This window comes from Bifidobacterium myosotis (assembly GCF_002259745.1).
In the GTDB taxonomy this organism is placed as follows: Bacteria; Actinomycetota; Actinomycetes; order Actinomycetales; family Bifidobacteriaceae; genus Bifidobacterium; species Bifidobacterium myosotis.
Genome location: NZ_MWWW01000014.1, coordinates 57,672 through 115,342, shown reverse-complemented (window position 1 = coordinate 115,342; position 57,671 = coordinate 57,672). Strand labels below are relative to the sequence as shown.

The following is a 57,671-nucleotide window of genomic DNA, read 5'->3' as shown; positions in this document are numbered from 1 at the left end:
GCAGTATCCATTCCAAAAATATGCAGACAGACCCCCAGGAGATGGGATTAGATAGCAAACTGACATTTGCGAATTATGTAGTGAATTCATCCAATCGAACGGCTCACGAATTGGCAAGACTGATTAGCCAACAGTCAGAGAAAGGCAATTCACTATTCCTATACGGCGATACAGGATTAGGCAAAACCCACCTGCTTAACGCGATTGGCAATAACACAGCAGACCGGGCACGCTACGTCACTTCAGAGCATTTCAATAGGGAATGCACAGCTGCGGAACAGAGCGACGATCCGGATGATCTCATCCGCTTTCGACAGAAGTATCTCGATCTTGATGTACTACTATTTGACGACATTCATAGTCTCAATCGCCGACTCACGGTCGTTAAAGAATTCGACACTATTCGAAGAATGCTGCGGCGGGACGGTAAGAGAATCGTCGTTACCGCGAACGCGCGCATCAATGCATTAGACAATCTTGACGCGTGTACTCAAAACTGGCTCGCACGCGGCATATCGGCAAAGCTGTCCCAACCGGAACTCATAACACGAACGACGATCCTACTGAATCTGGCCAACCAGTTCGAAGCTGAAATACCGGACGACGTGTTTCTGTACATCGCCGATCTTTACCCACGAAACATCAGAACCATGAAATCCGCTATGATCCGCATGCTCACCACAGAAGCGAGAAAGTGGCCTGCAATCACACTCGAGCGGGTCAAAGCATTTTTCGACGACCGTAGGCCAATCACAACCGTCCTCAACCGGTCTTCTCAGGGGAAACCAGCAGATACAACCGAATCACACACCGGCAGCACCGCAACCATCGACGACAAAGGCCGCACCATCATTGTCACCGTCCAGCTACAATGAAAACCAATCGTATGCATGAACCGCAGCTGTCTGATAGAAGAACCTGCGGCGTGATTCCCCTTGCCCCCCATTCAGAAAGGCTGGTGCAATCACATAACTAGATTGCACCAGCCATGAATCAACTCAGCTCTATATGGCGAACAATCTCATCGCTTCATCCACTAGCCGATCAGTACGCTTTTCAATTTCCTCAGCACCCCATTTATCCTTATCCACGACATCACGATTGATGCTCAGCCCGTTACGATATCCTATGTTACGAGCAGCTTTATCCATTCTGTCACGCTTATGCTTAAAGTCCATAGTACCTAATTCACTATTAAACCCCGACAGAGTAAGATTACCAATAGTGTGCACATACTTATTCCGAATCTCTTTTGCATTCTCTTCGCCTCCAAGAGATTCAACCCATTCCTTTGTCATATGTTCCGTCTTGGGAAGAATATGCTCTATGGTCAAATAATACTGATTGCTCTTCGCGGTCAACTTCCTCCACAAATCAGACCAGCCTTCATCAGTCCTATCATGCTCCGCCAATGACGAAAGTATGAAACGTGTCATTCCTCTATTATCTTCATAAATCGGACCACGCAACGCTCTCTCAAACTGTTCGTCAGACGCAACATTATCCGGGTCAAACAGAATACCCTGCACAGTTTGGCACACCAATTTTGAGTTTACTTCCGGAGGATTCAATTTTTTGATAATTGAAGAGAACAATCTTTGCACTGCATTCGTCGCAGGATAATCAGTCAAATTTCGACGAACGAACCATGTAACTAATTTATTAGCAACATATTCTAAATCAGCATCTAATAGTTCAATTTTTTTCCGATTTAATACGAGCCACATCAGTAGCATGTAACCCGATTCCCCTCCCGCATGCCTCAGTTCGAGGGCCTTAGCAGACAATAACGGTAGCCCAAAATCATCATCATCAAGATTACCCGTAAGCAAACCATAGACATGCGCAGCGTTGATGAGTGCATTCAAAAGTTTCTCAACGCCTTCTTGCTCCATCCAAACTTCGTATATGCGAATAAGAGTGGAACGAGTAGCAGGCTTCATCGTCGGATTTGATGCATTATAGTAATACCTCAGGAATCGTTCCTGAGGTATTACCATCCTGTCCAACAAATTCAATAACCTGCTTCCATTTTCTGTATGTTGTCTCAATATCGAGGTCACGATTAGCATCAGCCCTCGCAAGCATCTCGTTTTTTATCAAATCTATAGGAGACAAATCCATTCCACGATTATTCAAACTCTCAAACAGGGTAAAAGCACTAGCATGATCAGGAACTTCGATTTTCACGAGTACGGCATTTTTTATTCGATTCGCCATATGTAATAATGCTGCAATCTTATCGTCATCGCCTTCAACTTGTTGCTGAATTCGATTAGAAAAGTATTTGTATGCTTGACTAATCCTTCGATTCCCCCAATTTTTAGGTCGTTTCAGCTGAGACTCATCTGACATCACAACAAACTCATCAATAAGATATGCATAATCGCCTTCATTTTGCCCCTGCGACTGCAAAACCATACGAGGTTTCTTATCAGGTGAAGTAATCATGAACTTTAGCGCCATGCAATCAAAATCGTTATCCATTGATGTAAGTCCGGACAATGCTTGATATAATGCACACAACAGAATCGACAGGGAAGTCATACGCTGCTGACCATCAATCAACTCCAACTTAGGTTCAAGCGAATCTTCGGTATTGCTAATGGCTATAATAGTCCCCAGAAAATGAGGACTGTCTTCTGTATCCAGCAGTATATCATCATAGAGATTTTCCCACTGCTGTTTTCCCCAAGAGTATTCCCTCTGGTATTTGGGAATTACATATTTTAGTTTAGCATTTTGAGGATCTAATAACTCACGAAGATAATAGTCATTGGCTGAATTGATAATGCTAGTTCCTGCCATAATGATTCCTTTCAGTATATATAAATCAATAATGTCATCAATGTCGACACTATTACACAGGCGGATCAACAGCACTGGAGGGATCTACGGATTCGGCGTTGAGCGTGCAGAAAATGATTTCGGGATTCTCCGACGTCGAAGCGCAGGTCATCGATTTACCGTCCGCGGGAATCATGGGAAGCGTCGACCGCGTGTAATCGGTTCCCGGAGGATCCCGGTACATTCGACCCAAGGAGGTGATCTTCTGGTAGAAGATATCCGGGTCCGAGGCACCTATGGCACCGCCGACACATGTCATGGCCTGCCGTGCATTGTCGCTCGTGGAATCATAAGTAAACTGCATAGCCTGCTCGAGCATTATCGCAACCGGTGTATCGTACGTGGATTCGGTGTAATCATCCCGCGCCCGAACATCCAGCTCTCCCCCGCACTGTGTAATGATGTTCGATAACGCGGGATTATTCTTCTGCCAACTCACTACATTGGAATCACCATCTGAAGCCACATCTGATGAATCGGACTGGCTCTGGCTGTTGTCATATTCCTGAGTCGTATCCCAATTGGATTGGGCCTGTGAATCACGGTATTGCGTATGCGAGCCAGCACTGATTCCAGAGTCGTCGTGCGTATTGGCTCGCGTAATCGCATATAACGATGCAACGACGGCTACAGCAAGTAAAATCGTCATGAGGAGGGACAACATCTTCATTGTCTTCAGATGATTCTCATCAATCTCCGGTGAGTATTGCTCATCCATTGTATGCTCCCTATAAGCGCCTGCTTAGGTCTTCGCGCAAACCCCGCAATTCCTTGGTTTGACGTCTTGATTCGAATGCCTGACTGACCTGGGCGACTGCGGAAACAGTCAGCGCAGTCGTCTGCTTTCGGGCTTCCTGAACTTTCTCGCGCTCGAACTGTTCCATCCGCTGCCGATGATCGTAGCTTTCCCACAAATTTACCGCAGTGTTAAAATCCGAAGCCCGACCGCACATCAGCATCTGCAGCATGTACGCACTGGCTTCGGCATTGCGGCATGTGATGGGGAATCGTAGTAAATCCGTCTGCATAGATTTACGGATTTCCTCAATGGAATGCTCATCTGCAGCGATGGCAGGATAGAGCGCACTGACGACGTTTCCGATGTTGGACTGATACACCTGACGCTGCCTGAAACCAAGTATGAGCAGAATGAGTCCGATCAGGCATGCGACTAGGGCGATGATGGGAGCGGTACGATCCCACGATGCGGATGCCAGAGCGAACAACAGAGCCCCGGCACAGAACAGGCCGGAGAGCAGGAAGCAGCCCAATCCGGCATAGTATTCGGTGTTGTTGCGCTTCATCACACCGTAAGCGGATCGAATGCCATGCTCAAGGTCGCTAATCTGTACGAATTTCTCATTCAAAGGTTGGAGTAATTCAATAAGCTCAGCCGCCGATAGCTGCCCCAATGTCAGCGTACGTGGACCCGCATGTGCGGCAGAGGACGCGGAAGCGGCATCCCGATGCGACGTGTCGCTCTTCATCTGAGATTGGGCAGTCGGCTCCGGCGCGGGCCCAGATTCAGGTACAGAATGAGATTCATTTTCAGGATCAACACATTTCGTGCCGCATCGTATGCAGAATGCGGCATCATCAGGCAATTGCTTTCCACAACGACGGCAGAACATCATCTATAGACCTCGCGCCTCCGCGCAACAACAGCAGTTCTCATTACGATCCGTTGCCTTCCCGTGTCCCATGATACCGTTATCGACCATGCGCGGCATCCCCTATGTCTGCTAGGAATCATGCGCTCATACTATGCTGTCATTCCTGCAGTCGGTAGATATCTACTGGTTATAGAAAAACAGACAGCGATGATGAATAGAGTACGATCCTCACATCATCAATATGGAACGTGCAATTCCCGGATACTGCAGGTTCTTTGTGTCCCCTAGGACGTTGTGTTGCAGGTCAAACAGGTGTGGTTGCGATTGGTGCAGGTGGTTTATACATAGTTACAGCCCTTAACGTACCTGTAAGTGAGCACAATCCACCTGCGCGGGCTATCTGAAGGACACAAAATGCCTGCGGAAGAAAGGGACTTCACGCATTAAAGCCTTGTCAGTTACGGATATGACCTGATTCCACGCGCGAATGTGGATAACCCGGAAAGCTGGAACCACATACCTTGATCTGGCTCGACAAGCCGTGTCAACACCGTTTAGCGTCAAGTCGGAGCACCCTACCAGGACGCATGACGAAGAAGTTGATGCAAGTAGCATCCGGAGCGCCAATGATACCCACGCCCCGCGCGTCTTCCATGAATCATCACAAGAGAGGGCGGGGCGTCACATCGTCTCTGCCGGTCAGTCGACAAGAACTGGCGCCGGGGAGACGTCGGGCGTCGGTTCAGCTCCGGCAACGGCCGGGGCGGGCAACACACCATCCAAGCCAGATACAACGCCCGATTCGGTTATAACGTCTGAACCGGGCACACCAGCCGAACCGGACGGCGCGACCGATGTATCAGGCAAGTCGGTGTCCGCCACGGCGGCGGCTGCAGGCTGCTCGGCGTGGCGGGCGCGCATGGCGTCAAGGGCACGCGCCAAATCGGCCGGGTAATGGGATTCGACGGTGGTCCACACGCGGGTGCGCGGGTGACGGAACTCGAGTTTCATGGCGTGCAGCCATTGGCGGTCGAGGCCGAGCGCTTCGGAAAGCACGGGATTGGCGCCGTACATCGAATCGCCGCACAGCGGATGGCCAATTGAGGAGAAGTGCACGCGAATCTGATGCGTGCGCCCGGTCTCGAGGTTCACGGAGACAAGCGTGGCCTCGTGGCCGAATCGCTCGAGCACGTCCCAATGCGTTACGGCCGGCTTGCCGGCGGGCGTGACGCAGAATCGGAAATCGGAAACCTTGGCGCGTCCAATCGGCGCTTCGATGGTGGCCTTGTCCTGCTTGAGCGAGCCCTGCACGAGCGCGTGATAGGTCTTCCGGACCTCATGCTCGGCGAACTGGCGACGCATTTCGGTATACGCCAGATCGGACTTGCATACGAGCATCAACCCCGACGTGCCCACGTCCAGACGTGACACGATGCCTTCACGGCCCGCAGCGCCGTATGAGGTGATATGCACGCCGCGGTCGCGCAAGGAGCCAAGTACGGTGGGACCGGTCCAGCCGACGGAGGCATGGGCGGCCACGCCTACCGGCTTATCCACCACCACGATGTCGTCGTCCTCGTACACCACGGCCATGTCGTTGGCGATGGGCTCGGGCTGCGCCTGCTCCTCCACCAAATCGAACTCGACCGTCTCCCCCGGCGCAAGCGTGCTGGAACGGGACACGTTCCGATTCAGCACACGCGCCTGACCGGAGTCGATGAGATCGGCGGCCTTGGACCGGGAGATGCCGAGCATCTTGGCCACGGCGACGTCAAAACGTTTGCCCACCAATGCATCGGGGGCTGGGACCATGCGGCTCATTGCTGGGACGCCGCCTCCGATTCGGCGGAATCGCCCGCGCCGGGCTCAGCGGCCTTTTCGGCCAGATCACCGGCGCTGAACGGCTCGCCCTTGAGGATGAGAAGCACCAGCACCACACCGGCCACTACGAGATAGATGTCTGCCACATTACCCACGGACCAGCCGTAGTTGAGGAAGTCCACCACTTTGCCGTTGAGGAAACCGTCGGCATACATCACACGGTCGATGAGGTTGCCGAACGCCCCCGCGAAGGCGAAGGACAGCACCACCGTCCATTTCATGGAAATCGTGCGTATTCCGGCCACGACCAGCGCGATGCAGGCCGCCACGGCCAGCAGGCTGATCACCCATGTGGCGCCGGAACCGAACCCCAAAGAAGCGCCGGGATTGCGCACCAGCGTCAGCGACAGCAACCCCGGAATGACACGGATGGTCTGGCCCGCGGCAAGCGCCGCCATGGCCCATGCCTTGGTGAGCTGATCGATGAGCAGCGCGACCGCAGCCACACATGCAAAGACGGCCACGCGCATGCGCAGCCGTCCCTGTTGGTTCGTCATAAGACTAGACCCTGCCTATGCGCGTCAGTTCTGGCGGCCCGAGGTCTGGTCTTCGTAGTTGTTGGACTCGGAGACCTGAGAGACCAGCTGGCCGAGGAACTCGGTGAGGCGGGCGCGGTACTCGGTTTCGAACTGCTTGAGGCTCTGGATGTTGCCCTCGACCACCTTGGACTGGGCCTGCAGGTTGTCGCGCACCTGCTCGGCGTAGGTCTCGGCGGCGGAACGGGTCTTCTTGTCGTACTCGGCGGCACGGCGCTGGACTTCGGCCTCGTAGTTGTCGGCGTCGGTGTGCTGCGTCTTGGAGTAGTTGTCCGCATCCTGACGGGTCTTGACGGAGTAGGCGTCGGCCTCGGAACGCACGTTCTGGGAGTAGGTCTCGGCGTCCGCGTGCGTCTTGTCACGGTAGGCGTCGGCCTCGGAACGGGTGCGGTCGGAATACGTGTCGGCGTCGGAACGGGTACGGCTGGAGTAGTCGTCGGCCTCTGCGCGGGTGCGGTCGGAATAGTTGTTGGCCTTGGTGACGAGGTCCTCGTACTTGTTCTGGGCGGCCTCGTTGATTTCCTTGGCCTTGTTCTTGCCCTTCTCAACGTACTGGTCGTGCAGCTGCATGGCCAGCGTGAGCATGGCGGTGGCGCGCTCGGGCTCGGTGCCCGGCATGGAGGCGGCGCCGGCGATCTTCTGCAGGGAGCCGGTCTCGGTGCTCGGCTCGACCTTGGAGACCTGATCGCGCAGCTGGTTCTCGCGCTGCTTGGCCTCTTCGAGCTGACGGGACAGGTCCTGAATCTGCGCGGCCTGCTGCTGCGCCACGGCGGCCTGCTGCTGGGCGGCCGCGAACTTGCGGGACAGCTCCTCGGCGGAGGCGCGGTACTTGTCGCGCTCCTGCTGGATGGCTGCGATCTGCTGGCCGACGGCCTCCTGATTGCCGGACGCCTGGGCGGCCTGCGCGGTCAGCTGATCGATCTGCGCGTTGAGCTGGTCGACCTGGCCCTTGAGCTGCTCGTTCTGGGAGGACAGGGCGCGGTTGGACTCCTCGGCCTCGCTGAGCTTGGTGGCGGCCAGCTGGGCGGCCTGCTCACCGTGGGACTGCGCGGACTGCTGAGCCTCGGTGGCGGCCTTCTTCAGATTCTCGTTCTCATTCTGAAGCTGCTGCACCTGGCCGGACAGCTCGGAGATCTTGTTGTTGAGGCTGGTCACATCCGGGCCAAGCGCCTGGGTGGACTGGTTGCCGGCTACCGCCTGACGTCCCAGAGCCTCTACCGTTTCCGTGACCTGATCGAGGAAGTCGTCAACCTCGTCGACATCGTAACCTTCCTTGAATCGAACGGTCTGGAAGGTATGCTCCCTAATATCCTTCGGCGTCAACAGAGCCATAAATCTTGCACCTCGCTTTGGGGCAGTGCCCTCGCTTACGTTGGTATCATTCACGATGCTATCACGACCCCGGCTGTTCATGGCATGTGGCACGACATTATGACGCAGAAAGATAAAGAAAAACCGGGAAACGGCCTCACGCCGCTCCCGGCTCACGCTTCCGGTCCAAGGTATCGACGCACGCCCGTGCGCCGCCGAATCACGGCATCTGTCAGAAGATGATGCGGACCACCGTCTCCAGCACGACCAGCAGGAAGTACAGCACGATGAAGCTGACATCCAGATACATGCCGCCAAGCGGCAGCGGGCGGATGTAGCGACGTAGCCAGCGCAGCGGCGGTTCGGTGATGGTGTAGACCGCGTTGATGAGCTGGGCCACCACCCCTCGCGGATACCAGTTGCGCGCGAGCAGCGAGACCCAGTCGAGGATCATGCGGATGAACAGTACGGTGATGTATGCGTTGATCAGCCACGCGAGAATGCGGCCGATCAGGGCGAAAGTCAAGGACAACATGACGTCAAGCCTAACAAGCGGCGATGAAATGTTCGCTGGGGGCCGCATATGCGAAAGCCGACTCCTCACTGGGAGTCGGCTGATTGGGATGCCGGAACCAGACGATTTCGATCAGTCCGCGAAAAGATCGTGCGCGGACGCGGGGGCCACCGGCTCCTCGACCTTGATGTTCACCTGGGCCGGACTGAGCAGGAACACGCGCGGGGTGACGCGTTCCAGCGAGCCGCGTACGCCGAACACCACGCCCGCGGAGAAGTCCACGATGCGGTAGGCCACGGCTTCGGAGACGCCGGTGAGGTTCAGGACCACCGGTACACCGTCGCGCAGGGCGCGGCCCACCAATTGGGCGTCCTCATAGGACTTCGGATGGATGGTGGTGATGCGGTTGACCTTGCCGACGGGGAACTGCTTGGTCGACGACGAGGCGGGCGCGCTGGACGCGGCGGGCATCGGCGTCACCGTATGGTCGGAGTCGAAGTTCGCCTTGGGGGCGGGCTGGGCCGTCTCCTCCTCGTCGATGTAATCGTCGTCATCGTCCACCACGTCGGTCATGCCCAGATAGGACATGGCATTCTTCATGAAGCCAGCCATGGTTCACATCCTTTCAGCGCAGGAAGTCGGGGATGTCGAGGTCGCCGGCCGGATCGCTGGCGGGAATGCTCGGCGTCACCGTGGTCGGGTTGTCGAACGGCAGCGACGTCGGATTGGCGGCCGGCGTGTAGGCGGGCTGCTGCGGCTGCTGGACCGCCGGACGCTGCGGCTGGGCTGCGGGCTGCTGCTGGGGGGCCGCAGCCGGGGTGGAGGCCGCCTGACGGGAGACCGGCGGGTGGCTCAGCACGCTGGTGGGCACCACGGAGTTCACCACGGACTGGTCCTGCGCCACGTCCTGCGCGGAGACCGGGTCGAAGCCGGCCGCGATGACGGTGACGCGCACCTCGTCGCCATAGGCGTCGTCGAGTGCGAGACCCCAGATGATCTGCGCCTCGGGGTGGATGGCCTTGCGCACCAGTTCGGTGGCCGCGGAAGCCTCCTGCAGCTTCAGGTCGGTCGGGCCGGCGATGTTGATGAGCGCGCCGTGGGCACCTTCGATGCTCTCCTCGAGCAGCGGGGAGCTGATGGCGATCTCGGCGGCCTGGGTGGCGCGGTCCTCGCCCCGAGCCGAGCCGATGCCGAACAGTGCGGTGCCGGCGCCGCGCAGGATGGAGTTCACGTCGGAGAAATCGACGTGGATGTACGAGTTCATGGAAATCAGGTCGGTGATGCCCTGCACACCGGCGAGCAGTGCGGTGTCGGCGGTCTTGAACGCCTCGATGATGCCGATGGAACGGTCGGACAGCTCCAGCAGTCGATCGTTCGGGATGACGATCAGGGCATCGACCTCCTTGCGGAGGTTCTCGATGCCGTAATCGGCCGAGGCGGCGCGCTGCGGGCCCTCGAAGCTGAACGGACGGGTGACGACCGCGATGGTGAGGGCACCCTGCTGGTGGGCCGCACGGGCCACGATCGGGCTGGCACCGGTACCGGTGCCGCCGCCCTCGCCGCAGGTGACGAACACCATGTCGGCGCCCTTGAGGGACTCCTCGATGTCCGACTGGTGATCCTGAGCGGCCTTCGCGCCCTTCTCCGGGTCGGCGCCGGCGCCGAGGCCACGGCTGGACTGGTCGGACAGGGAAATCTTCACATCCGCATCGGAGCGCAGAAGATCCTTCGCATCGGTGTTCACCGCCACAAATTCAACGTTCTGCAAGCCTTCGGCAATCATGCGGTTGACGGCGTTTCCGCCGGCTCCACCGACGCCGACGACCTTGATATTGGTCTTGTCGTTGAACTCTGTTTGCGCGATCTCGCTCACGTTTGGCTCCTGTCACTTCACGGTTACACCCAAGAGTAGCGCAAACAGGCTACTCCGTGAGGGAAATTCACACGCCCAAGCGCGCGTGTTGTGTGGATATTTCTGCTTTTGCGGCCACCGTCCGTCCGGCGGCGGTGCTATGGGAGTCCGACATGCGGACCTCAGATCAGTAGCTGGCGTCCATCGGGTCGTCGCCGAATAGGGTCTCGCGCTCCTCGTGCGTGGTGGTGCGCGACTCAAGCCAGCCGTAAGGCAGGTGGACCTTCTTGGCGAACCGTACGCGGCCGCGCGGCTTGTCCACCACGCGCGGCGGGTACTCGATGCCGGGGTCGAGCCGGCCGATTTCGCGATCCACGTCCGCCAAGCTCTCACATTCCATGAACGCCTTGCGCGTCGAGCCTCCCACCGGGAAGCCCTTGAGATACCAGGCGATGTGCTTGCGCAGGTCGTGGACCGCCATCGTCTCATCGCCGTCGTAGAACTCGGTGAGCAGTTCGGCGTGACGGCGGATGACGCGGCACACCTCGCCCAGATTCGGGTTGAGACGTTCGGGGTTGCCGGCGAAGGCGTTCTTGATGTTGGCGAACAGCCACGGACGGCCCTGGCAACCACGACCGATGGCCACACCGTCGCACCCGGTCTCGCGAACCATGGCCAGCGCATCCTCCGCGCCCCAGATGTCGCCATTGCCGAACACCGGGATGTCCAGATGCTCCTTAAGCTCGCCGATGCGTGACCAGTCGGAATGCCCGCCGTAGTATTCAGCGGTGGTCCTGGCGTGCAGCGTCACCGCGGCACACCCCTCCTCCTGGGCGATGCGCCCGGCTTCGAGGAAGGTCTCATGCGCGTGGTCGATGCCCACGCGGATCTTGGCGGTGACCGGGATGCCCGCCGGATCGCACACAGCCACCACGCGATGGATGAGGTCGGTGAAGATGTCGGTCTTCCACGGCAGCGCCGATCCGCCTCCTCGACGCGTGACCTTGGGCACCGGACAACCGAAGTTGAGGTCCACATGGTCGGCCATACCCTCGTCCACCACGATTTTTGCGGCCTGTTCGACGATGGAGGGGTTCACGCCGTACAGCTGCAACGAACGGATCTTCTCGCTGGGTGCGAAGTGGCACAGGCGCAGCGCCTTGGGGTTGCGGGCCACGAGCGCGCGTGCGGTGATCATCTCCGCGACGTAAAGGCCATCCGGACCATACTCCTCGCAGATCACGCGGAACGGCCAGTTGGTCACGCCCGCCATCGGCGAGAGCACAACCGGCGTGGGCACGGTGATGTGCCCCAGCCGCACCGGCGCGATGGCCACCGGCTCGTCCGGCAGGCCGGCCTGTGCGTCCGTGCGCGGGTCGAGATTGTCGGTCTCATGAGGTGCGGTAAGGATGGTTTCGCTGGTGTTGCTCACTGTCGCGGGCCTTCTGTTTGTTGTGGGACACGTTTCGGGAACACGTAGGCCCCCTGTGACGAGGGGCTGTCATCCGCAGGATGACTGGGGGCGGGACGGCGAAATCGCGCGCGTCTCTCCCCACCCGACTTCAGAGGGGGCCGATTACCTTGCCATCCACCATATGCGGCGGGAATCCTAATCAAAGGGGACTCGCTCCGCCAGGCGCGGCGGATGGCGTTTATTCAATCAGTACGGACCAATCAGTCAGACCCATTGGTTATGGAACCGACCAATCGGGTCCGCAGGTACTGGGCCGATCAGTACAGGCCGCCGGCCTCGTTGATCTTGACGGAGTCGGGCCAGGGCTCGCCGCCCATCTCGACCGGCTTGAGCGGCACGCGGGTGCGCTTCTCGCCGATACGGGCGGAGACGTAGTCGGCGACCTTGTCCAGGGAGACGCGCTCCTGGGCCATGGTGTCACGCTCACGGATGGTCACGGCGTGGTCCTCGAGGGTGTCGAAGTCCACGGTGATGCACAGCGGGGTGCCGATCTCGTCCTGACGACGGTAACGACGGCCGATGGCGCCGGCCTCGTCGTAGTCGATCATCCACTCGTTGAAACGCAGGTCGGCGGCCAGGTTCTGGGCCACCTCCTGCAGCTCGGGCTTCTTGGAGAGCGGCAGCACGGCGGCCTTGATCGGGGACAGGCGCGGGTCGAGACGCAGCACGGTGCGCTTGTCCACGCCGCCCTTGGTGTTCGGGGCCTCGTCCACATCGTAGGCGTCCACGAGGAAGCACATGAGGGAGCGGGTCAGGCCGGCGGCGGGCTCGATGACGTACGGGATGTACTTCTCGCCGGTGGCCTGGTTGAAGTAGCTCAGATCCTCGCCGGAGTGCTTGGCGTGCGCGGTCAGGTCGAAGTCGGTACGGTTCGCCACGCCTTCGAGCTCACCCCAGTCGGAGCCCTGGAAGCCGAACTTGTATTCGATGTCCACGGTGCGCTTGGAGTAGTGGGCCAGCTTCTCCTTCGGATGCTCGTAGTGGCGCAGGTTCTCGGGCTTGACGCCGAGGTCCAGATACCACTGGGTACGGGCGTCGATCCAGTACTGGTGCCATTCCTCGTCGGTGCCGGGCTTGACGAAGAACTCCATCTCCATCTGCTCGAACTCACGGGTGCGGAAGATGAAGTTGCCCGGCGTGATCTCGTTACGGAAGGACTTGCCCATGTTGGCGATGCCGAACGGCGGCTTGGAGCGCGAGGAGGTCATCACGTTCTTGAAGTCCACGAAGATGCCCTGCGCGGTCTCCGGACGCAGGTAGTGCAGCGAATTCTCGTCCTCGACGGGGCCAAGATGCGTGCGCAGCATCATATTGAAGTCGCGCGGCTCGGTCCACTGGCCACGGGTGCCGCAGTTCGGGCAGACGACGTCCTTGAGGCCGTTCTCCGGCAGCTTGTCGCCGTGCTTCTCGGCGTAGGACTCCTCGAGCTTGTCGGCGCGGTTGCGCTTGTGGCAGCTAAGGCACTCGACGAGCGGATCGTTGAACACGCTCACATGACCGGAGGCCACCCACACCTCGGGAGGCAGGATGATGGAGGTGTCGACGCCGACCACGTCAGGGCGGGTGACGACCATCGAACGCCACCATTCGCGCTTGATATTGTCCTTCAGCGCGACGCCGAGCGGACCGTAATCCCAAGCGGAGCGGGTGCCGCCGTAGATCTCGCCGGCGGGGAACACGAAGCCGCGACGCTTCGCAAGGGATACGACTTCATCGAGTTTGGATTGAGCCACAATGCACCTTCTGGTTTGAACGGTTTGGGGACTTTGGTTACAACCGCTTCAGGATAGCGGCATACGGTGACAGCCCATGCCCTCATGTCCGCCTCTATCCGGCAGAACGCGGACCCGATCTAATCGTCATACTCATCACCGCAGCAGCATCGACGCAGTATCGCCGCAGCGTCGCCGGATCACGCCGCGCACCGATTCGACGCGGGACGCACGCCTCCACCGCCGCAGCCGACCCACAACCACAGATGAACAATCGGCGTATTCCATCTCAACACGTCATTGCGCACGGCTCACGTCGCATATCCTCAAAGCAGGGGTATTGAGGGGTTCGGGAAGGGTATGGCATGGGCGCGGCGCGGCATCTGCAACAGCATATGAAACGGTCCTCGATGCGGCTCGTTTGCGCGCTCGTGGCCGTCGCGGTGATCTGCTGCACGGCCTTCGTTTCGGCCGGATATCGGTTGGGCGTAGTACATAATCAACGCATTCAGGCGCTGGCCCAGTGCAATGCGGCTCGGTCGGCCCTCTCCCGGAACCTGAAGACGTTGCGCAACGCCTCCCTTCTGTCGGACGATGTCGCACCGGTCGAGGCGAACATCAAAGCGGCGTTCGCCGGCAACCCCGCACTCACGGATTTCGAAAGCAGCCGCGCGCATGCGGCGACGCTGCTGGCAGAACCGTCACGGCAATGTCCTGCGGATGGTTCGATTCCGGAGCTGTCCGCGCTGACCACGACGCTGCGCGGCCGGGCGCAGACCATACGCTCGCACGCGCGCGAACTCACCCAGGCCAGCGACAAGGTCGCGAATCTGACGAACGCGGGACCGCGCCGCACCCTGGCCACGGCCATCTCGCAGGCGCAGTGGTGGGTGGATTTCACCGCGGGGCAGGTCAGCGACGAATCGACCAGAATCGCCCTGAGCGAGGCCATCGGCAACGCGCGCAACCTGTTGGACGGCAACGGCATCGTCATGGATAGGCAACCATATATCCAGCAGGTCGCCGCTCTGAACGCTGCGATGGATGCCGTGGCGGTCTCGCATAACGCGAAGCTCGGCGTGGACTGCTCGAAGGTCGCCTGCGTGGCGCTGACCTTCGACGACGGGCCGAACGCCAAGAACACGCCCGTCGTCATCGATGTGCTGCGACGCACGAAGACGACGGCCACGTTCTTCACCGTCGGCGAGCATGTCGCGAAGCCGGACGAGGGCAAGCTCACCGTCTCGCTCACACGCGCGGGCTACCCGATCGGAAACCATTCATGGAGCCATGCGAATCTGGCCACCCTCGGCGACACGGACCTGACCGCGCAGCTGCAACGCACCAACGATGAGATCGAGCAGACGACAGGCTACGCACCCCTGATGATTCGCCCGCCCTACAGCAGTTGGAATGATGCCGTGCGCCAGCGGGCCATCGCGATGAACGCGGCGATCATCAACTATGACACCATCGGCGTGGATTGGGCGCGCACGGCCCCGCAGGTGCGCGCCAATGTGGTGCGATGGACCAAGCCGGGATCGATCATCCTGCTGCACGACCCGCAGGACAGCACCGCGCAATCCATCGAATCCATCATCACCGATCTCAAGGCCCGCGGTTTCGTGTTCGTCACCATCCCGCAACTGCTTGGCGGGCTTCCCAAACCGGGGTGGGTCTACTACTCACGCACCGGGTATCTGACACCCGATCAGCCCTGGACCGACTCGTCCTACTTCACCGCCGAGTGGTGAGGTAGGACGTTCAGCGGCAACGACGGGTCAGAGGCTGCCAGGGATCAAGCTCGACGGGCTCTGCCTTGGTGAGGTCGAGGGTGGCCTGGTCAAGCACGTCCTTGCGGATGATGAGTTCGGTGACGAACTGGTCGAACCAGGCGTCCGAGGCCACGTAGTAGCCATCCTTGCCGTTGTCCTTGCCCCAGCTGTTCTCGATCTTCCAACGGTCAGGACGGCCGTCGGCATCGAAGTTCACGCCGGTGAAGGTCATGGCGTGGTTGCTCGGACGATCGCCGTATTCGAGGCCGTCGGCCTTGTCGAACGTGAATTCGGTGCCGAAGAGCTGATCCACACGCACGGTGTCGCGGTCGAAGACGCCCTCGCCCCTCAAGGAGAACTGCATGCAGTCGCAGGCGAACCAGATGGGATGGCCGGCGCTGAGCTGGTCGATGGCCGCCTTCTTGAACACGTCGAGCGGCACGTTGACGAACTCCATGTCGCCCGCCTCGATGACGTTCGCCGTGTAGCGGATGCGGTAGCGCTTGCCGAACGGCGTGCGCTTCATCGGCGCGTTGGAGATGGTGACGAAATCGTTCACGTCCACCGGCACGTACTTGCGGTAGAACTCGAGCGGCGTGATGCCGGTCTCGCGGATCTGCCGGCGTTCGTCCTTGCCGGATTCGGTTTGCGTCTTGGCATCGGTGTTGGTGCCGTCGTTCTTGGTGTCGTCCTTGTCGTCATCATCCTTGACCCGGGCCAGGAAGTCGAACGTGGCGGGCGGCTCGCCCAGCGCGATCGCGCAGATGCGGTAGACGGTGGCCATGTCCTCGCGCTTGGTTTCGCGCAGGGCTTCCAGCGACGCGCCCGCCTCATGGCTGCGACGCAGGTCGGCGGCGAATTCGCGCAGCTTGGTGTTGAGGTACTGCTTGAAGGCGTCCGAGTCACGGGAGTTCGCGGATTCCGGATAGGCGGACTTCGGCACGAGACCGTACTTGTTCACCAGCGCGGCGAACATCTGCCACCAGCCGCCATCGTCGGACGGCCCGTCGTTGATGACCTCGAAGATGCGGGAGTCGGTGGGTTCGTCCAGCGTGTCCAACACATGCTCGAGATAGGTGTTCGACTTCTCGATGGCATCCCAGAAGAAGAGGTAGGTTTCGGAGAATTCGAAGTCCTCGAGGTTCCAGCGGTGCATGAGCTCGTAGCGCAGCGTATTGAGCGAGGCGAACATCCAGCAGCGGCCGGAGCGTTCCTGATTGGTGATCGATCCTTGCTTGAGCTCGATGGAGAAGTCGCGAGGCAGGCTCCTCAGGCCCCGGTAGTCGGTGGCGGCGGCGAGCACGCCGGCGGAGACTGCGGCGTTGGCGGCCACGAGGTTGGCACGGTCGGCGTTGAACGCGCGCGAATAATCCTTGAGATGTGCGACGTCGACTGCGGCGGCGGACTGGTCGGTCATGATGTTCCTCCCGGAAAACGTACGGCTCATGCAAACGTCTTCATGGTACTCGCCCCGCGCCGGATTCGACGGTATGCACAAGTAGGCGACCGGCAGAGTCGGGTTGAGACCCGACCCGCACCGCATTCGGCAGTATGCTACCGGGCCTTGAACAGGCGGAAGAGGCGGGATTCGCGGACGGCGAGCACGGCCAGCGCAGTGGCGACGAGGGCGCCGGAGAGCATGGCCGCGGGCGGGCGCACCGCCGCGAGGAACACCGCTGCGGGGTCGGACGGGGAGAGCCGCCAGCACAGCGCGGCGAGCAGGGGCAGGGCCACGGCGATGGAGGCCCCGGAGGTGATCAGCATCTCGCACAACGCGGTGAGCAGCTGGGCCCCTTTGCGCTGACCGCAGTGCAGCGCGCCCGCGTATTCGAGTCGGCGGCGGCGCACGGCGGCGATGCCGATGACGACGCCGACGGCGAGCGCCGCGACGGGCAGCACGCGGGTCATGCGCGTCTCGTAGAGGCTGGCGGCGCTGTAGCGTCGGTCGTGGCTTTTGTTGAGCTGGGTGACGCCGGGCAGGGTATTGGCATCGGCTACGCCGGATATGGCGGTCTCGTTGAGCAGCAGGTCGAGTGCGTCGGTCTGCGGCCACTGCTTCGCCCAGCATTCGGCGAATGGTTTGGCGCTGGCGGATGCCGGCACGAGGAGCGCGTACACGAAGCGGGTGTCGCGCCCGTCGTTGGGCCAGTCGAAGACGCCGGCGACGGGGATGTCACCATGGTCGGTCTCCATCAGGCTCCCCTTGGCCCAGCCGAAATCGTGGGCGAGCGCGGTGGAGACCCATACGCCGCTCGCGTCGGCGGCCGGCTGATTCGCGGAGGAGAAAACAGGATTGGAAGAGGAGGAGTCGGAAGAAGGAGAGTCACCGGACGGTGAGCCGTGGCCGGCGGTGGTCGTCGATGATACCGATGACGCCGATGACGAAATCACCGATGACAACGCGAGCAGCCGAATCATGCCGGCGGTGACCTCATAGGAGCCGATGCTGCGTCCAGGGGTAGAACGAGGTGTGATCTGCTCGCCCTCGCGCATGGCGCCGGATGCGCTGGGTCCTCCTTGGGCCTCGATGAGACGGTCACAGGCGGCTCCGTCGATGGCGGAGACGGGGCTGACGATGGTGGTCACGTCGGCGGCGGCCTCGATGCGGGCCGCTGCGGTGTTCTCCTGCCCGATGATGGTCAGCGCCTCGAAACCGCCGAACAGTGTGCCGGACACGGCCAGCGCGAGGAACCAGATGATGGTGCGTGAGGCACCGGAGGCGATGTTGCGGACCGCCTCGGAGATGATGGATGACAGTCTCATGGCCGCTCTCCTTTCGGCGTGGAATCGGCAGTCGGATGTTCGGCCGGCGCATAATCGCCCAGCGAGGAACCGCCCTGCGCGGAATCGGCCGGCGAGGAATCACCCAGAGCGGGATCGGCCGGCGCGTAGTCGGCGAGGTCGATGACCTGCTGGCAGGCATCGCGCGTGTCGCGGTCATGGGTGGCGACGACCACGATCATGCCGTGGCCGGCAAGGTTGCCGAGCACATGACTGACGCTGTGCGCGGTGCGCGTATCCAACTGCGCGGTCGGCTCGTCCACGAGCAGCATGTCGGGCTTCGCGCAGACGGCTCTGGCGAGCATGAGCCGCTGCGCCTCGCCGCCGGAGAGGGCCGCGAACGGACGGTCGGCGGCGTATTCGAGCTCGAACAGCCCCATCGCCTCCAAAGCCTGCGGCTCCGCATCAGCGCGACGCATCCCCTGTGCGAGCAGCGGGAAGACCACATGGTCGAGTGCGGTGCGTTCGGCCACGCCGTACGGGTTCTGGAACACCCAACCCACCCGTCGTACGCCGCCGCGGTCCACGGTGCCGGCCCAAGGCCTCTCCCAACCCGCGAGTATCGACAGCAGTGTGGATTTGCCGCAGCCGGATGGTCCGCAGATGGCCACGGTCCGCCCCGCCTCGAGCGTGAACGATAGGTGTTCGAACAGCACGTCGGTGCCGGGGAACCGGTGCGCGAGACCCTCCCCCACCACCCGCATCGGCGAGGCGGCGGGGGAAATCTCGGCCGTGGATGCCGACTTCGCGGTCGCCGCTTTTCCACGCCGTCCCCCACGAATCAGGAACATGTCGCACCTGCAATCGCACTGCCGAGGGAGACGCGGGACGGCGTTTCGGATTGTGCCTGCGCCGTCGCGCCACCCGCGGATTCGTCTCCGGCCGTCTGCCCATCGGCGGCATCCCCCGTCTGCCGGCCCGCCGCAGTCCTCTCATCTCCCAGCCGTATGAGGCTCACGCCTAGGTCCGCGCCGATGATGGTCACCGGCATCGTCCTGCCATCGGATGCGATGCATCCGCGGTCCCCCTTGACGCCGAACACGGCGGCCGCCGGCACGCGCAGCACGTCCACGGGCGTGGCGAGCGCCACCGTGGCGTCCACGCCCTGGGTGAGGTCGGCGCCCTGCTGCGCCCACTGGAACTCCCGCGAGGCCGTGACGCGTGCGCAGAACTCGGGGTCGTCGATCACCGTGGCACCGGCCTTGAGCACACCCTGCTCGCCGAACACGGTGATCGTCTGGTCGGCGGCGTTGGGTGTGCCGTTCTTCACGGTAAGCGAGGTGATGGCACCGGGGATTTCGGCGATCGGCGATGCTGCGGCCACCATCGTGCCGGTCGCCGCCTGCCATGAGGAGGCCGTTGCGCCGTCCTGCGGCAGCCAGATCACGTCCGCAAGCGGCAACGCGCCGTCCGAACGGACGCCGAGGTTGCCGAACAGGGCGACGACCGCCCAGTAGGTGAGGCTGGAGTACTGGTCGGATTCGGGATTGGCGTTGTAGCTAAGCCGCGTCAGTTCGGCGTTGAGCGCGCGCACGTCCTCGCCCGTGTCACCAGGCGCGAGATCGCGGTAGAGCGGGCTTTCGGTGGCGAGCGTCACGATGGGCCGGCCGTCGACCTCGAGCGCGGCGGTGCCGGAATGCAGTCCTCCGGCGGAGTGATCGGCGGTCACCGTGCCGGAGGTGTTGATGAGCACCTTGCGCGGCGCGGATACCGTGGGGACCACGGTGATCTGCCGTTTCGCGTCGTACTGCTGGGTGGTGACGGGTGCGCTGGTGATCTCGCCGGCGCGGGCCAGCACCGCCGGATGCCGGTCGGGCAGCAGGAACGCGCAGGCTCCCACGCTGATCGCCGCGGTCAGGATGATCGCCAGCAGCAGCCAAGTGACAGAGACGCGCCCGCGCCGCCTGTCGCCAACGCCAAATCCGCTGCCACCACCGCCGTTTCGACTTGATTGTCTCGCCATGACAAGGTCCCCCCTTCCGGTTCACCGTCCCGCACGTCTCCACTGCCGTTTCGGGTACTGCCATGGTCCCACCGGTCTGCGCGCAAAGTCAGGCGAAGGTCAGGCATGCGCTTCCTAGAATGGGACGTACGGATTGGATTGACGGGGTGCGAATCGCCCGCAAGTCCATGAATCCGAGTCCATGGATGTACGGACTCGGATCTGGACCCGGTTCTGGACGCAGTTCCACGAATGCACACCGATGGGTCCGATCCCGACGGATGCGCGACGGATGCGCATGGTTCTCGACGAAGGCACGGGCTTTCAACGAGGATACCTTGCGGTGGTGGGCGTCGCGCACGAGGTACACGAACGATGCGTACGGTAAACAAGGGGGTTTCGATGGCATGGTTGAACGGAAGGCCGCGCATCGCAGCGGCCGTGATGCTGACGCTGGCGTTGGCCGTGGGGCTGACGGGGTGCACGCTCCCGGGAACGCCCGGCGACGGGAAGGCCGAGACGTCGAACACCGCCGGAACCGGCGATGCGTCCGCGCAGGAGGGCCCGGCGTCCACGTTGTATGAGGCGGACGAGAACGGCCGTCTGGCGAGCTCGCTGCCCGCATACATCGACGAGGTGCTCAGCGATCCGTACGTGGACGACTACGAGCGTCCCATCCTCGAGCAGGCCAAGAAGGAGGGGCGGGTCTCCACCGCCGCGTATGAGAAGGTCTGGTCGGACTACAAGACCTGCATGGTCGACCGCGGATTCAAGGAGCCGAAGCTCGAACGGTTCCCGAACGGCATGATGGACATCATGAGCCACATGCCGGGCACCGACGCGCAGGAGGAGGCATGGCAGGACGCCTACGCCGACTGCTATCTGCGATTCGATCATGTGCAGCGGCTGTACGGGCAGCAGCAGGGCAACCCGAATCTCTATGCGAATGTGGAGGAGGCGGTCGTCGACTGCATGAAACGCGAGGGCGTGGTGCCCGCAAGCTATACGGTCAAGGACTTCAATGACGGGTATACCCTGCTCCAAACGGAAGGCTTCACGGATGCAAAGGACAAGCTCGGCTACGACTTCGACGACTCGCGCGTGCGCGGCTGCAAGGCGGCGCAGGGCTGGTCGTCAAGCAGCACCGACGACCCCGTGGAGTACATCTGGTAGAGGCCGGCATATCGGCAATCGGGGCAATCAGTGCGGGAAACCGACACGGGGAATGACCGGATCGTGAGGCGGCGGAAGATGGCGGGGATACTGATCGTCGAGGACAACACAGGCATGGCCGCCTCGCTCGACGACGCGCTGCGGCATGAGGGGTACCGCACTTGGACGGCCGGGACCGGCGTCGAGGCGCTGGAGTTGCTCGCCGCGCACCGGGAGGACATCGACATCGTGCTGCTCGACCGCGATCTGCCCGTCATGTCCGGCGACACGGTGATGACGACGATCCGTTCGATGGGCATCGACGTGAGCGTGCTCATGGTCACCGCCTCCGGCAGCCTCGAGGACCGCGTGGAGGGGCTGGACCTCGGCGCGGACGACTATCTGGCCAAGCCGTTCGCTTTCCGGGAGCTGTCGGCCCGCATCCGCGCGTTGCTGCGGCACGATTCGCGCCATCGCGGGTCGCTTGGCAGCGGCGGGCCCGGCTCGGCACCCGGAACCGGACCCTCCCCGCTCATGATCGATTGCGAACGTCGGCTCGCGTACTGGCATGAGACCCCGCTGGACCTGACGGCCAAGGAATTCGCGGTGCTGCGGCGTCTGGACGAGGCGGACAGCGGATGGGTCGGTCTCGACGAGCTCATCGCCGAGGTCTGGCCGGATGGTTCGGCCAGCACGGGCGCGGCGAAAACCGTCATCTACACGCTGCGGCAGAAGATCGAACGCGCCGGCGGACGCGGGGCCATCGAATCGGCCCGCGGGAAGGGGTACCGGCTGCCATGAGCGAGCACCACGAACGTCGTACGCGACGACGCCTTCGCGTACGGTTGGCTCCCCGCACATTCCGGGGCAAGATCGCGCTGGCCATCGGTCTGTTGGTGGCGGTGTTTCTGGCAATCGCGCTGGCGTTGCAGGCCATGTTCTTCAGCCGCATCTACGACCGGTCGTCCTACCGGTTGTATCAGGTGGCCAAGGGCTCCACGCTGCCCTCGCCCGAGAACGGCGAGCTCTATGTGTCAACCACCGGCTGTTATTACACCAATTACGCGGTGGGCTGCGGGCCGATGACGCCCGGCTCGATCATGGAGATCAGCGATGCGGACATGCGCAAGCCCCTGATGCAGAGCGCCATGTGGTTCTCGCTGGCGCTGTTCGCCGCGTTCGCCGTGCTGGCCATGATCATGGCGTGGCTCATCTCGCGGCGGCTGGCCGGGCGCATCTCGTCGCTGGGCGCTCAGATGCAGCGGCTTGACCCTGCCGAACCGGGTGGGCGCGTGACGCTGGCGGGGTCCGACGAGGTGACCGATCTGGCCGGGGACGTGAACACCATGCTGGAGCGTATCGAGCGCGCGGCGGCCACGCAACGGCAGTTCATCGCGAACGCGTCGCACGAGCTGCGCACGCCGATCGCGGTGATCGAGACCAGTCTGGACGCGCCGCTGAGCCAGGGCCGCTTCCCCGATGATGTGGAGCCCGCAGTGCGGCGCGCGCTCGACGCCGATCGGAACGCCGCCGATCTGGTGGAGGGGCTGTTGGCGCTGTCGCGCGTGCAGAACATGGCGTTGCATCACGGCGACGCGGAGCCGCCGGAGACATCGCTCGGGGATGCGGCGGAACACGCGCTGGATGTCTCGTGGGATGCGATCGAGGCGCGCGGATTGAACGTGCGCACCGACATCGACCGGTCGGTGCGGGTGCGGGCGGACGAGACGATGCTCGCGCTGCTGGTCGGCAATCTCGTGCGCAATGCGGTGGTGCATAACGTGGAGTGCGGGGACATCGCCGTCACTGTGCGTGCGGCAGGCGGCGTAGTGGGCGACGGCACGGTGAGTGGCGATACCGCGGACGGTAGCACGGTGAGTGGCAGCACTACGGACGGCAGCACAATGGACGATGGCACGGCGGCCGGCCGCGCGGAGCTGTTGGTGGAGAACAGCACGGAGACGGGTGCCGATGGCGGGGCCGCCGGCGATGCGACCGTCAACGATGGGTCCGCCGGCAACAATGCCGCGCATGATTCCGGCGAATCCGGCGAATCCGACGAATCCGGTGGCTCCTCCGATGCCGGCCGGCCTTCCGATTCCAGCGACCTGGACAACTTGCTCGTCCCCTTCCACCGAGGCGCGGCCTCACGGTTGGAGAACCGGCCCGGCAATGGATTGGGCCTGTCCATCGTCAAGGAAATCGCGGATTTATACCATGCCGAGCTGCGACTCGCCAGACCCGAAGCGGGCCGATTCGCCGTTTCTGTGCGATTTTGTAACAACCATGTCCATGTTGGGGCATAACGTCGGCAACGTAATGCAGGGGAACCCGTGGCGACACGGGTTGAGAATGGCCACGGCCTGACCCTTAGAACCTGTTGGTTAAGACCATCGTAGGGAGCAGTGATATGAGCGATGATTCGCACGCATCATGTTGCACGGACGCACACGGTGCGAATGGACACGACCATGACGAGCACGGACATTGCGCTGATTGCCATTGCGCGAATGCAGGCAATGCGAGCAATAGCAATATAGCCACGGCGAGCGCACACGCCGATGACGACGAGCTCGCCTCTCTACGCCACGGCATCGCGCAGGCCGTACGGGATGTGAAGGCCAAGACGCCGCTGGCTCAGTCGTTCACGAACTTCGTGACCATCAATCTGGTGGCCAACGCGCAGCTTGCGGCCGGCGGCACGGCTGCCATGAGCTTCCTGCCGGACGACGTGATCGACACGGCCTCCATCTCCGGCGCCGACTACATCAACGTGGGCACGTTGCTGCCCTTCTACGCGGATGCGCTGCCGCAGATCGCGCGCGCCTTCCGCAAGTCCGGTCACCCGTGGGTGCTGGACCCGGTGGCGGCGGGCATCGGCCGGACGCGCACCGAGATTCTGCGCGCCTTCCGCGCCACGCCGCCAACTATCGTGCGCGGCAACGCCTCCGAAATCATCGCGCTGGCCGATATGTGGGGGCTGAACCAGTCCGACGGCAACAATCCGGAGACCCGTCCCGCCGGCGTCGAATCGGTGGACGAAGTGGACGCGGCCGTGGAACCGGCGAAGCGACTGGCCCGGTTCCTCGCCGCCTCGGCCCCCGCCGGCAAGGCAGCCGTGGCCGTCTCGGGCGCGGTGGATCTGGTGACCGACGGCGAGCAGGTCTACCGCTTGCCGGGCGGTAGCGCGCTGATGTCCAAGATCACCGGCGCCGGCTGCTCGTTGGGCGGCGTGACCGCCACGTATCTGGCCGTCGCCGAGCCGTTGACCGCAGCCCTCGCGGCAACCCTGCTGTACAACCGCGCGGGTGAGATCGCCGAGGCCCAGGCCGACGGCCCGGGCTCGTTCCAGGTGCATCTGCTGGATGCGCTGTGGAATCTCACGCCCGAGCAGGTGGCGGAATCTGCGATTGCGATGCAATGAACCGTAGCGAGTCAAGAAGGGGTGGTCTCTCCCTCCGTCTCGCTACGTGAGCCAGCTCCCTCATCACAAGGAGCCAAGCCCACCGGTACCCGACTTGCCCATAATCCGCCGACCAGCCCCTCAGCAGAGGGCGTCAAGACCGAGGAATCCACACCTCCCCACCCACTGATACACAACAAGACTTCCTTAATAACCCAACACCAAGGAACACCAATGAACAACGAATACCCATACGCCTCCATGCGCGACTCGTTCGACCTGTCCGCGTACTTCGTGGTCGGCCCCGAGGACTGCAAGGGCCGCCCGCTGACCGACGTGGTCGATCAGGCCCTGCGCGGCGGCGCGACCTTCATCCAGTTGCGCGCCAAGAAGGCGGACGCCTCCGAACTGACCGCCATGGCCCAGGACATCGCGCAGATCATCGAGGACAACAACAAGTCCGACTCCGTGGCCTTCGTGATCGACGACCGCGCGGACGTGGTCTGGCAGGCCCGCCGCAAGGGCATCAAGGTGGACGGCGTGCACATCGGCCAGACCGACATGGAGCCGCGCGAGGCCCGCGCCCTGCTCGGCGACGAGGCAATCGTGGGTCTGTCCGCCGAGACCGAAAGCCTCGTCAAGCTCATCAATGAGCTGCCCGATGGCTGCATCGACTACATCGGCGCCGGCCCGCTGCACGTCTCCAAGACCAAGCCCGAGGCGTCGGTCGGCGGCAACGACGGTTCCGGCAAGACGCTGGACGACAAGCAGATCAACACCATCTGCGCGGCCTGCGACTTCCCGGTGGTCGTGGGCGGCGGCGTGACCGCGGCCGACATGGCCATGCTGGCGGGCACCAAGGCCGCCGGCTGGTTCGCCGTCTCCGCCATCGCCGGCGCCGACGACCCGGAGGCAGCCACTCGCGCGATGGTCGAGGGATGGAAGGCCGTACGCGGCGAGAGGAAGCACGGCTACGCCAAGCGCATCGTGACCCACACCCCGGCCGCCGACACGCAGGCCGCGCAGGAGGGCACCGCCCCGGCCGGCGCCGAGGCCACCGAGAAGAAGTTCACCAACGCCAAGGAGGCCAAGGCCGCGCAGAAGCTCGCCAAGCAGCAGCGCGTGGACATCGCCGCCCGCGGCTCCAAGCAGCGCGACAAGGCACACATCCGCAAGACCAAGCCGGTGCACTTCGAAAACCAGTTCGGCGCTTACGACCTTGAGGTGCCGTACACCGAAATCAAGCTGTCCGACACCCCCGGCGTGGGCCCGAACCCGCCGTTCATCGACTACAACACCGAAGGCCCCAAGTGCGACCCGAAGGAGGGCCTGAAGCCCCTGCGCCTCGGCTGGATCAAGGATCGCGACGACGTCGAGGAGTACGAGGGCCGCCGCCGCAACCTCGAGGACGACGGCAAGCGCGCCATCAAGCGCGGCCGCGCGACGAAGGAATGGCGTGGCCGCACGCACCAGCCGATGCGCGCCAAGGACCACCCGGTGACCCAGATGTGGTACGCCCGCCATGGCATCGTCACCCCTGAGATGAAGTACGTGGCCGAGCGCGAGAACTGCGATGTGGAGCTCGTGCGTTCCGAGCTGGCGGCCGGTCGCGCGGTCATGCCGTGCAACATCAACCACCCGGAGGCCGAGCCGATGATCATCGGGTCCGCCTTTCTCACCAAGCTCAACGCCAACATGGGCAACTCGGCCGTCACCTCGTCCATCGACGAGGAGGTGGAGAAGCTCACCTGGGCCACCAAGTGGGGCGCCGACACCGTGATGGATCTCTCCACCGGCAACGACATCCACACCACCCGTGAGTGGATCCTTCGCAACTCCCCCGTGCCGATCGGCACCGTGCCGATGTATCAGGCGCTCGAGAAGGTCGAGGACGACGCCTCCAAGCTCAGCTGGGAGCTGTTCCGCGACACCGTCATCGAGCAGTGCGAGCAGGGCGTGGACTACATGACCATCCATGCCGGCGTGCTGCTGCGCTTCGTGCCGCTGACCGCCAACCGCGTGACCGGCATCGTCTCGCGCGGCGGCTCGATCATGGCCGAATGGTGCCTGCAGCATCATCAGGAGAGCTTCCTGTACACCCACTTCGACGAACTGTGCGACATCTTCGCCAAGTACGACGTCGCCTTCTCGCTTGGCGACGGTTTGCGCCCGGGCTGCCTCGCGGATGCGAACGACGCGGCGCAGCTCGCCGAGCTCATGACGCTGGGCGAGCTCACCCAGCGCGCGTGGGCCAAGGACGTGCAGGTGATGATCGAGGGCCCGGGCCACATCCCGTTCGACACCGTGCGCATGAACATCGAGATGGAGAAGGCGATCTGCAAGGACGCGCCGTTCTACACCCTGGGACCGCTCACCACCGATACCGCGCCGGGCTACGACCACATCACCTCCGCCATCGGCGGCGTGGAGATCGCTCGCTACGGCACCGCCATGCTGTGCTACGTGACCCCGAAGGAGCACCTCGGCCTGCCGAACAAGGACGACGTGAAGCAGGGCGTGATCGCCTACAAGATCGCCTGCCACGCAGCCGACATCGCCAAGCACCACCCGCACGCGCAGGATCGCGATCTCGCCATCTCCAAGGCCCGTTTCGAGTTCCGCTGGCTTGACCAGTTCAACCTCTCCTACGACCCGGACACGGCCATCGCCTTCCACGACGACACGCTGCCGGCCGAGCCCGCCAAGATGGCGCACTTCTGCTCGATGTGCGGACCGAAGTTCTGCTCGATGGCCATCTCGCAGAACATCCGCAAGCAGTTCGGCGGCGCGGCGGCGCAGGAGCAGCTGGTGCAGGACACCCTCGCCGGCAAGATCCCGTCCGCTCAGGAGGCCCGTGGCGCGCTGACCACGCCGGCCGTATCGGCCACGCCGGGAACCGCGACCGCCGAGGACATCCAGGCCGGCATGGCCGAGATGAGCCGCAAGTTCCAGGAAGGCGGCTCGAAGCTCTACCAGAAGGCGTGAAAACGGCCTAATTCCGTCATTCCCTGACCTCTAAGAAAACGCAAGCCATATGTTCCGGAATATTCCGGTACATATGGCTTGCGTTTTTCGCGCAGAAAATACATATGAAGTCCCAACAGCACGGATGTCTGCGCCCGGGCGATTTCCGGCGATAGCATAACCCCATATCGTGATAGCATGTGAATATACATGTTATCTTGCATGGAGGTTTGACATGGCACCACTAACCGTCCCCGTGGACACCCTCGTCCCCATCAGCCGGTTCGGCAGGGGAACCGCCAGCGCAGAATTCGCGAAGGTCGCCGACAACACTCCCGTCACCGTGCTACGCAACAACGAACCTGTGTATTTCATCATCAACGAGCACGACTACCGTCATTTCCGCGAACTGGAGGAAGAAGTCAAGCAGCTGCGCGCCGCGGAGGCCCGTCGCCAGGCGACCAACGGCGAGTACACGCACTCCTTCAAGTCGGTCGACGACATGGACGACTACTTCGATGCGCTCTGAACCGCTGACCATCACGACAATCAGGGCCTTCGACCAGGACGCCACAAAGCCCTCAAAAAGAAGCACGTCGACCTCAAGCGTATGAAACCAGCCATTCAGGCGATCATTGACAGCGACGTCGATTTGCTGCGCACGAGATACCGGGACCATGCCCTGACCGGGCAATGGGCCGGCTTCCGCGAACTGCACATCGACGCCGACTGGCTATTGGTCTACTTCATCGACGGCGACAGGCTGGTCCTTGTCCTGACCCGAACCGGATCACATGACGACCTGTATTCGGCGAAAACCCCGAAAACACTCATACACGGCTACAAAGACGCGGACAGGAAACCGCTCGAAACCTGAGGACAGCATCATCGAACGGCACATGGGGACAATACAGACAGCTATGACCATATGCCGCGTCGTAACGAACCAACCACCCCTCAGACCCACCGGGCCAGCTCCTCTGATAAGGGAAGACGAAAACAAGACCACCGAACTTCCAACGCAGGACATCAAGGAGCGTAATGCACGTATTGCACACAGCTCGCTCGGTACGAAATAACAAATCAGGCGTTTTTTGCGTTTCGTACCGCGACGGCGTTATTGGGCGATTCAGACGGTTCGACGAGAATGGCTTGTTTCCGCGGTTTTCGAATTCGGCAGTGCGGTACGATACAGAATGAAAACGATTGCTTCAGCTATTGTGGCACGCGATTGCGGTACAACAGCCCGAAAACGGTCAATTCGACGAATCGTACCGCAAGCAAAGATGCATGGCGTCAAGACATATCCCGATAGACCAATCTGGTTAAGTTGCTCCAGGCGCGGTAGCATTCCCCAACACGAACCGTCTCGTCCATTCCACCAATAATCACCAGGGGTGGGCAAATAAAGCATGTCCTGCTTCTCTCGTGCCGGCGGCTATCCCTATCGGCCCCAATCCAGCTGAAGGACTATCCTGAGAGACCAACACCAGGACGGACTTCGTCTCGAATCGGCAAGAACACCGATTGCAGACCGACAAGAATGACGAGATCCACGCGCAAAGGAGAGCACATGGCCATATCGCAAGAGGCACTCGACATCATGCATTCGCCCGGAATTTACTTCTGGGACGAGAAGCTCATGTCCACCGCCCAGCAGGAGCAGCGGGACATGCTACACGATATCAACGCCCTCAAGGCGAGCGACCCGCAGCGCGAGCGACTGTTGCGGTCGTTCTTCGCCGAAATGGGCGAGGACGTGTGGATCGAACCGCCCTTCAGCGCCAACTGGGGGCTGAGCACCCATTGGGGCAGCCACACCTACGCGAACTTCAACCTCACGCTGGTGGACGACGGCGAGATCTTCATCGGCGACCATACGATGATCGGCCCGAACGTCACGCTCGTCACCACCGGTCACCCGGTTAGGCCCGATTTGCGCGAACGGGTCGCCCAGTTCTCCGAACCCATCCATATCGGACGCAATGTGTGGATCGGCGCGAACGTGACCGTGCTGCCGGGCGTCACCATCGGTGACAACTCGGTCATCGGCGCCTGCAGTCTGGTGACCCGCGACATCCCCGCCGATTCGGTCGCCTTCGGCTCCCCCTGCCGTGTGGCCCGCCCGATCAACGAGCATGACAACGAGTTTTACTGGCGAGGCCGCCGCCTCCCTGAAGGCCTCTGACGGCCCGCCACCCGAGCGGGCGAGGCCTTACGGTGGCGGCGCGAACGTACAGCCGCCTCACTACGCTCGTGAGATAACCGAAGACCCTATCAAGGAGACGATATGAGCACCACTTTGCCGGCAGTACTTGCGATTTCGGGATCGGACTCGTCCGGCGGCGCCGGCATGCAGGCCGACCTCAAGACCATGCTGGCCTGCGGCGTGTTCGGCATGAGCGCCATCACCGCGCTCACCGCGCAGAACACCACCGGTGTGCGTTCCATTCAGGACACCAAGCCCGAGATTCTGGCCGACCAGATTGACATGGTCTTCGAGGATATCCCCCCGGTGGCCGTGAAGATTGGTATGGTCTCCGCCACCGACATCATCGACGTGATTGCCGACCGTCTGACCGCGCACCACGCGACCAACATCGTGCTTGACCCGGTGATGGTCGCCACCTCCGGCGCGAAGCTCATCAGCGACGACGCCATCGCCGCCCTGACCGGCAAGCTGTTCCCGATGGCCACCGTCGTGACCCCGAACATCCCCGAGGCCGAAGCGCTCACCGACACGCTCATCCACGATCAGGAGGACATGGAGGCCGCCGCTCGCCGTATCGCGGACAGGTTCGGCTGCGCCGCGCTCGTCAAGGGCGGGCATGGCACCGAGGATGCCAACGACGTGCTCGTGGAGACCGACGGCACCGCCACCTGGTTCGATGAGACGCGCGTCGACAACCCGAACACCCATGGCACCGGCTGCACGCTGAGCTCGGCCATCGCCTCCTATCTGGCGCTGGGCGACCCGTTGCCAAAGGCCATCAAGCATGCCAAGAAGTACCTGACCGGCGCGCTCAAGGCGCAGCTGGACCTGGGCCACGGCTCCGGCCCGATGGACCACTTCTGGAAGTACCGCTGAGGTACTGAGAGGAAACCGCGTTGGCTCCCCTGCGTTCCGGGGAGCCAATTCGTTTGAACGTCAATACAGCCGCAATCACGTCCGCCAATGAGCCCGCGACCGGACCCGACTGGACCCGGCCGAACCCACAACCGAAAGGAATACCGACAATGGTTCTTGACCGCAACGCCGTGAAGCAGGAAGTGCCCATCGACCCGGCCACCGGCAAGCCGTATCTCAACACCGTGGCCGCAATCCAGGTCTCGGCCGCCGGCGTCGGCTCCGAGGTCTCGCCGTACGTGGCGCAGGCCATCGAGGTGATCCGAGAATCCGGACTGCCGCAGGAGACCAACGCCCTGTTCACCAACGTCGAAGGCGATCTGGACGACGTGCTCAAAGTGGCCGGCGAGGCCGCCAAGAAGCTCGCCGAACAGGGCTACCGCACCTCGCTCGTGCTGCACATGGACATTCGCCCCGGCTTCTCCGGACAGCTCACCGAAAAACCGAAGCTTGTGGACGAGATTCTCGCCAAGCGTTCCTAGTGGCCGGCGGCCATCGGCTCGTCGTTCGGTCATCATCCGACCCTGCGCGCGTTCACATTGTGACCTCGAGTAGGTGCTTCGGCGATACGCACCTATAGTACTGCCTATCGCAAGTGGGCAATCTCACAACGATTGCCCATAATCGGTGGATTCAAGACGCCGTCACCGGCCGTCGCCCATCCCACACAATGGGAGGACGAACAGGCACGGCACGGGTCAAGAGTTCGCCCGTCGGCAACGGAACATTGAGCGGTCGCCAACGGGCAGGATGTAGAAGAGGCGCTCATTATGACTGCTGCCGAACAGCAGATTTCCGGCAATGCCACGGCAATGGATACCGCGCAGGGGCGCGGCGCCGTGGATCAGGCCAAAGTAGAGGATATTATCTCGCGCGTGGATCGCGCACACGAAACCCCGATGTTCCATCGCATCGTCGCGCTTGTCGCGGCCGGCATGCTGATGGACAGCATCGACGTCTATATCGGCAGCGCCGTGGCTTCCAGCGCGCTGTCCACCCACTGGTCCACCGTGGCCCAGAACTCCACGTTCATGTCCGCGGGCTTCCTTGGCCTGCTGGTCGGCTCGCTGCTCGCCGGTTTCGTCGGCGACCTGAAGGGCCGTCGCGTGGCATACCAGATCAACCTACTGCTCTTCGGCGGCTTCACGTTCCTGGGCGCATTCGCCCCGAACATGGCCATCCTTTCGCTGTGCCGCCTCGGCGCGGGCCTCGGCCTCGGCGCCGAGATCGTGACCGGCTTCGCCATGGTCAACGAGTTCGCGCCGATGAACCGCCGCGGCCACTGGTGCGCGATCGTCTCGCTCGTGGCCAACTGTGGCGTGCCGATCGCCATGCTGCTGTGCGCCTTCATCATCCCCCGCTGGAGCTGGCGTCCGCTGTTCGTCGGCATCGGCGTGGTGGCCGCCGTAATCTGGTGGCTGCGCCGCGACATCCCCGAATCCCCGCGCTGGCTTGCGGTGCATGGCCGCTATGACGAAGCCGACGCCATCGTCAAGCAGCTTGAGGCCAACGGTTCGGAGCCTCAGACTGCTGCCGCCAAGGCTGGCGTTGACTCCACTCGCAACGCCGGTGGCCGTTCGCTGGGCATCTGCCTGCTCGTAGCCATCGTGGCCGTGAGCGCCACCAACGTGTGCTCCTACGCCTTCACCTCGTGGGTGCCGACGATTTTGGTCAAGCGCGGCATCAACCTCTCCTCCTCGCTGACCACGTCCACCCTGATGATGCTCGGCGCCCCGGTGGGCTGCCTCATCGGCTCGCTGCTCATCGACCGCATCGGCCGCAAGCGCACGATCGTGCCGGCCTTCCTGTTCACCGGCGTGTTCGGCATGCTGTACGCCTTCCAGTCCTCCACCACGGGCGCGATTATCGTGGGCTTCCTGCTCATGATGTGCCTGTACGTGCTTATGGCTTCGGTCGTGGCCGTATATGCCCCTGAGCTGTTCGCCACCAAGGTGCGCTTCCGTTGCGTGGGCGTGGCCAACGCCATCGCCAAGCTGCTCAACGTGCTGATGCCGATGGTCGTGGGCTGGATGCTCACCGCCCTCGGCGCCACGTCCATCTTCGTCTCCATCAGCGTGATCGCCATCGCCTCGATGCTCATCGTCGGCTTCTTCGGCGCCGAAACCGCACAAAAGTCGGTGGGCTGAGAACTAATACGGCACCACCACGGATAGCGTCCATTCGGCGTCCTGCGTAGTAATGCGCAGGACGCCTTTTCGTTCTTCCAGCAACGTTCCGTACCGGGCCAGCCCGGTACCGCCCGCGGCGATATCGGCACGCGCCCCCGGTTCCTGCACGCGCGGCCTGTCAGTGCATACGATATGGACGGCGTCCGAGCCGAATCGAATCGTCACCACGTATCCGCCCGCCGGATCGGCGTGTTTGGCGATGTTGCCATACAGTTCCTCCAATAATCCCGAAAGCAGGCCGCCGTAATCGGTGTAATCGCCGTAATCGTCAGAGGCGCCGCTGTCGGCATCGGTCTCATCGATACTGACCACTGGTCCGACATCGACCGTGGAGATGATGGTCCGTCCATCGAATCCCAATTCCGCGAGCCTGCGATCGCCGTTCCGCGCGATGCGGCGCACCCGCCGCACGGCCGTCTGCTCTGTCTGCTTCGCTTGCTCCGACCGTCCCGACATTCCTCCGGACAGGTCGAGCGTCGGACCGGAAACGCCTGATGGAACGCCATCCTTTCTCCGTGCTCTTCCCCGGTCCAGCCGGTCTCCGGAAGTGATATTGCCGGCACCGATTCCCCGGTTCCGTGGGCCGGACGTATCGGTAGTGATGTCGCCGCCGCCAGCTTCGCCGTCAATGTCACCGTCAAATTCACCACCATCACCGACAACGTCGCCGGAATCCCCACGCCCCTCCATCACGTCGATGACCTGATGGGTCCGATTCAACGCGCCGACGGCCACCTTGCGCAATTCCCGCAGCTCCTCGACGGACGGGGCATAATCATCCGCGATATCCTTGTCGAGCCGCAGAATCAGATACGCCAGATCATTGGATACGTAGTCATGGATGTCCCGGGCCGCACGCTCGCGACGCCGGCGATGATCCAATTCGGCTTGGGCCATGCCGCGCTCATGGTTCCAGCGCGCCGCCACGCCGGCAAGCAGGCAGCCGACGGCGAGCACGATCACCGGCATGGGCCCGTCGATGGTGACGACGCCGAGAATCACCTGCCGACCGGCTCCTGCCTGAACCGTACCGGCAGTCTGTGCGTTGGCACCCGTATGCCCGGAAGCAGCCACATCCCCGACCGGCCCAATCACCCAGCCCATCACGGTCACGGCCAATATGAGAGCACCGAACCATCCGAAGACGTATCCCGCAATGCCAATCGCCAGCATCACCGCAAGCAGCGCGCCGGACGGCACCCACGACGCCCCGAACGTCATCACCACAATCAGTGCAGTCGTCAGCAGGCAGCCCTCGACCGGACGGAAGGACATCAGCACCGTCGCCGCGACAAGCAGGAACGCCGGTGCTCCCGCTGCCGCCGGCAGACCGTCGACCATAATCGAGCGCATCGTTTCGATCACGCAGACCAAGGCGACGAGCAGCGTGGCGGTCAGTAGCCACGCGTTGCCCACGCGCGCGTCGGCTTCGGCGATGCGACGCCATAATCCACGAATCATCGTCCGCTCCTCCTTCAGAGATCGGGTAATGTCCTGCGTCGGAAGTCCGTTGACGAATTGACTAACCTCAGTCCCGCTCGCGGGCCGGCTCGTCCTGCAATTACGGATGCGCTTCGCGCGTGGCTTTCTGGGACCACTAAATCTCGTGCCGTCTGACGCATATCGAAATGGCGTGCGCACGGCTTCGCGCGCCGAGTTTGGCGCACGCCCTGCGCTCGAAGGTGGCCACGGTCGCGGCGCTCACACCGAGACGTACGGCAATCTCCCTAGTGGTGAGCCCCTCTGCGTACAGGCGCAGGGTCTCCCGTTCCTTGGCGGACAACGCCCCGCGGACGGCGTAGCCCGCGTCCTCCAATAGCATATGGGCACTGACGGCGTCCATGAATCCGGCTCCCCCATTCCCGACTCCGTTCCCGCCTGCATCCCCATCCATCGGCATGCCACGCGCCGCGCAACGGATGCCACGCGCGATGCCGGGAAGGTCGGTCTTGGCCACCAGCGTCTGGGCCCCGCAGCGTACGGCCTCGTCACGGAATGAGGCGAGTGAATACGAGGTGACACAGACCAAGCCGACCTCCGGGGTTTTGACGCGGATGGCCCGACAGACCTCGGTGCCGGGCACGTCGCCCATCGACATGTCGGTGACGAGCACGTCCGGCCGTTTCGCCGGGTTCAGACAGCGGCTGATCGCCACGGCTCCCAGATCGCAGGTCCAGACCACCCGGAAGTCGGCGCCCATGCGTTCGATCATCGTCTGCAGGACCTTCACCGCGTACGGGTCATTGTCCACGAGCCCGATGCGGATGGGCGCCGACGCCTTCTCCTCCCCCGTATCGGCGACGGCGTCCATGCCGTCATCGTTCCCGTCTCCGATCCCCGTGACGGCGATGCCACTGCCGGCGTATCTGGCACGCCCGCCGGAATCGCCGTCACCGGTACGTCCAACGGATCCGCCATCGATGACGTCGCCGGCGCCGTCGGCGCCAATCCCGTCATTACCGCCCATACCGATTCCCGTACTCCTTCCCATGCCGCCATCCCCTTCCTCGGTCCCATCGATGATGCCCGCGCGAAACCGCTCCGTCCCCGCGTTGTCATAGCCGCTATGACAACCATCATCCCACGATTTTCAGCGAATCTATGATGGAATCATCCCGATAATCCGCACAACGTCGTGAAAGGAGCATCCGATGAACACGACATCGCAACGACGGTTCACCTGGAACCGCGCGCATTGGATCGGCATGATCTCATTGGCTGTACTGCTGGCGCTGCTGATCATGGGATCGGGCGCGTTCATCCTCGACTACGACGGCAACGCTAACTGGATGACCTCGCCTGACCATTTCGTCTGGCTGGGCAGCATGCTGCTGCCTTGGCCGTTGGCGCTGGGACTAGCCAATGTGATTCTGGGCACCATCCGCACCGGCAGTCTGTCCTTCCCACTGGCGAGCGCGCTGCTCGGCCCGTTGGGGTTCGGCTGGGCGAATCTGCGGCTGCAACCCGGCTATCGGTATCCAACATGGCCGGAATGGGTCGAGCTCATGCGCACCAATGGGCTGCGTCTCATCGGGCAGACGCTGTACGGCGTGGGCGTGCTGCTGGTCTCCTATGCGGCGGTGGCGTTCATCTGCTACGCAATCGGTCGATACGGCCTGCGCGCGCTGTTCGTGAACCCCGAACCGGGCTCGCTCAGCGCCCGGATGCTGCGCTGGATTCGCAAGGATGCCGTTCGATTCGGTTGTTGGCTTGCCGTGGCACTGTCGTACGGCCTGCTGCTGGCTCTAATCATTGTGGGAAGCGAAGCCGTGCTGGGTGCCGCCCTACTGATCAATTTCGTGATTCCGCCGGTACTCCTGATAGCGTGCGGCGCATACGCCTCGCGGGATGCCGCGCTGAGCCACCCGTGGCGCGCGTTGCTGTTCCCGCTCGTCTGCTCGCTGGTGTCGGCACCGATACTCGTGGCTCTAATCAGGCCGTTGGACGACACCTGCTATGTCGGGTCAGTCTGCACCACATTGGGCGACATGTATTTCAACTGGTCGCAGATGGATCAGGTGTGGCATTTCGTCAAGGTGTTCGCGGTGGCCTCGTTCCTCGGTTTCGCCGTGGTGTGGGCCGCGCGGTACGCGTACCATCGGATTCGGAAGGCGTCCGGCTGACGGAAGGCGGCAAACCGATGAATCCATGGGTGCAGGGATCACAAGAGGCGTTCCATAAGGCGTGGGCCGGCCGCCGGCGGGTGGCCGGCAGTACCTGGTTTCTCACCTTCATCGTCGGATGCCTGATTTGCGGAGGTCTGGCCACGCTGCTCGACCGCACCATCGGGTTGCCTTCGATGCCGGGACGATGGGCGATGATCACGATTCTGCTGATCATCCTGCCACTGGCCACCGTTGTGATCGTCGTGGCCGTACGCCTGTCGAACCGGCCGGACGGCATGGTGGCCGTGCGATGCCTATGGACAGGCGTGCTGCTCAGGTATCGTCCGGATGTCTATCATTATGATTCCCCTGATGAAGAGACCCCGGCCGATTGGATCGTCTGGCCAATCGGCCTGCGGCGAGCCTTCACCCTGCCCTGCTATGCGAACGGCACCCTGATGGTCGCCGACCTCGTCATCGACGGGGTGTTCATCCGACTGGCCGGCGTCCGGCCCGCACGTCCGGACGAGTGCCACAGCGCCGGGAAGGACCCTTCGATTCGCTATGATTACGCGGCCCGTATGCTGACCATCGGATAGCCGCCGTCATGCTGCGCCGTCATACGGTCGCCATGCTGCCGTCATACCGACGCCGTACGGTCGCCGTACAGTCGCCATGCTGCCGCCCCACCATCGCCGTACCGTCCGACCTATCCGGTCCACCCCGGTACGGCACGGCTGGCCATAGAGCGCATGTTCCCCCAGCCCTCACCTCTACAATGGAATCATGATTGCGCCTTGCGAAGAGGCATGGCGCACATGGCTTTTGGGATGGATGAATCATCATGGATACGACGGACGCGACGAACACCGGCGACACGGGCATACTCGACTATTACCGCACGAGGCAGCGCCGGAGGAAGCGGAATGCGATCATCGCCGCCGTGACGGCGCTCGTCATCGTGCTGGGCGCGTGCGCCGGAGTGTGGTGGACGGTCGGAGGCGGAAGCATCATCGCGGCGAACCTCGCCAAGCCGGCCGCCCAACCCGCCACCGAGGCGGCGAACATGAGCGTCACCGCGTTCGCCTACCGCAGCGCACCGGAGTTCCTTGCCATGGAATCGGCGCGCGACCCAAACGGCAACATGAACTACTCCCCCGCCTCGATGTGGATGGCACTGTCCCTTACCGCACAGGGTGCGAAAGGCGGCACCCGGTCGCAGTTGGATGAACTGCTCGGCACCGGCTCGCTCGCCAAGACCGATTACCGGTCATTGATGCGCTCGATCAACGGGCGGTACGACGGCTCCCAATCGCAGATGAGCGCCGCGAACTCCCTGTGGGTGGACGACGGCATCACGTTGGCGGACGGGTTCCGTAGCACCGTGAGCCGATCCTTCGATGCGGAGGTCGTCTCTGCGGACTTCGGCGACCGGAACGGCGTCGCGGAGAGGATGGGCCGTTGGGTGGCCACTCATACGAAGGACATGCTCAAGCCAAATGTGAAGGTCAGCGAACGGGAGATCATGTCCGTCATCAACACCGTCTATGCGGACGGTCGCTGGCAGGACCCGTTCGACCCGGAGTTCACCACCGACGAACCGTTCCACGGCGCGGACGGTGAGTCCACGGTACGGATGATGCATCGCGTTTTCGATAGCATGGTCTGGGCCCATGACACGAACGACACCTGGCAAAGGGTGATGATTCCGTTCGATAACGGCGGCGCACTGGTCGTGCTGCTGCCGGCCGACGGCCACTTCGACGAGATCGCCGGCGACGCGGAGCGGATGCAGTGGGCGCTGGGCACATGCGCCAACGAACCATACGGATGCGTCACCGACGCCGCGCCCGGCTGGGGCGTGTCAAGCGAGCCGCGCACCGTGTACGTCTCGATGCCGGTGTTCACCATCGATTCGATGTTCGCCTCGGACGAGACGATCGCGACGCTCAAGTCGCTGGGTGTCACCGATGCCTTCGACGACGCGTCCGCCGATTTCTCCGGCATGACGGCGGACGAATCCCAAGGCATCGGACGGCTGTTCATCGGTACGGTGGTCCAGGGCACGCGCATTGAGGTGAACGAGCACGGGGCCCGCGCGGCGGCGTTCACCAAATCCGGCACGGACTCCGCCGGCGCACCTGCGGACCCCGTGGAATTCACCGTGGATCGACCGTTCCTCTATGCGCTGACCACCCCCGACGGCATCCCGCTGTTCATCGGCGCCGTGCGCAATCTGTAAGCGCCGGGACGAACCCATCGAAGCAGCTGGCGCGCTCCGGTACTTCGCTCTCTCCCCCTCATGTGCCGGCTTGCCGCGCCGCTCCCGAACCCCACGGTATCCCGCTCGCCCAGACGTCTGGCTATACTGGGTGGCGTTCGTGCGGTTGGTGGCAGCAACCGTGCCCACATCAGTTGGATTCGCGCCCGGCAAGGTCCCGCACAGTTTTGGGACATACGCACGGGGCGCTTGGTCTGATGTCTCGCGCGGGCTCCTCACCTTCCCGCTTCCGATGCATCAGGCCGTATCGCGCGATATGCGCGGAAGGCAAGGTGAAAGAGAAGATGATGACTGGACTCAAGAAGGGTCTGACCACGATTGCGGCCGCTGCGGGAGCCCTTGCGATGGGCCTGTCCCTCGCGGCGTGCGGCGGCACGAATACCGCCGATTCCTCCAATTCCGGCTCCGGCGACGCAGGTTCGGCCACGCCGACCGTGTCGTTCATGCTCGACTGGACGCCGAACACCAACCACATCGGCCTGTATGTGGCCCAGAAGCTCGGCTACTACAAGGACGCCGGCGTCAACCTGAAGATTCTGCCCACCGCCCAGGCCGGTGCCGAGACCAGCGTGGAGAACGGCGTGGCCAACGTCGGCTTCACCACGCTGAGCAACGTGGCAGCCTTCAACTCGCAGGGCGCGGACCTCAAGTTCGTGTTCGACCTGACCCAGAAGCAGGTGGCCCGCTGGTGCGCGCTGGCCTCCCGCACCGACATCAAGACCCCGAAGGACCTCTCCGGCAAGACGTTCGTGAGCTTCGGCTCGGCCGAGCAGACCGCCGTGGTCCAGCAGATGATCAAGTACGCAGGCGGCACCGGCGAGATCAAGACCGCCACCGCCGGCACCAACACGTTCGAGACGCTCACCAGCGGCAAGGGTGATTTCGGCGGCTTCTACGTGACCTGGGAGGGTGTGGAGAGCGAGCTCAACGGCCCGGCCCTCAACTGCTTCGTCGCCTCCGATTGGGGCGTGCCCGGCAACCCGGACCAGCTCGGCTTCGCCGTGAAGTCCTCCTGGCTTAAGGATTCCAAGAACGCCGACGCGCTGAAGAAATTCATCTCGGCCACCAAGAAGGGCTACGACTACGCGCTGGCCAACCCGGACAAGGCCGCCGACCTGCTGGTCGAGCAGGCCAAGGAGGCCCAGCTCGATTCCAAGCTGACCCGTACCTCTATGGAGGAGATCGCCAAGAACGGCTACTGGACCACCGACGACCCGAAGTCGCTGCCCGGCACCGTGAACTTCGACGACGCCCAGCCGTACCTTGACTTCCAGTACAAGGCCGGCACCTACAAGGACAAGGACGGCAAGGACCCGGCCGAGGCGCCGCAGGCCAAGGATCTCGCCACGAACGATTACGTGGCGTGAGTCCGACTGGATACCGGATCGCGCAGAACACACATCACACATGACATTCTGGGCATATGCCCACGTTTTGCGTATCCCCATATGCGGTTCTGGGCATATGACTACCTGATAAACGGCCAATACCCCGTCTACAAGGTGCTTATATGCCCAGAACCGCATAAAAGATACGTAAACACCCAGAATAATTGGCTGGCTTATGCCCAGAATGTTTGCGGAAGACGGATACCGACGAATGAAACTTAAACCGTGGATCGAACGGATATGGCCGCCGGCACTGACCATCGGCGGTCTGTTGGCGATTTGGGAGTTCGCCGTTCGTGCCGGGCACATTTCCGAGCGCGTGCTCGCCGCCCCCACGCAGATCGTGGCCTCGATGGTCGATACATGGCCCGATCTCATGACGGCCGCGTCGATCACCACCTATGAGGGTGTGACCGGCTTCTCCATCGCCGTGATTGCGGGCATCCTCATCGGCATCGGACTGTACGTTTCGAAGACCATGTATCGCGCGTTCTACCCGTTGCTGGCGGCCGCGCAGACCATTCCGCTGATTACGGTGGCCCCGCTGTTCATGATCTGGTTCGGCTTCGAGCCGCTCGGCAAAATCGTCATCGTGGCGGTGTTCGGCGTGTTCCCGGTCGCCGTGCAGACGGCCCGTGGACTCAACGCCGTGCCGCAGTTCTACGAGGACGTGGCCCTGACCTGCGGTGCCACGCGTGCATGGACGCTGTGGCATGTGAAGCTTCGCGTGGCCGCGCGCCAGATCTTCGGCGGCATCCGCATCGCAGCCGCATACGTGTTCGGCACGGCCGCCACCGCCGAATACCTCGGCGCGATGAACGGCCTCGGCATCTGGCTGCAGGCCGCGTTCAACTCGTTCCGCACGCCGCTGATTTTCTCGGCCACGGTGGTGGTGATCGTCGAGACGGCGATATTGCTTGGGCTGATTTCACTGGTGGAACGGGTGGCGCTGGGCCGCGAGTCGGACGAGGATCTGGATCAATCTTAGGTACACTACTTAGGCACAAGGGTGCTGATATACCTCCCCCGGTTCGCCCCTATGGCGTTCGTTGTTCCATGCGGGACCTACCTAAGAAACGACGAATGTACCTAAGTTTGCGGTTTTTCGTCCCTATAGATGCACATGCGGGGCACAACAGCATGACCACATTGCTGATTTATGCTTCGCCCCGTTCGTGCATGCTGTGGCATGCCGGGACTGCGCGGTTACCGCCATATTGCCAGAGTCAAGATTCCGCGACACCAGCACGGCGCCCCTAACGTTAAATCGAGGTCTTCCCCGAGAAAGGAGTGTTGCATTGTCGTGGAATTCGTCCATATTCCACGACAATGCAACAACCAGCGTCGTCACTTCATGTCCGGTTTTCCTGACGTATTATCGGCAGGCAACACCGCAAGCACGGTTGCGGCAGTCCTTCGACGTCGCACGATGTGCAGAATGGCCACTCCAACCAGCGCAATTGCTGACACCGTCACCACGCCATCAAGCGCATACATGCCCCAGCGCCATAGTGGCGTGACCTTGACGATCTTCGAGTTGGCCGACAACCCGTTCATAGCGTTCGACCGTGAAATCGCATAACTGATATGCTTGGCGGCTCGTTGCATGTTTGCCACCACACCATCGGTCATATCCGCGTTGGACAGCTTCCACAACTGGGCGTCAGTGTTGAGCCACAGGTCGGTGCCAGCCTCAAGGCCCTCACGCATGTCCTCATAGGCGAACACGTTGTAAGATGCCTGATCAGTCACGACGAATCCCTTGAAACCCCACTCATCCCGCAGCGTGGAGGTCATCAGACCCTTGTGACCTCCGGTCCAACGTGAGCCGATGCGGTTCATCGAGGCCATCATCGCGGATGCCCCACCGTCACGCACGGCCATCTCGAATGGCTTGAGATAAATCTCACGCACGGTCTGTTCGTTGGCAAATACCGCAAGACCCATTCGGTTGGTCTCCTGATCGTTGAGCGCGAAATGCTTGACCGTTGCAATCACCCCTTTGGATGCAGCACCAGCTACCACCCCTGCAGTCATTGCACCGGAAAGCATGGAGTCCTCAGAGAAATACTCGAACATTCGACCACCATATGGTGAGCGATGAATGTTGCAGGCCGGCGCATACCAGACCGCCACACCCAGATTGATGGAATCCTCGCCGATGGCTTTGCCGAATTTCTCCGCAAGATCGTCGTTCCAAGTAGCCGCGAGCACGATCTCGGACGGATAGCCCATGCCGTTTTCACCACCGACAAGAGTGCTCGAGATGCCGGCGGGACCGTCCTTGTCCACAGTGGCAGGCAGCTGAGTGGAGTCGACCGACTTGGTCGCGTATCCGCCGATGCGCACAAGCTGGTCCAGCTCGGTAACACTCATCTGCTCAATCAGCGCGTCCCATGCATCATCGTCGTAATCGGTGTCCATGAGCATGGACACGTTGAGCTTGCCATAGTTCGCATCCTGACTGTTGGTAACGGGCGCGGACTCCGGTTCGGTCTGTTCCGTATCGATCTTTAGCGCATCGACGAACTCGTCCGGCGCCGTCCACGAACCGGATTCATAGGTCTTGGGCCAGGTACCGGTCCAGTCGGAACGGCTCAGGTAGGTGAATGACCCGTCGTACGAACGCAAATCGACATCAGTGAACTGGTTGGTGATTTTCGTTCCGGTTGCCATGGATTTGGCATACGTCCTCGTATCCTGGGCACCAACATGTACCTTGCCAGCAAACGCTGCATCGCCATCTTCATCCATGCCGTCAGCAGTGGACTTGCCCTTCGCAGAGAGGATGTTATTGAGGGCGGTATGCGCATCTGACGCCGCCGCGAAGTAATAGTCGCCATCGTCCACGATGTACGTACCTTCACCATCCGCGTCATACGTCTTCATCGATTCCTTGTCGATGTGGATGGTTACGGTCTCGCTGTCGCCAGCCTCAAGTAATCCAGTCTTCGCATAGCCGACGAGTTCGATGGCGGACTTCTCGATACCATGTTCGCGATCGTAATCGGTGTATGGGGACTGCATATAGACCTCGACCACGTCCTTTCCGGCCGCATCACCGGTATTGGAAACCGTCACAGTCACATCATATCCGCCATCCGTCTCCTTGAGCGAGTAGTCGCTCCAAGTGAAGTCGGTATAGCTCAGACCGTAACCGAACGGATACTGCACTGCCTTCGTGTAGTCGTAGTCTCCCACACCATCGGCACCGAGTACGACGTCCTCGTATCGGGTTTCGTAATAACGGTAGCCGACGTAGATGCCTTCCGCGTAGGCCATGTACGAAGTTGCGAACATCTCCGAGGAGTTCGCAATCGAATACGATCCGGAGTTCGCGATGGAGGGAGCGCCCAGCGAATCGTAGGCATACGTGTCGGTCAGGTGTCCAGAGGGAGCGACCGTGCCGTTGAGCAGCTCTCCAACCGCATCGGCACCGGTCTGGCCCAATGAGCCGATCCACAGCACAGCGTCCACCTTATCGTCGGATTCAAGGTCCCCTATCTCCATCGGGTTGACCGTGTTGAGCAGCACGACGACCGTGTCGAAATGCTGCTCGGCCATGGCAATCATGTCGCGTTCGTTGTCATCGAGCTGCAGATATGTGTATCCGGTCGCCAGCTTGCCAGTCGGTAGATCCTGGCTCTCGCTACCCTCTCGTCCAATCACCACGACGGCCGCGTCTCCATATTCATCAAACGAACCGGTGACTTCATCGGTGTATTTGTCCGCAGGAACCTCATTGACGGCGAACTCACCCTCGCCGTACGCATCCATTGAAGTACGGCGATAATCCTTGCCCGCACCGTTCTCATAGAAATCCACCAAGGTCGGGTTGATGTCGAATCCGTCCGCCTTAAGACCGTCGAGTAAGGTTTCGGCCGAGGAGGTATCAATCGATCCCGCACCACCACCTCCATACACCGGATTCACGGAGGACTGGCCGAACACGGAAATCTTGGACTTTGCGGCAAGCGGCAGCGCGTCGCCCTCGTTCTTGAGCAGCGTCGCGCCCTCTCGCACGATGTCGGCGCCGACCGTGGCCAGAGCCTTCTCACGTTCGTCGTCATTGGCGTAATCGGAGGTGAAGTGTTCGGTGGTCTCGCCCGTCGCCGAAACGACTTTGGAGGTCGGCTGATTGAAGTACACGGAAATCAGGTCCGAATACTTGTTGGCGTAGATGTTGCCGATCGAAACGGCAACGACAAGTGCAACGGCAATGACAATCATCGCGATGGATACCGGCAACGGCAACGGTTTACGCTGTCTACGCGTCGACTTGCTTGACTCGTTGGTCATGACTCCTCCTTCTTTGGAAATGTTCGTTCATTATCGATACGAACGGACCGCTTCGTCGTAGGTCCGATATTGTCATCGTATGCAAACCGCGAATGCCCGGAACAGGTCTGGCGGAAACGACGGTTTTCGGTCGCGAACGACGCGCGACTTGCGCATAATCAGGATTCTTCCGCGAATATCATGGATGGGAGGTCAACGACGAGAGGGAATGTATGCGGATCGTCATAGTCGATGATGAAGCGTCCACGCGCGCCATGCTACGGTCATATTGCGAGCAGTACGCCGAGGAGAACACACTCGCGATGAACATACGAGAATATGAAAGCGGCGATGACCTGCTGATCCATTGGCACCGCGGCGACGCCGATCTGCTGTTCCTCGACGTGGAGATGCCCGGCACGGACGGCTTGGAAACCGCGCGTCGCATTCGCCGGACGGATGAGACCGTGACCATGCTCTTCGTGACGAACATGGCGCAATACGCAATCAACGGATACGAAGTCAACGCGGTTGATTACGTACTCAAACCTCTGTCATACTATGATTTCGCGCTTAAGTTCACCAAGGCAGCACGCGCCATGCAGGGCCGCGCCGACGCCATCGTCTCCATCGATTCGGTCAATGGACTGCGCAACGCGCCAATCGGCGAAATCTCATACATCGAAGTATTCGACCATTATCTGCTGTTCCACATGACCGATGGCGGCAGAATCAGAGCTCGCGGCAGTATCACCAGACAGACACGGGAGCTGCACGATTATGGCTTTAGCCGCATTCACAAGAGTTTTCTGGTCAACCTACGGCATGTGGATTCCCTGACCGCGACTGTCCTGATTTGCTCAGGGGCGGAACTTCCAATCGGCAGGGCGTTCAAAAGCCCACTCATGCAGGATTATTTGAAATTCCTAGGAGGACGATGATGCCGATAAACTTCACGACCTGGACGATGACGCTAGAAAGTTTCGGGGCGTTTCGCTTCGTCTGTTCGGTATTGGTTGCGACTTGGGTTTTCGTACGCAACGTGGCTCCTCGCCGGGAACATTATATCTGGCACACGTTGACGGTATGCCTTGCCGCCATGATTCTGACGGCATCATACCCGTTGGCGTTTCTTGCCAATCAGTCCGACATCTTACCTGACCTGTCGATGATGGATTTTGCGCGGGGTTGGATTTTCGCGGTGTTCCTTCTGTCATTGGCGGCGGTGAAGTACTGCTACACAATCTCTTGGATAGATGCGATGTCACGCTGGATTCTGGGACTGTGTGTGGAAAGATTCATCACCGCATTCATATACAACTGGTTATTCCTAATCATAATCCCGGACTTCGATGCGGAGCATCCAGTAGGATACATGCTGATTTGCGTATTCTCATACACACTGTTTATCGGGCTTGCTGCACTGCTGCTTGCACCGATATTCCGCCACAGCATCGGGATTGGATTGGAGAACGGTAGTGAGAACCGAATGCTGATTATGCTGTATACCGCAAGTTTTTTGGCATTGGCGATTATTTCCAACATCAGCATGCATATCAGCGAATATTGGATTCCCTATCTGCGCGGCAGATATGGCAATGGCACAGGGTTCGACTACATCCTCTGGTTCAGTACGAGCATGGCAGGCGTGATAGCCACCGTCATCTTCCTGTTTCAATATGCAATCCACCGGACGGCCGTATTGCGGCAGGAAACCGCGATGCTTAATCTGCTCTCCGAACAAAAAGAGCGTCAATACGCTGCGCTGCGGGACAATATCGATTTCATCAATCGCAAAACCCATGATCTCAAGCATCAAATCGCAGCGCTCAGACTCAGCGGTGACGACCGACGTGCATCAGCGATCCACGAAGTACAGCAGGCGCTTGATCTGTACGACGCGACCGCGAACACAGGTAGCCCCGCATTAGACACACTGATCACCGAACGGAATTTCTATTGTTCCCGCCGAGGAATACGCATGTCTTGCATGCTGCGTGGATGCGATTGGAACGCCATAGACGTGGTGGATCTGTTCACGATGCTTGGCAACGCGCTTGATAACGCCTGCGAATATGTGGAGCAGTTCGACGATCCCGACAAACGCGTCGTTTCCCTCACCGCGCAGCAACATGGTCAGCTCATCGTAATTTCCGTGGACAATCATTACGAGGGACCCAAAGGTCCCAAAACCATGTCCGCCATCTCCTTCTCTCCCGACGGTCTTCCCATCACCACCAAAACAGATAAGGCCTCACATGGACTGGGGCTCAAGAGCATCCGACGCATCGCAAGACAATACGGTGGCGACATCCAAGTCAGTGCCGTACCGCCCATATTCACGTTGCAGATCTCACTGATGACGCGAAGATAGTCCTTCTCGGCAGGAACCTGCGTGAATAAGAAAAGCGGACGGCTGTTGGGCAGTGCCGTCCGCTTCGGAGGAGATTCCTATAGTGCGGCGCGAATCAACCATGATTAATCCACACCACGCCATAGGAAAGTCAATTATCAGAGGTCGGACAGGTGCTTCTTTACTCTGCCCGACCTTTGGAATCAGGAATCAGCTCAAACTCAGGACTGTGCAGCGGAGCGTGCAGCCTTCTTCGACAGCCGCTTGGCTTGACGACGTTCCTTGCGCGCAGCCACCCTGCGGATGGTGCCGGGCAGCCAACGCCACACGGAGAAGAAGGCAAGCAGCGCAAGAAGGATGCCACATACCGTATTGAACACAATCTGAATCACTTTCATCTGGTTGTAGTACCGGAATCCGGCACCAGGCAGCGCCCCCTGCATGGCGTTCGAGTTTGCTACCGTGTAAAGCAGATGGTGCATGGCCTGCCGTGCGTAATGGTAGGTGGCCGGGTCATTGAGGTCGAGCTTCTCACCGGTCGGGTCCTCGCTCACATTCAGCAGCTTGATGTCGGAGCCAGCCTCAAGCATCTGGTAAGGGCTCATGAACTTGCTGGTATTCGCATTGTCGGTGATGATCAGACCATTGAATCCCCACTCGTCACGCAACAGCTGCTGGATGAGCGCATGGTTGCCGCCGGTCCATGTGGCGCCGAGACGATTGAACGAAGTCATCACGCCCTTGGAAATCGGCGTCTTCGTAGTCGCGTTCTCGTAGGTGCCATCCGCGTTCTTCTTGACATAGTTCATGTCCATGTCGCCGAGCTTCATGCAGGCTTCAAATGGCTTGAGGTAAATCTCGCGAATCGCCTGCTCGTTCGACCATGTGGCCACGCCGAAGTTGCCGACGCGATCGCCACGATGGTTTTCCTGATCGTTGAGCGCGAAATGCTTGATGTAGGCGTACACGCCCTTGCTAGCCACGCCCTTGACCTCGAGAGAGGCCACCAATCCGGACATGAAGGCGTCCTCGGAGTAGTATTCGCCGTTGCGGCCGGAGAACGGGGTACGGTGGATGTTCATGGCGGGAGCATACCAGCCGTTCGCGCCTCCGAGCAATGCCTCGTTGCCCATCATGGTGCCAAGCTCCTCGGCCAGCTTGGTGTTCCACGTCTGGGTGAGCATCATGATGCTGGGGTATTTTTTGCCTGTACCACCATAAAGCCAACCATTTGCCGCATCGGCATCGGTTTGGAGCGGTTTCTCGATGGACTTGATGTAGTCCACGCCATAACCGGAGAAGGTGATGAGCTGGTTGTAGTCATCCTCGGTGAGCTGGTCGAGAATCTTGTCCCACTGCGCATCGTCATAGTCGAGTCCACGCATGTCGGATACCTTGAGCCCGTTCTTCGCGCCGAATGTCGGGGTGTCCGTGATGGTCGAACGGTCAACATCGGTGCCGGAAGAGGTCCCATCCAACTGGTCGACGAGTTCAGCGGAAGCAGTCTTCTTCCAGGTGCAGGAGGACTTGTTGCCATCCTTGTCGGTGCAGTTGATCTCGTTGCCCCATGTGCTCAGTTCGTCGGATGCCTCGCCATAATGCTTCGGGAAGGTCCCGGTCCAGTCGGCACGGGTCAGATAAGTGACCTCCGGATCAGAAGCTGCGTCGAAGAGGTTGGAGATGGCCTTGCCGGTCTCACTATCCGTGGCGAACGTGGTGGTGTCCACGGTGGTGATGTCCGGCGTCCAGCTGGCAACCATCGACTTGTTGCCATCGGCAGTCATGCCATCGGCGACGGTCTTGCCCTTGTCTGCGAGGATGTTGTTCACGGCCTCGTTCGCATTGGCGGCCGCGGTGAAACGGTACTCGCCCGGGTCAAGGATGTAGGTCTTCGCCCCCTTATAGTCATATGACTTGAGCTGGTCCTTGGCGAACGTGACTTTGACGGTTTCGCTGGCACCCGGTTCCAGTTCGCCGGTTTTGGCGTAACCGACAAGATTCACCGAAGCCTTCTCCACCGAGTTTTCCTTGTCGTAATCGGTGTATGGCGCCTGAGCGTACACTTCCACGACGTCCTTACCAGCCACGTCCCCCGTGTTGGTCACGGTCACGGTGGCAGTGAAGTCATCTCCGTCATTGGCCACTGCGAAGTCGCTCCAAGAGAAATCGGTGTAGCTCAGACCATAACCGAATGGATACACGACCTCCGCGGCGTAGTCGTAGTCGCCGGCGTTGCCCTGACCAAGCACCTTGTCTTCGTAACGGGTTTCATAGTACTTGTACCCCACGTAGATGCCTTCAGCGTAATCGACGTAGTAGTGTTTGGTCGGATTGCCATCCTCGTCGTAATAGCGGTAGCTGCCGAAGTTCTGCGCGGCAGGCGAGGCCAGCGCGTCCGCAGCGAACGTATCGACGGTACGCCCGGAAGGGTTCACCTCACCCGAGAACACCTTGCCGATTGCGTCGGTCACATCCTGCGAGTAGACGACGGCCTTGATATTCGGATAATCCTTCACCCAGTCGAGTTCCATCGCGGCGCTGGACTTGACCAGAAGAATCACATCATCGTAATTGTCGTTAAGGTACTTGATGATTTCAGTCTCGGTGGAATCAAGTTCGATATAGCTCTTCTCCTTGTCCTCCTGCTTATCGGCATGGTTGACCATGGAACGCGGCATATCGCGCCCCTCGCCGACTACACGGTTGAGTACGTAGACAGGCACTGTACCTTTGACGGAATCGAGCAGGCCTGATTCCTTCTGGAGTACGCTCAACGGCGCCTCATTGATGCGGAAGTCCTCGGCAGCACCGTAGCTGACCGAGCCGGAGGCCAGACCGTAATCCTTGCCGGCACCTGACTCATAGTAATTCCACAGGGTGTCGTTGACCTTGAAGCCCGCATTGGTGAACGAACTCTTCAGCGTCACATCCGTGCCGCCGCCAAGCAACGACTTTTGCAACGATGTGCCGTCGACGCTGTTGGCGCTGAAGAAGCTGAACTCAGTGCCCTGCTTCATCGGCAACGTGTCGTCGTCATTCTTCAACAGTACAGTGCCTTCGGATGCAATCCGATCATACAAATCGTTCTCCGCCCCCTTGATACTGTCCTTGGTATAGTCGGCGGCGTAATAATTCGCATCCACGCCTTCGGTTTTGATACCACCGTTATCGACACTCTGATGGTTGTAGCCCATGATTGCGGACAGAATTTTATTGGTACCCAATTGCGGATTGATCATCACCATCGCCACGATGATTGCCACGGCAAACACTGCAGAAACAACCGTTTTGACGATGCGCATAATCAGAGCGCTCGACTTTCTTTTCTGAATATTCATCGGTCTCTCTTTCTTCGTCGGAATCAATCAATCGCCGCTCTCCATCGAAGCGGCGCAATTTAGATTTTCCCCAATGAAGAATCCGACTCAACGTCCACTGCATAATCGACATCCGACACGCTATGGAATGCATGTCCTCTTGTCTGCCGCATCAATTCAAAGGCAACAGTACGTCCAGCGAAAACACGCCATGCGATGCATCGATAGTCAGCACGCCGTCATACCGTTCCGCAATCATCTTCATCGAGCGTACCCCGAAACCATGGTATCGCATGTCAGACTTCGAAGTTTTTGGCAAATCACCATCAAACTGCACCATTCCAGCGTATGGGTTCTCTACATGAATCAACAGCATGCCCTTATCCCTGCGCACGCTCATTGAAATGTATCGATCCATATCGGCCGTTAGCTGTTCTACCGCTTCCATAGCATTATCCAAGGCGTTGCCGAACAACGAATAGATATCGGCAGGTTTCATGAATGAGAGTAGAGAACCGTCAATCATCCGATCGAACCGGATACTACGCTGTTCGCATACCAATGACTTGTTGGCCAACAACACATCCAGCGCTTCGTTGCCAGTACGCACTGATGAATCATAAATGTTCACCAGACCCCGTAGCTCATCAATTTCCTCGCCGGATATACGTCCACCGAGTAGATCAAGCTGTTTCTTGAGATCGTGCGTTTTGACGTTAATCAAGTCAATGGTCGCTTTGTCATGCGCAAGCTGTGTTTTCCGCCGATCAAGCATACGCTGCAGCACCACACCATCACGTTCCGCCGCAATACGATTGGCGATTTCCGTCAGCATCGCCAGTACAAATGCGCAAGTCACGAAACGAGTGAGCAACATCAGCGTGTAGTGATGAATCGTCACCCCCGTTCTGGCCGAAGTACCGTACAACACAGAGAAAACGTTCACACACAGCAGCAGGCCGAAAAACAACATCAGGATATTAGAACCAAGTCTTTCCGGAGTTTTACCTTCTAACGGTTTTGCGAACAGACGATATCCCAGCGCGCATAACAGCACCGTCACTATGAAGAACGCGACTGCTCCCGGCCAAGTATGCTCCCGAGACCAGTCTCCCGGCAGACGCAGCGTAACAATCTTTGCTCCGCAATACAGCAAATGCTGCATCGCCACCGCTGCAATCGTATAAAACATGCCCTGTCTTGTGTCAATGATGAAACAGAAGCGTATGGCCCAATAGCACATGAAGTACAGCAACACGAATCTGATAATGCAAATCCAGATATAAGCATTGGCAATCAATCCCTCCCCCGTTTCGAAAGACTGGGCCGATACGGCATTCATCATCATGTTCACCGGCCAATACGTCGCCACTGCAACCGCAACGGCGCTAATCAACGCCATGCACAAACGGGTACGAAAATCAGGACGCCGTTCTACTCGCCACACAAATAACCCGGCGCAAGCAAGTAGTTCCGCGATGAACCCATTGAGGAAGCCCATGACTACACGTAGCATCACGTAATTCAACGTTTCGATAGTCCTAATCACGCCATCGAAGTCATCCGGCGACAATGTAAGAACGGAGGCACTCAGCCACAGCTCGTTGATCATCCCGTTCATCCTACATGTCCTCGACCAAGGACCGCGGCCAGACCCGTCAGGAAGGATTTGCGGAAGGCACGACCAATCGGCAGTTCCAAGCCGTTTTCCAGCAACACGGATTGTCCTCGGACGGCGGCGATATATCGCTGATTGACCAAATAGGGATTCCCGCAACGCAGGAAGCCGTAAGAGCCAAGTTCCGCTTCAACATCCTTGAGACTGCCGAATGCGCTGATGATCCCAGATTCCATATGATATTCAAGGTTACGACCGCGCACCTCGATATAGCTGATATCTCGTAGACGAAATCTCTGGGAGATCCCGCGTTGCGCGATGACAATTGCGTCGGAATCTCTCTCGCACAGCCTGACCGCCCGGGTCAGTTTACGTTCGAAGTCCTCGTATACGAACGGCTTGATGATGTAATCAAGAGCATCCACCTCATATCCCTTGGCTGCGAACTGGGCCATGTTGGTCACAAAAATCAATTTGACATCGGAATCAAACCTTCGTAGACGCTGAGCGGCCTCCATACCGTCCATGTTCGGCATTTCAATGTCCATGAACACGATGTCCCACTTAGCCTCGTACGGATCAAGGAAACCAGTTGGCTCCGAAAACTCCTTAACGTCGAACCGGACTCCGTCATGGGAAGACGTATACCTGTTCAGGCACTCATGCAGATGCGCCACAGCCGACTGATCATCCTCGACAACAGCCACAGTCAACATTGCCCATCACGCTCCCTCATAACCTCAGTGCAATTCGAGCCTCACCCCGGGCAACCATGACCGAGTGGAATCTCAAATCTTCGCTATTCTCTTGTTCGCATGATACCTATTCACTACCACTTCTAGAGCATTTTTCACGCATCCTGTCGTCCACGGAGCACATTCTGCGATTGCGTGATCTTCTTCACCCTAGCCTTTCGGCCGTTCTGATCAATTGGAGGTCCTACCAAATTAGCCAAATCATAAAGCCGACGGGCGAGCCATAAGTTTCAAACGAGCATCGACTGAAGTTTCGTCTCACTTTTCCACTCCAAAACGGGACAAGACGCACGGAACGAAACGCGGCATGGCGTCGTCTCCGGCTTGCGTTTCGCCCTGTTCCCCTGATTCACTGTCCTATTCCTAGCTATTCCCACCAGGCTATTCCCACCCCGCTCCAGAGCAGAAACAGCCCAGAATGGGAAGTTCACCAGCTGCTACTTTGCGTTACCGAAGCGGCGGTCGCGGTGGATGTAGTGGTCGATGGAACGCCACAGCACCTCGCGGCCGCAGTCGGGGAACAGCTCGGGCACGAAGTCGAGTTCGGCGTAGGCTGCCTCCCACGGCAGGAAGTTCGACGTGCGCTGCTCGCCGGACGTGCGGATCACGAGGTCGCAGTCCGGGATGTCCGGGTTGTAGAGGTGGTCGGCAATCATCTTCTCGGTGACGCGATCGCCGGAGATGCGGCCGTCGCGCACCTCGCGTGCGATCGCCGCGCAAGCGTCGGCGATCTCCGCGCGCCCGCCGTAGTTGATGCAGAACACCACGTCGATCACCTTGTTGTGCTTGGTGCGCTCCATCGCAACTTCAAGCTCGTCGATGACCGACTTCCACAGCTTCGGGCGGCGTCCGGACCAGCGCACGCGCACGCCCCAGTCGTCCATCTGCGCGACGCGGCGGTGGATGATCTCACGCGAGAACCCCATGAGGAAACGCACCTCCTGCGGGCTGCGCTTCCAATTCTCGGTCGAGAACGTGTACAGGCTCAGGTAGCGCACACCAGCCTCGATCGCGCCGGCAATAGTGTCGAACACAACCGGTTCGGCCGCCTGATGGCCATTGGTGCGGATCATGCCGCGCTGCTTGGCCCAGCGCCCATTGCCGTCCATGATGACGCCCACATGGCGCGGCACCTTGTCCTTCGGGAAATCGGGGATGCGGGCGGGGTCGGAAAACGGCGCCGCCGGAATGCTCAACGAAGTGTAGTCGACGTTCTCAAAAGCCATACTCACGAATCTATCAAGCGCAGCGAACGAATCGGACGCTCCAGATAATATTCCGCCCAATCTTCAACCAATTGGCCCGCCACGGGCTCGAGCGGACCGGCGTCCAGCACCTCCCAGTCCCCCTCGGTGAGTGCGGCGAACTGGCGCAACGCCAAGGGCGGGATGCGGCGGGCGTCCGTCGTGTGGTCGGCCTCGCACATCACACCGCCTGCGGCGATGGACAGGTACGCGCCCTCGCGCCGACCGCATACCACGCAGGTGTTGAGTCTCGGCGTCCAGCCTGCCAGCGCGAGCGCGCGCATCACATAGGAACCGCTGATGGCGCGGGGCGCGTGAGCGCGTTTGGCAAGCGCGTTGAGCGCGCCGATGATGAGCCGGTACTGGGCCACGGTTCGCTCATGTTCGGCGCTCACGAGCTTGTCCGCCGTTTCGACGATGACGCTGGCGGCCTCGTACGCCCCGTAGTCGGCGGCGATGGACGCACCGTACGCGGCCACGGATTCGGCTTGGGAGACCACGTCCAGCGAACGGCCTTCGGCTATGAGCACGTCCACGCGCATGAACGGTTCGAGGCGTGCGCCGAACCGTGATTTGGTGCGGCGCACGCCTTTGGCCACCGCACGGATTTTTCCATGCCCACGGGTCAGCAACGTGATGATGCGGTCGGCCTCGCCAAGCTTGGCGGTTCTCAGGACCACGGCCTCGTCACGGTACAACGACATCGATCAGCTTCCTTTGCTTGATGGTCGCCCCTTTGGGATGGTCGCCCTTTTGCATGCACGGTCGCCAGTCGGCCGCGCATACCGCCATCAGTAGATGAACAGCCCCCAGAAGGCGAAGAACAGCAGCACATACAGCATAGTGAAGGTGACGAGCCAGAACAGCACGCGGGCGAGTCGGGTGGAGGCGAGCACCGGCTCGGCGCCCGTGACGATGCCCCTGACCGCGCCCTTGCGCGGCGGCCATTGGATGAGACCGCGTCCGGATGCCACTTCGATGAGCCGCATGAACACGCGAGACCATGCCCAGACGACCAGCGCGGAGACCACCTGGATCACCGGCCAGCTCCAATACATCACGCCCGGCGTCTCGGTGGGTGCGCCGCCCCAGGCGAGGCGGACCACACCCATGACCACCTGTCCAAGGCCGGCGAAGAAGATGAGCAGCGTGCCCAGCGTGGTGAGGGTCAGCGTCAGCAACGCATTGCCGAAGCCGTGCGTGAAGCCGAGCGCGACCGGCCTCGGCGGCGGCAGCATCCCCTCCCGGCGTGCCCGTCGGCGTTCCCTCCGCCATCGCGCACGGACCCGGAGCACCCGGATCAAGGTCACCAGAGCGCATATCGCCGAGGCAACGAGCAACAGCAGCATCGTGGCATGGATCACCAGCCCGTAGATGGTGCCGGCGCGCCGCGCCTCAAGCGCCCGCGGCAATCCGATGGATTGGTAGAGGTCGGTGCCGCCCACCCGTTCGCTGGTCTGTCGCAGCCCGGCCGAGGTGCCGACCGCCCAATCGATGAGATCGGTCACATAGGCGTCGGCGAACGGCGTGCCGGCTTCGGATTCGTCGCCGAGGCGCAGCACATGGTTGGCCACCGGATAGCTGCGTATGGTGACGTCCCAGTTGCCGGCGAGATGGGCTTCGTACAGGATGGCGCGCACGCCCTCCACCTGTGCGGTCATCACGTCCTTGGAACCGTAGGCCACGTAGGTGGGCACGGCGTAGGCGCCGGGGTTCAGGGTCTCCAAGTCGAAGTTGTGCAGGCCGACCAGCGAGGCGTCGGCGCTGAACAGTCGCTGCACGATGGACTGGTATCCGTCGTTCGCTCCGGCGAGCGTGAAGTCCTGGGTGACGAAGAAGCCGAGCGCCTGCCGTGGACTGAAGACCATCGGGCTGAGGAGGATTTGGAAGGCGATGTCGGGATCGTCCCCAAGCAGGTATGAGGAGATCCATGTGGATTCGGACGTGGCGTAGATGCCGACCTTGGCTGCGTCCACCGTATCGAGCCCGCGCAGATAGTCGATGACATTGTCGTAGGCCTTGGCCGAGGCGGGGTAGTCGCGGTTGACGTCGGTGGTGTCCCAGACGGGCTTGTCGAGCACGGCGGTCACGAAGCCGGCGGAGGCCATGTCGCCCGCCACATCGCCGAAGGAGTTGTCGCATGTGCCGTAGCCCGCCCCGTGCATGAACACGACCGCCGGCAGCTTGCCGGACACGCCCTTCGGCTCGCGGATGAGCACCTTGATGGCCTGCACGCCGTTGGCGTCGGCCTTGTGGCGCAATCCCCCGCCATCCACCAGCGAACCGTCCCTCGCGACACTCAGCGTGACGTATCGTTCGGAGACTTCGTAGGTGCCTTTGCCCGGCAGCTCGGCTCCGTCACCGCTGTCGAATGTGACGCTCGTGTCGTCGGTGAGCGTGGCCATGGACTGGCCGGTGAGCTCGATGTTCCACGGTACGGTGGTGAGATTTGAGATGACCACGAGCAGCCCGAACAGGATGATGAAGATGGGCAGGCTGACCATCAGCCTGCGGCCGCGCGTCCACGGTTGGGCCTGCTCATGCGGCTCATGCGATGGCATGCCCACCGGCGACTGCGATTGCTGCTGCGACCGCAATGACGTCCGCGACTGTGGCCGCACGTTCCGCTGACGTTCCTCATCTGACACGAGCAACCATTCTAGCCATGAGGTAGCCATGCGGCCGATGTTACGCCCTTGGCTGTCAGCCGGGAGCTTGAGTCAGCGGCCGTCCACCGCCATGACCGCGGCCATGGGTAGTCGTGGCATTCATGGCAGCCGCGGTGGTTCAACGGCCGGGGTGCTGGATGGGAACCACCACCGGACCGGTCGAGCCCATCGGCACCTGCCCGTCGGCCTCCATCTGGGCGGCGATCTCCTGCGCCTTGGTGAGCAGCGTCTCCACGATCTGGTCCTCAGGCACGGTTTCGACGACCTTGCCCTTGATGAAGATCTGCCCCTTGCCGTTGCCGGACGCCACGCCGAGGTCGGCCTCGCGCGCCTCGCCCGGCCCGTTGACGATGCATCCCATGACCGCCACGCGAATCGGCGCGGTCACGTCCTTGAGCCCCTCGGTCACGGCGGAGGCAAGCTGGATAACGTCCACCTGCGCACGACCGCAGCTCGGGCAGGAGATGATGTCGAACTTGCGCGGGCGCAGTCCCATGTACTCCAGAAGCTTGCAGCCCACCTTGACCTCCTCGACCGGCGGGGCGGAGAGGGAGACGCGGATCGTGTCGCCGATGCCTTCGGCGAGCAGCGCGCCGAACGCCAGACAGGATTTGATGGTGCCCTGCCAGGCCGGCCCCGCCTCGGTGACGCCGAGATGCAGGGGCCAATCGCCCTTGGACGCCAGCAGGCGGTAGGTCTCGACCATGGTGATCACGTCATGGTGCTTGACGGAGATTTTGAAGTCGTGGAAGCCCACGTCCTCGAACATGTGCGCTTCCTTCAACGCGGAGGCCACCAAGGCCTCCGGGGTCGGACCGCCGTACTTGGCGTACAAATCCTTGTCGAGGGAGCCGGCGTTGACGCCGATGCGCAGAGAGATGCCCGCATCGGTGGCGGCCTTGCAGATGTCGGGCCCCACCTGGTCGAACTTGCGGATGTTGCCGGGGTTCACGCGCACGGCGGCGCAGCCAGCGTCGATGGCCTGGAACACGTATTTGGACTGGAAGTGGATGTCCGCGATTACCGGAATCGGCGATTTGCGGCAGATCTCGGGGAGCGCGTCGGCGTCATCCTGACTGGGCACGGCCAC

Annotated in this window: 44 protein-coding genes, 2 pseudogenes and 1 riboswitch (2 of these 47 cut by a window edge); of the genes and pseudogenes, 20 read left to right on the top strand and 26 right to left on the bottom strand. The window is 61.0% G+C overall.

The window, feature by feature from the left end; translation table 11 throughout:
* Positions 1-875, top strand: the 3' portion of a protein-coding gene (locus BMYO_RS07245) for a DnaA/Hda family protein (RefSeq protein WP_094667819.1). The gene continues 13 nt to the left of window position 1, outside the view; only the last 875 of its 888 coding nucleotides appear in the window; its start codon lies beyond the left edge, outside the window; its stop codon occupies positions 873-875.
* A 129-nt stretch (positions 876-1,004) separates the two neighbouring features.
* Here the strand turns inward: BMYO_RS07245 and BMYO_RS12190 are convergent, their stop codons facing one another.
* The 12 genes and pseudogenes from BMYO_RS12190 to BMYO_RS07190 form a co-directional block, all read right to left on the bottom strand.
* A complete protein-coding gene (locus BMYO_RS12190) occupies positions 1,005-1,895 on the bottom strand; it encodes an HNH endonuclease family protein (RefSeq protein ID WP_233428199.1) in 891 nt (296 codons plus the stop codon).
* Between the two features lie 64 nt (positions 1,896-1,959).
* Entirely contained in the window at positions 1,960-2,808 is an 849-nt protein-coding gene (locus BMYO_RS12185) for a DUF262 domain-containing protein (RefSeq protein ID WP_233428198.1), read from the bottom strand.
* Positions 2,809-2,860: 52 nt separating this feature from the next.
* On the bottom strand, positions 2,861-3,565 hold the full coding sequence (locus BMYO_RS07235) for a hypothetical protein (protein WP_094667818.1): 705 nt from the start codon (positions 3,563-3,565) through the stop codon (positions 2,861-2,863).
* Positions 3,566-3,575: 10 nt separating this feature from the next.
* A complete protein-coding gene (locus BMYO_RS07230) occupies positions 3,576-4,481 on the bottom strand; it encodes a zinc ribbon domain-containing protein (protein ID WP_094667817.1) in 906 nt (301 codons plus the stop codon).
* 861 nt (positions 4,482-5,342) lie between these two features.
* Positions 5,343-6,281, bottom strand: a pseudogene (locus BMYO_RS07225) (RluA family pseudouridine synthase); the annotation flags it as partial.
* Entirely contained in the window at positions 6,278-6,838 is a 561-nt protein-coding gene (locus BMYO_RS07220; RefSeq protein WP_094667816.1) for a signal peptidase II, read from the bottom strand. The pseudogene BMYO_RS07225 and the gene BMYO_RS07220, both read right to left, overlap by 4 nt.
* Before the next feature lie 24 nt (positions 6,839-6,862).
* The gene (locus tag BMYO_RS07215) at positions 6,863-8,209 is read right to left on the bottom strand and encodes a DivIVA domain-containing protein (RefSeq protein WP_094667815.1); all 1,347 of its coding nucleotides are present in this window, start codon (positions 8,207-8,209) and stop codon (positions 6,863-6,865) included.
* A 211-nt stretch (positions 8,210-8,420) separates the two neighbouring features.
* Positions 8,421-8,723 (bottom strand): YggT family protein, encoded by a 303-nt coding sequence (locus BMYO_RS07210; protein ID WP_094667814.1) that lies wholly within the window; start codon positions 8,721-8,723, stop codon positions 8,421-8,423.
* A 111-nt stretch (positions 8,724-8,834) separates the two neighbouring features.
* Positions 8,835-9,314, bottom strand: coding sequence for a cell division protein SepF (locus BMYO_RS07205; RefSeq protein ID WP_094667813.1), 480 nt, complete (start codon positions 9,312-9,314; stop codon positions 8,835-8,837).
* A 13-nt stretch (positions 9,315-9,327) separates the two neighbouring features.
* The gene (ftsZ, locus tag BMYO_RS07200) at positions 9,328-10,575 is read right to left on the bottom strand and encodes a cell division protein FtsZ (RefSeq protein WP_094667812.1); all 1,248 of its coding nucleotides are present in this window, start codon (positions 10,573-10,575) and stop codon (positions 9,328-9,330) included.
* Between the two features lie 166 nt (positions 10,576-10,741).
* Positions 10,742-11,986 carry a tRNA dihydrouridine synthase DusB gene (gene dusB / locus BMYO_RS07195; RefSeq protein WP_094667811.1) on the bottom strand — a complete coding sequence of 415 codons (1,245 nt, stop codon included), beginning with the start codon at positions 11,984-11,986 and terminating at the stop codon, positions 10,742-10,744.
* Positions 11,987-12,285: 299 nt separating this feature from the next.
* The gene (locus BMYO_RS07190) at positions 12,286-13,761 is read right to left on the bottom strand and encodes a glycine--tRNA ligase (RefSeq protein WP_094667810.1); all 1,476 of its coding nucleotides are present in this window, start codon (positions 13,759-13,761) and stop codon (positions 12,286-12,288) included.
* A gap of 389 nt (positions 13,762-14,150) precedes the next feature.
* On the opposite strand from BMYO_RS07190, the gene BMYO_RS07185 reads away from it, so the two are divergent.
* A complete protein-coding gene (locus tag BMYO_RS07185; protein ID WP_158216963.1) occupies positions 14,151-15,494 on the top strand; it encodes a polysaccharide deacetylase family protein in 1,344 nt (447 codons plus the stop codon).
* A 10-nt stretch (positions 15,495-15,504) separates the two neighbouring features.
* Here BMYO_RS07185 and BMYO_RS07180 read toward each other — a convergent pair whose 3' ends face one another.
* The 4 genes from BMYO_RS07180 to BMYO_RS07165 form a co-directional block, all read right to left on the bottom strand.
* Complete coding sequence (locus BMYO_RS07180) at positions 15,505-16,932, bottom strand: C1 family peptidase (RefSeq protein ID WP_094667808.1); 1,428 nt, start codon at positions 16,930-16,932, stop codon at positions 15,505-15,507.
* 137 nt (positions 16,933-17,069) lie between these two features.
* Entirely contained in the window at positions 17,070-18,278 is a 1,209-nt protein-coding gene (locus BMYO_RS07175; RefSeq protein WP_094667807.1) for a hypothetical protein, read from the bottom strand.
* Positions 18,275-19,000, bottom strand: a complete 726-nt coding sequence (locus tag BMYO_RS07170; RefSeq protein ID WP_094667845.1) for an ABC transporter ATP-binding protein — start codon at positions 18,998-19,000, stop codon at positions 18,275-18,277. Before BMYO_RS07170 ends, BMYO_RS07175 begins: the two co-directional genes overlap by 4 nt.
* Positions 19,001-19,077: 77 nt before the next feature.
* Positions 19,078-20,259: a hypothetical protein gene (locus tag BMYO_RS07165; RefSeq protein WP_094667806.1), complete on the bottom strand. Its 1,182-nt coding sequence runs from the start codon at positions 20,257-20,259 to the stop codon at positions 19,078-19,080.
* Positions 20,260-20,640: 381 nt separating this feature from the next.
* Here BMYO_RS07165 and BMYO_RS07160 point away from each other — a divergent pair, with 381 nt between their 5' ends.
* The 11 genes and pseudogenes from BMYO_RS07160 to BMYO_RS07110 all read left to right on the top strand — a co-directional run bounded on the left by BMYO_RS07160 (position 20,641) and on the right by BMYO_RS07110 (position 33,031).
* Positions 20,641-21,411, top strand: coding sequence for a hypothetical protein (locus BMYO_RS07160; RefSeq protein ID WP_094667805.1), 771 nt, complete (start codon positions 20,641-20,643; stop codon positions 21,409-21,411).
* A gap of 78 nt (positions 21,412-21,489) precedes the next feature.
* Positions 21,490-22,191: a response regulator transcription factor gene (locus tag BMYO_RS07155; protein WP_094667804.1), complete on the top strand. Its 702-nt coding sequence runs from the start codon at positions 21,490-21,492 to the stop codon at positions 22,189-22,191.
* Positions 22,188-23,696, top strand: a complete 1,509-nt coding sequence (locus BMYO_RS07150) for a sensor histidine kinase (protein ID WP_094667803.1) — start codon at positions 22,188-22,190, stop codon at positions 23,694-23,696. The genes BMYO_RS07155 and BMYO_RS07150 overlap by 4 nt, the downstream gene beginning before the upstream one ends.
* Positions 23,697-23,703: 7 nt before the next feature.
* Positions 23,704-23,809: riboswitch (TPP riboswitch) on the top strand.
* Positions 23,801-24,814: a hydroxyethylthiazole kinase gene (thiM, locus tag BMYO_RS07145; protein WP_094667802.1), complete on the top strand. Its 1,014-nt coding sequence runs from the start codon at positions 23,801-23,803 to the stop codon at positions 24,812-24,814. Its footprint overlaps the riboswitch before it by 9 nt.
* 213 nt (positions 24,815-25,027) lie before the next feature.
* Positions 25,028-27,778, top strand: coding sequence for a phosphomethylpyrimidine synthase ThiC (gene thiC, locus BMYO_RS07140; protein ID WP_094667801.1), 2,751 nt, complete (start codon positions 25,028-25,030; stop codon positions 27,776-27,778).
* 214 nt (positions 27,779-27,992) lie between these two features.
* Positions 27,993-28,286, top strand: a complete 294-nt coding sequence (locus BMYO_RS07135; protein ID WP_094667800.1) for a hypothetical protein — start codon at positions 27,993-27,995, stop codon at positions 28,284-28,286.
* Between the two features lie 57 nt (positions 28,287-28,343).
* Positions 28,344-28,634: pseudogene (locus BMYO_RS07130) on the top strand (type II toxin-antitoxin system RelE/ParE family toxin); the annotation flags it as partial.
* Positions 28,635-29,330: 696 nt separating this feature from the next.
* A complete protein-coding gene (locus BMYO_RS07125; protein ID WP_094667798.1) occupies positions 29,331-29,945 on the top strand; it encodes a sugar O-acetyltransferase in 615 nt (204 codons plus the stop codon).
* A 102-nt stretch (positions 29,946-30,047) separates the two neighbouring features.
* Positions 30,048-30,845 (top strand): bifunctional hydroxymethylpyrimidine kinase/phosphomethylpyrimidine kinase, encoded by a 798-nt coding sequence (thiD, locus tag BMYO_RS07120; RefSeq protein WP_094667797.1) that lies wholly within the window; start codon positions 30,048-30,050, stop codon positions 30,843-30,845.
* A gap of 149 nt (positions 30,846-30,994) precedes the next feature.
* Entirely contained in the window at positions 30,995-31,366 is a 372-nt protein-coding gene (locus tag BMYO_RS07115; RefSeq protein ID WP_094667796.1) for a thiamine-binding protein, read from the top strand.
* A gap of 288 nt (positions 31,367-31,654) precedes the next feature.
* Positions 31,655-33,031, top strand: coding sequence for an MFS transporter (locus BMYO_RS07110; RefSeq protein WP_094667795.1), 1,377 nt, complete (start codon positions 31,655-31,657; stop codon positions 33,029-33,031).
* Positions 33,032-33,034: 3 nt separating this feature from the next.
* On the opposite strand, the gene BMYO_RS07105 is transcribed toward BMYO_RS07110, so the two are convergent.
* Positions 33,035-34,534, bottom strand: a complete 1,500-nt coding sequence (locus BMYO_RS07105; RefSeq protein WP_094667794.1) for a hypothetical protein — start codon at positions 34,532-34,534, stop codon at positions 33,035-33,037.
* A 136-nt stretch (positions 34,535-34,670) separates the two neighbouring features.
* The gene (locus BMYO_RS07100; protein WP_233428197.1) at positions 34,671-35,540 is read right to left on the bottom strand and encodes a response regulator transcription factor; all 870 of its coding nucleotides are present in this window, start codon (positions 35,538-35,540) and stop codon (positions 34,671-34,673) included.
* Between the two features lie 184 nt (positions 35,541-35,724).
* Here BMYO_RS07100 and BMYO_RS07095 point away from each other — a divergent pair, with 184 nt between their 5' ends.
* From BMYO_RS07095 to BMYO_RS07075, 5 genes are all read left to right on the top strand, one after another.
* Positions 35,725-36,696, top strand: a complete 972-nt coding sequence (locus tag BMYO_RS07095; protein WP_094667793.1) for a hypothetical protein — start codon at positions 35,725-35,727, stop codon at positions 36,694-36,696.
* Positions 36,697-36,725: 29 nt separating this feature from the next.
* Complete coding sequence (locus BMYO_RS07090; protein WP_143249140.1) at positions 36,726-37,277, top strand: hypothetical protein; 552 nt, start codon at positions 36,726-36,728, stop codon at positions 37,275-37,277.
* 245 nt (positions 37,278-37,522) lie between these two features.
* The gene (locus tag BMYO_RS07085; RefSeq protein ID WP_094667791.1) at positions 37,523-38,920 is read left to right on the top strand and encodes a serpin family protein; all 1,398 of its coding nucleotides are present in this window, start codon (positions 37,523-37,525) and stop codon (positions 38,918-38,920) included.
* A gap of 323 nt (positions 38,921-39,243) precedes the next feature.
* A complete protein-coding gene (locus BMYO_RS07080; RefSeq protein WP_169834087.1) occupies positions 39,244-40,326 on the top strand; it encodes an ABC transporter substrate-binding protein in 1,083 nt (360 codons plus the stop codon).
* Positions 40,327-40,558: 232 nt separating this feature from the next.
* Positions 40,559-41,335, top strand: a complete 777-nt coding sequence (locus BMYO_RS07075) for an ABC transporter permease (RefSeq protein WP_094667790.1) — start codon at positions 40,559-40,561, stop codon at positions 41,333-41,335.
* A 359-nt stretch (positions 41,336-41,694) separates the two neighbouring features.
* On the opposite strand, the gene BMYO_RS07070 is transcribed toward BMYO_RS07075, so the two are convergent.
* Positions 41,695-44,646 carry a glycoside hydrolase family 3 protein gene (locus tag BMYO_RS07070; protein ID WP_094667789.1) on the bottom strand — a complete coding sequence of 984 codons (2,952 nt, stop codon included), beginning with the start codon at positions 44,644-44,646 and terminating at the stop codon, positions 41,695-41,697.
* Positions 44,647-44,858: 212 nt separating this feature from the next.
* Between BMYO_RS07070 and BMYO_RS07065 the strand changes: the two genes are divergently transcribed.
* Together BMYO_RS07065 and BMYO_RS07060 are read left to right on the top strand one after the other, a co-directional pair.
* Positions 44,859-45,566, top strand: coding sequence for a LytR/AlgR family response regulator transcription factor (locus tag BMYO_RS07065; protein ID WP_094667788.1), 708 nt, complete (start codon positions 44,859-44,861; stop codon positions 45,564-45,566).
* A complete protein-coding gene (locus tag BMYO_RS07060) occupies positions 45,563-46,999 on the top strand; it encodes a sensor histidine kinase (RefSeq protein ID WP_233428196.1) in 1,437 nt (478 codons plus the stop codon). Before BMYO_RS07065 ends, BMYO_RS07060 begins: the two co-directional genes overlap by 4 nt.
* A gap of 200 nt (positions 47,000-47,199) precedes the next feature.
* Here BMYO_RS07060 and BMYO_RS07055 read toward each other — a convergent pair whose 3' ends face one another.
* The 7 genes from BMYO_RS07055 to ispG form a co-directional block, all read right to left on the bottom strand.
* Positions 47,200-50,316 carry a glycoside hydrolase family 3 N-terminal domain-containing protein gene (locus tag BMYO_RS07055; RefSeq protein ID WP_094667787.1) on the bottom strand — a complete coding sequence of 1,039 codons (3,117 nt, stop codon included), beginning with the start codon at positions 50,314-50,316 and terminating at the stop codon, positions 47,200-47,202.
* 151 nt (positions 50,317-50,467) lie between these two features.
* Complete coding sequence (locus tag BMYO_RS07050) at positions 50,468-51,907, bottom strand: ATP-binding protein (protein WP_094667841.1); 1,440 nt, start codon at positions 51,905-51,907, stop codon at positions 50,468-50,470.
* Positions 51,908-51,912: 5 nt separating this feature from the next.
* Positions 51,913-52,629 carry a LytR/AlgR family response regulator transcription factor gene (locus BMYO_RS07045; protein WP_094667786.1) on the bottom strand — a complete coding sequence of 239 codons (717 nt, stop codon included), beginning with the start codon at positions 52,627-52,629 and terminating at the stop codon, positions 51,913-51,915.
* Positions 52,630-53,105: 476 nt separating this feature from the next.
* Positions 53,106-53,894 carry an isoprenyl transferase gene (locus tag BMYO_RS07040; RefSeq protein WP_094667785.1) on the bottom strand — a complete coding sequence of 263 codons (789 nt, stop codon included), beginning with the start codon at positions 53,892-53,894 and terminating at the stop codon, positions 53,106-53,108.
* A gap of 2 nt (positions 53,895-53,896) precedes the next feature.
* Complete coding sequence (gene recO / locus BMYO_RS07035; protein ID WP_094667784.1) at positions 53,897-54,616, bottom strand: DNA repair protein RecO; 720 nt, start codon at positions 54,614-54,616, stop codon at positions 53,897-53,899.
* A gap of 87 nt (positions 54,617-54,703) precedes the next feature.
* Complete coding sequence (locus tag BMYO_RS07030; RefSeq protein WP_094667840.1) at positions 54,704-56,473, bottom strand: alpha/beta hydrolase family protein; 1,770 nt, start codon at positions 56,471-56,473, stop codon at positions 54,704-54,706.
* 226 nt (positions 56,474-56,699) lie between these two features.
* Positions 56,700-57,671, bottom strand: the 3' portion of a protein-coding gene (ispG, locus tag BMYO_RS07025) for a flavodoxin-dependent (E)-4-hydroxy-3-methylbut-2-enyl-diphosphate synthase (protein WP_094667783.1). The gene runs 240 nt beyond the window's last position; the window shows 972 of its 1,212 coding nt (coding positions 241-1,212); the start codon falls outside the window, past its right edge; the stop codon is at positions 56,700-56,702.

Bases quoted from the DNA above. Each gene is read 5' to 3' on its own strand.
- BMYO_RS12190 (WP_233428199.1), bottom strand. From the start codon at position 1,895: ATGGAGCAAGAAGGCGTTGAGAAACTTTTGAATGCACTCATCAACGCT.
- BMYO_RS12185 (WP_233428198.1), bottom strand. From the start codon at position 2,808: ATGGCAGGAACTAGCATTATCAATTCAGCCAATGACTATTATCTTCGT.
- BMYO_RS07235 (WP_094667818.1), bottom strand. From the start codon at position 3,565: ATGGATGAGCAATACTCACCGGAGATTGATGAGAATCATCTGAAGACA.
- BMYO_RS07230 (WP_094667817.1), bottom strand. From the start codon at position 4,481: ATGATGTTCTGCCGTCGTTGTGGAAAGCAATTGCCTGATGATGCCGCA.
- BMYO_RS07220 (WP_094667816.1), bottom strand. From the start codon at position 6,838: ATGACGAACCAACAGGGACGGCTGCGCATGCGCGTGGCCGTCTTTGCA.
- BMYO_RS07215 (WP_094667815.1), bottom strand. From the start codon at position 8,209: ATGGCTCTGTTGACGCCGAAGGATATTAGGGAGCATACCTTCCAGACC.
- BMYO_RS07210 (WP_094667814.1), bottom strand. From the start codon at position 8,723: ATGTTGTCCTTGACTTTCGCCCTGATCGGCCGCATTCTCGCGTGGCTG.
- BMYO_RS07205 (WP_094667813.1), bottom strand. From the start codon at position 9,314: ATGGCTGGCTTCATGAAGAATGCCATGTCCTATCTGGGCATGACCGAC.
- BMYO_RS07185 (WP_158216963.1), top strand. From the start codon at position 14,151: ATGCGGCTCGTTTGCGCGCTCGTGGCCGTCGCGGTGATCTGCTGCACG.
- BMYO_RS07180 (WP_094667808.1), bottom strand. From the start codon at position 16,932: ATGACCGACCAGTCCGCCGCCGCAGTCGACGTCGCACATCTCAAGGAT.
- BMYO_RS07175 (WP_094667807.1), bottom strand. From the start codon at position 18,278: ATGAGACTGTCATCCATCATCTCCGAGGCGGTCCGCAACATCGCCTCC.
- BMYO_RS07170 (WP_094667845.1), bottom strand. From the start codon at position 19,000: ATGCGGGTGGTGGGGGAGGGTCTCGCGCACCGGTTCCCCGGCACCGAC.
- BMYO_RS07165 (WP_094667806.1), bottom strand. From the start codon at position 20,259: ATGGCGAGACAATCAAGTCGAAACGGCGGTGGTGGCAGCGGATTTGGC.
- BMYO_RS07160 (WP_094667805.1), top strand. From the start codon at position 20,641: ATGGCATGGTTGAACGGAAGGCCGCGCATCGCAGCGGCCGTGATGCTG.
- BMYO_RS07155 (WP_094667804.1), top strand. From the start codon at position 21,490: ATGGCGGGGATACTGATCGTCGAGGACAACACAGGCATGGCCGCCTCG.
- BMYO_RS07150 (WP_094667803.1), top strand. From the start codon at position 22,188: ATGAGCGAGCACCACGAACGTCGTACGCGACGACGCCTTCGCGTACGG.
- thiM (WP_094667802.1), top strand. From the start codon at position 23,801: ATGAGCGATGATTCGCACGCATCATGTTGCACGGACGCACACGGTGCG.
- thiC (WP_094667801.1), top strand. From the start codon at position 25,028: ATGAACAACGAATACCCATACGCCTCCATGCGCGACTCGTTCGACCTG.
- BMYO_RS07135 (WP_094667800.1), top strand. From the start codon at position 27,993: ATGGCACCACTAACCGTCCCCGTGGACACCCTCGTCCCCATCAGCCGG.
- BMYO_RS07125 (WP_094667798.1), top strand. From the start codon at position 29,331: ATGGCCATATCGCAAGAGGCACTCGACATCATGCATTCGCCCGGAATT.
- thiD (WP_094667797.1), top strand. From the start codon at position 30,048: ATGAGCACCACTTTGCCGGCAGTACTTGCGATTTCGGGATCGGACTCG.
- BMYO_RS07115 (WP_094667796.1), top strand. From the start codon at position 30,995: ATGGTTCTTGACCGCAACGCCGTGAAGCAGGAAGTGCCCATCGACCCG.
- BMYO_RS07110 (WP_094667795.1), top strand. From the start codon at position 31,655: ATGACTGCTGCCGAACAGCAGATTTCCGGCAATGCCACGGCAATGGAT.
- BMYO_RS07105 (WP_094667794.1), bottom strand. From the start codon at position 34,534: ATGATTCGTGGATTATGGCGTCGCATCGCCGAAGCCGACGCGCGCGTG.
- BMYO_RS07100 (WP_233428197.1), bottom strand. From the start codon at position 35,540: ATGGGCGGTAATGACGGGATTGGCGCCGACGGCGCCGGCGACGTCATC.
- BMYO_RS07095 (WP_094667793.1), top strand. From the start codon at position 35,725: ATGAACACGACATCGCAACGACGGTTCACCTGGAACCGCGCGCATTGG.
- BMYO_RS07085 (WP_094667791.1), top strand. From the start codon at position 37,523: ATGGATACGACGGACGCGACGAACACCGGCGACACGGGCATACTCGAC.
- BMYO_RS07080 (WP_169834087.1), top strand. From the start codon at position 39,244: ATGATGACTGGACTCAAGAAGGGTCTGACCACGATTGCGGCCGCTGCG.
- BMYO_RS07075 (WP_094667790.1), top strand. From the start codon at position 40,559: ATGAAACTTAAACCGTGGATCGAACGGATATGGCCGCCGGCACTGACC.
- BMYO_RS07070 (WP_094667789.1), bottom strand. From the start codon at position 44,646: ATGACCAACGAGTCAAGCAAGTCGACGCGTAGACAGCGTAAACCGTTG.
- BMYO_RS07065 (WP_094667788.1), top strand. From the start codon at position 44,859: ATGCGGATCGTCATAGTCGATGATGAAGCGTCCACGCGCGCCATGCTA.
- BMYO_RS07060 (WP_233428196.1), top strand. From the start codon at position 45,563: ATGATGCCGATAAACTTCACGACCTGGACGATGACGCTAGAAAGTTTC.
- BMYO_RS07055 (WP_094667787.1), bottom strand. From the start codon at position 50,316: ATGAATATTCAGAAAAGAAAGTCGAGCGCTCTGATTATGCGCATCGTC.
- BMYO_RS07050 (WP_094667841.1), bottom strand. From the start codon at position 51,907: ATGATCAACGAGCTGTGGCTGAGTGCCTCCGTTCTTACATTGTCGCCG.
- BMYO_RS07045 (WP_094667786.1), bottom strand. From the start codon at position 52,629: ATGTTGACTGTGGCTGTTGTCGAGGATGATCAGTCGGCTGTGGCGCAT.
- BMYO_RS07040 (WP_094667785.1), bottom strand. From the start codon at position 53,894: ATGGCTTTTGAGAACGTCGACTACACTTCGTTGAGCATTCCGGCGGCG.
- recO (WP_094667784.1), bottom strand. From the start codon at position 54,616: ATGTCGTTGTACCGTGACGAGGCCGTGGTCCTGAGAACCGCCAAGCTT.
- BMYO_RS07030 (WP_094667840.1), bottom strand. From the start codon at position 56,473: ATGCCATCGCATGAGCCGCATGAGCAGGCCCAACCGTGGACGCGCGGC.